Raw genomic sequence first — 55,879 nt, forward strand, 5'->3', positions numbered from 1 at the left:
ACGTAGGAGGCGACCTTGTCGAAGTGTTCGGGGTGCACGAGGGCGCCCACCTGGGTCTTCGGGTCGTGCGGGTCGCCGACGACGATGGTCTTGGCACGGGCGGCGAAGCGTTCGCAGAATTCGTCGTAGACCGGGCGTTCGACCAGGATGCGGGAGCCGGCGGTGCAGCGTTCGCCGTTGAGGGAGAAGACGCCGAACAGGGCGGAGTCGATCGCGGCATTGAGGTCCGCATCGGCGAAGATGACGCAGGGGCTCTTGCCGCCGAGCTCCATGGACATGCCCTTGAGGTTCTCCGCCGCGTTGCGGAAGATCGTCTTGCCGGTGGTGGTTTCGCCGGTGAAGGAGATCAGCGGGACCTGCGGGTGCTTCACCAGCGCGTCCCCGGCTTCCTCGCCCAGGCCGTTGACCAGGTTGAACACCCCGGCGGGGACGCCGGCGTCGGTGAAGATGTCCGCCCAGAGCGAGGCGGAGAGCGGGGTGAATTCGGCCGGCTTGAGCACCACGGTGTTGCCGGTGGCCAGGGCCGGGGCGAGCTTCCAGGATTCGAGCATAAACGGGGTGTTCCACGGGGTGATGAGCCCGGCAACGCCGATGGGCTTGCGGTTCACGTAGTTGATCTGGGAACCGGGGACCTTCATCGCGTCGTCGAACTGGGCGACGATCAGGTCCGCGAAGAAGCGGAAGTTCTCCGCGGCGCGCAGGGCCTGGCCCTTGGCCTGGGTGATGGGCAGGCCGGTGTCGAAGGTTTCCATTTCGGCCAGGCGTTCTTCCTGGGCTTCGACGGCGTCGGCGATCCGATTGAGGATGCGGGCGCGTTCGCGCGGCTTCATTTTCGGCCAGGGACCGTTCACGAAGGCTTCGCGGGCGGCGGCGACGGCGGCGTCGATGTCTTCCTTCTGGCCCGCGGCAGCGGTGGCGTAGGTCTTGTTGGTGACCGGATCCAGCACGTCGAAGGTGGCGCCGCTGGCGGAGTCCACGAACTTGCCGTTGATGAAGTGCTGGATGTGGGTGGGCAGGTTCTCCGGGACGAAGTGCGTCGTCATGGGGTGTTCCTCTTTCTGCGTTGAATCGTGGAGGTTTCTTTAGATCGGGGAGGGCGGCTGGTGGTTCTGGGCCAGGAAGGCGTTGAGCGTGGTGGTGCGGTGCGCGCGGGCGGCGTGCTCGACGTCGGCCGGTGCTGCTTGTGCCTCGATCAGGTCCAGCAGTGCGTCGTGTTCGGACACCGAGGCGTGTGCCCGGTCCGGGACGTACCGGAAGACGGAGGAGCGCATGCGGCCCAGCCGGTTCCAGCCGCGGTGGACCAGCTCCAGGATGTGCGGATTGGGGCAGCGGGCGTAGAGCAGGGCGTGGAACTCGGTGTTCAGGGCGGTGAAGCGGACCGGATCGAAGTTGTCCAGGACCTCGCGCATCTGGTTGTTGAGTTCCCGGGCTTTCGCCAGTTCCTCGGCACTGATGTTCGGGGCGGCGAGGGCGGTGGCGGCGCCCTCGATGATGCTGAGGGTCTGCATGGTGTGCAGGTACAGGTCCGGGTCGATGCCGGCAACGGTGGCGCCGACGTTGCGGACAAAGTGCACCAGCCCTTCGGCTTCGAGCCGGCGGATGGCTTCCCGGACGGGGACCACGCTGCAGCCCATCTCGGTGGCGATGCTGCTGAGCACCAGCCGGTAGCCCGGGCTCATTTCGCCGCCTAGGATGCGTTCCTTCAGCAGTGAATAGGCCTGCTCCGATTTGGAGCCGGCGCCCGTGGCGGTGCTGGCGGCTTGGCCCGTGCTGCTGGCGGTCCCGCTCACGCTGCTCATGCCTGTTCCGCTGCCCAGGCCTCGTACTTTTCCTTCCAGGCGGCGTTCATCGGGTAGAGCCCGTCCACACCGTGGCCCGCCTTCACCATTTCAGCGATGAACTCTTCCTGGTGTTCCTGCTTGATGCACGCCTCCACCAGCTCTTCGGCGAGGGCCGGCGGGATGACCAGGATGCCGTCGTCGTCGGCCACGATGATGTCGCCGGGCTGCACGGTGGCGCCGCCGCAGGCGATGGTGATGTCGGTGTCCCAGGGGACATGCTTGCGGCCGAGGACGGCGGGGTGCGGGTTGGCGCAGTAGACGGGCAGGTCGATGCCGGCGACGGTGGAGTAGTCGCGCACGCCGCCGTCGGTGATGATGGCGGCGGCGCCGTTGTGCTTGGCGCGCAGGGCGAGGATGTCGCCCAGGGTGCCGGTGCCCTTTTCGCCGCGGGCTTCCATGACCAGGATTTCGCCCTCGCCCACGGAGTCGATGGCGCGCTTCTGTGCGTTGTAGCCGCCGCCGTGGGACTTGAAGAGGTCCTCACGGTTGGGCACGAAACGCAGGGTGCGGGCGGTGCCGACCACCTTGCGGCCGGGGCGGGTGCCGGTGAGGCCGTCGATGGAGACGTTATTCAGGCCGCGGGCGCGCATCTGCGAGGACAGGGTGGCGGTGGCGACGGATTCGAGTTTGGCCCGAAGTTCCGGGCTAAGGGCTTGCTGCGCTTCCTGCTGCGGGGCTAGGCCGGCCTTTTCCGCGGAGCCCCAGGCTTCTTCGCGCTGCTTGTCGTCGATCTTCGGCTGCGCGCCGAAGCGAGCCAGCGGGGTGATGCCATCGGTGACGGTGGTGGCGAGGCGGCCGGTGGTTTTGTCTGTGCCGGGGACGTCGACTTCGACTTCGAGGCGGTCGCCGGGGACGGCCACGGAGGCGCCGGCGGGGGTGCCGGTGAGGATCAGGTCGCCCGGTTCCAGGGTAAGCAGCTGCGAGAGGTCCGCGACCAGCTGGGCGAAGGGGAAGAGCAGGTCTGCGGTGGTGTCGTCCTGCGCGAGGTCGCCGTTGACCCAGGTGCGGACGCGCAGGGCGGCGGGGTCGACGTCGGCCGCGTTGAGGATGTGCGGGCCGACGGGGGTGAAGCCGTCGCCGCCCTTGGAGCGGAGGTTGGAGCCTTTGTCTGCCCAGCGCAGGTCGTAGACGCCCAGGTCATTGCTGGCGGTCACTCCTTCGACGTAGCTCCAGGCGTCCTCGATGGTGACGCGGCGGGCGGTCTTGCCGATGATGAGGGCGATTTCGCCTTCGAAGCCGAGCAGCTCGCAGCCTGCCGGGCGCTCCACGCTGCCGCCGGTCAAGGCCAGCGAGGAGCTGGGCTTGAGGAAGTAGGAGGGCTGTTCCGGGATGCGTCCGCGTTCTGCTGCCCGTGAGGGGTAGTTGATGTGGACGGCGATGACCTTGCCGGCCTGCTGCAGCGTGTCCTTGGTGGCGTCGTTGCCCATGTCTCTCCTGGATCAGGTACGAAATCGTATATGATCAGGGTTACATGTGGTGGGGGTCACGTCAAGAGTGACGAATTGTCTACCATGCAGAACCCGAAAATTACCAGGTTCTGCACAGATTGAGTGGATATACAGGTCGCAAGTCGAGTCACGGACGTGTCGATCTGACAGGGGCCGAACCTAAACGGAATAATAGGAGAATGTACCTATACGGCCGAGGCGAGGGTCTCCAGCGCTTACAGAGCAACGGTAATGGCTTCATTGCTGTAACTGGTGACTCGGGCATCGGCAAGTCCGCCTTACTTGGCGAACTGGTTCGCACCGATCGCCACGGCTGGATCACCGCCCCCGTTGCCAACCTTCGCTCGGCTCCAGGGCAACTTCACAATTCCCTAATTAGTCAATTGACCGCCGTTCTCGACCTTTACTTGGCCGACCGCACCGCTGTGACCACTGCCCTTCAGTTCATATCCGAGGCCGCTAAGCGTCTCGGCTCAGTAGGAGGCAAAGAAATCTCCCGCGTAGTCGGAGTCGAGATCCTCAACTTACTCAAGTCGCGGCTGGGCCCAGAGTTCGGCGAATCTATCGGGAACATGGTCGGGAACATACTCCAGGCTGGAGACGAATCTTTACAGCAACGCCTCGCGAGCTCATCCGAACTGGGAACTGTGGAAATTGTGCTCAAGTTTGCGGAGGAGATCATTGATCTCACAGGCTCCGGTATACGCCTTGTTCTCGACCGGGCAGAGCGGCTCTCGCCGGGCGATAAAGCGATCCTTCTTGACATGGCCGAGATGCTTCCGGGGCGCGTACAGGTCCTCATCGGTCTAAGTACCGCGACGGTTGAAAACCGTGCATTTATGACCCGCCTAGCTGAAACCGGCGCCGCCATATTTGAGATCTACCCGCTCGGGCTGGAATCCACACGCCAATGGATGACGGATACCGAAGTTAGCGCACTTTCAGCAGAAGACCTCTTGCGTATAACGAGTGGCTATCCCCTATTTCTCGCTGAGGCAATAAACGCGCTACGAGCGGGCCACGAAATCCATAGTGTCGAACCAGCAATCGCCTTTCAAGAACTTACAAAGACGTCGTGGAATCAACTGGCTATTCCCGCAAAGATCGCTGCACGAAAGCTGGCGGTTTTCGGCGAAAGTCCACCAGATGACTTTATCGCATCCATCCTTGGCTGCGACCAAAATACCTGGTCGGCAGTCCGAGATGACCTGCTCCATTACAGGATTTTCATTACCGACAACGAGGGCGTGGCCTGGTTTCACGACCGGCGGCGAGACGTGTTACTTCACTCCATTATGAATACCCAAGACCGGGATGACGCAGTGCTAGCAGCCCTGGAATCCCTCGATACGGAACTCGAATCCCTAAAGCATATTCCTCACTGGACTGCAGCTTGCCTCTCCGAACTATCCGCGACCGGTCCTATTCAGGGAAAATACGCGCACATAGCTAATGTGGGCGCCTCCTCCCGCGATGGCATGGCTGTCCTGTTTGCTTTGCTTGAGCTTATGGAACCCCAAGAAACAAACCGGTCGGAGTTCATCGAAACTAATTTGCTACTTGAGTACGCTTCCAATGTAGTCGGCGTAACTGGAGATAGCGTTGACGGATTGCAAGAACTTGAGAACCTCGGTTTTGCCTCCACTTACAGCAAACAGACGATTTCCATCACGACGCATCTAATTGCTGATAATCTCACGTATGCGACTATCCTCGGAAGGATGACCAGAGAGTTTGGCCGATGGATTATTCCAAGTATCGCGAGCAGTCTCTTTAACGGCTATTTGCGGCCTTTGGTCTCGCCATTCCAGGCGGCGGGCTTCGGCATGGGAACATCTTCCCTGACTAAGATGGCAAGGGACGCCAGACAGGCGTCGGAACAACCTCGGGGCTACACAAGCGGCCGAAGCGGCGCTGTTCTTGCGGTGACTGCCCGACTTGGCGGGCGCCCTTTCTTCGCTGGCATTGGATTCCAGAACATTCAGGACCGAGACGCTGCCGCTGAACGGCTTGCTGCGTCACAAGTTCAGATTAGGGAAGAGCGTCTAATTATCTCTTCTATGCACCGGTTGCCCGTCCCTAGACTCCGCTCTCGACGTGTACGGGACATCTTCAACCTCCTGGGTCTACTTGATTCAGAGAGAGCAACCCCTCTCGTCGGGCCCCATTTTCACCTGGCGTCGGCACAGCATCGAGTGGACGCGCTGGAGGCCGTTAGGACTTTCCTCACGGACACAGAAGCTGCAGCGTGCGATCTATTAGAGCCGAGATCGATACTGGTTGACCAGAGACACGCCCCATCATCCATTATGGAAATTTACGTGTCTGGGATTGAAGCCCGCGCTGAATTGGTTGATATTTCTGAGGAGGAAGTCAGCCCTTGTGACGATCCCCTGTTCGGCTACAAGCTTTCTCGACAAGGGCAGCTATTGCAGGGGGAAAGGGTCCGCGGATGGTCACATAAGGGATACTTAGAAGATTCCATGCCGAAGCATGAGCCGTTCGCCGAGGTTGCTGAGGAAGTCACATCATCCATAATGGAATTTAATAAATTCCAAGAAGTTGAGCGAATACCATTGGATGCCCCCAGCTTGGAGTCTTCCATAAACCTTTACCGCCATCAGTGCATAGAAGTTGCCCAAACAGTCCTGACAACTGGGCTTGGCGATCCACAGGCCTTATCGGATGCAACAGGGATTTCCCTCTACGTGAGCATCTACCCATCCGATATAGATTTGATAGAGGGGTATGGTGCTACGTGTATCAGGTTTCCCAGCGCCGAGCCGTCCGTGACTGTAAATAGAACCGAGCACGCGCCCACCCGTGAAGAATCTCGCGACTGGCTGACCGGTGCGGCGAACGGTCTGAGCAGCGTAGTAGCAGTTACCTGGTCTCAACACCCATTTGCCGAAGATCTCATCGCCGAACTCTTGGGATACGACGTAAGCGATATTCGGCTTGTGGATCCGCATCCCTGAGGCGCCGGTGGATCTAGTTATGCTCTAGGCATGCCAGTAGATCCTGCACTTTTCAACTTAGCCAAGCCTATCGAGTCAGATCAGCCATGGCCCCGCCCTACCTGCCCAACCTGCCAGGCCGGATACGTCGGCTTCTCGTCACCCACTGAGCAAGAAGGCCATGCGTCTATCGCGCTGCGCGGCCATCCCGCATTTGACCCCGAATGGGTTTCTGGCACATTCGTTATTCGAGGACAGTGCGAGAATCCCGAATGTCAGCAAGCTGTGAACGGCACCGGCGACTTCAACGTCGGCTACTCGCAGGAATCTTACATCGATGACCCTGAGTACTACGGTCCCTCGTACTCCAAGTACTACAGGGTCACGCATTTGCATCCTCCGATGTTGTTGATGCCGATCCCTCAGTCTGCTCCGGGACAGGTCCGGGAGGCTGTGCTCCGCGCATCTCGCGTGCTCTTCGCTGATGCCGGGCTAGCGGCAACCGCGCTGCGTACGGCGGTGGAACGCTTCTTAACCTCGGAAAACATAACTGCGCACCGTACAACCGGCAGCTTTCGCAACGTACACGAACGCATCAAGGAGTGGCGGGAAGCCGACTCCCAACGCCCTCCGGTTGCGGACCTACTTTTCGCAGTGAAGTGGCTTGGAAATGCTGGGACTCACGAGGACTCGGACCTGACCACAAACGAGGTGCTGGACGGCGCCAGAGTGCTGGACGAAGCGTTCCACCGTCTCTTCACTGGTCCAGATATCGACGCACATGCGCGGACCATCAACACAGCCATGGGGCCCTCCCGACAGCCCTAAGGCGAACCAGGCGGCTGCTGCAAGGCTAGGGATGGCCCATAACTGGCTTTCCACTTATGGGTAACACCGCTCTCATGGGAAAGGTGATCCGGAGAAGCATGAAGCGCACTGCCATGTCCTGACCACGGGGCGTTGTTTATACCCTAAACCTCCTATGCCGACTCTTCGTCAACCCAATAAATCGGGTTCAGGTATCCCGGCATTTCCCGTTAGAGCGAAGCGTTAAGCATTTAATCCGTTACCAACCTCACTGAGACCATGCCTGTTCCGCGGAATATCTCCGGTGGTCCTCCTAGTTGGGTTATTAGACAACTTCGTCCCGGACACCTCCGCCCTGTGCACACGCAACAAAAGGAACCCCCACTTGAAACTCTTTACCCCCCTCACCGTCGGCACCATGGAACTGCCCAACCGCCTCGTCATGGCACCGATGTCCCGCGTGCGCGCCGACCGCAACGGCGTGCCCACCGACATCATGGTCGAGCACTACCGCCAGCGCGCCTCCATGGGCCTGATCATCACTGACGGCATCTACCCCTCCTTCACCGGCCAGGGCAACGCGCTGATGCCCGGCCTGGTCACCGAGGAGCACGTCGCCGGATGGAAGCGCGTCACAGACGCCGTGCACGAGGCCGGCGGCCGGATCGTCGCCCAGCTGATGCACTCCGGACGCGTTGCGCACGAAAACATCAACGGCGGCCGCCCCGTCGTTGCCCCCAGTGCCATCGCAGTTGAAGGCATGGCGCACACCTACGACGGCAAGCAGCCCTTCCCGGTGCCGCACGCCCTTACCGAAGCCGAACTCCCCGGCGTCGTGCAGGATTTCGTCTCCGCGGCGCAGAATGCGATGAAGGCAGGGTTCGACGGCGTCGAGCTGCACGGCGCCAACGGGTACCTGCTGCAGGAATTCCTCTCCCCCGTCTCAAACACGCGCACCGACAACTACGGCGGATCGCCGGAGAACCGGGCCCGCCTGGTCATCGAGGCCTTCCGTGCCGTGGCCGAGGCCATCGGCGCCGAACACACCGGCATCCGCATTTCCCCGGAACACAACATCCAGGGCGTGCTGGAAACCGACCGTGCCGACGTGACCGCCACCTACACCGCCCTGGTGGACGGCATCGCCGATCTGAAGCCGGCCTACCTGTCCATCCTGCACGCCGATCCGGCCGACGAAATGGTCCAGGGCCTGCGCCGCCGCTTCGGCGGCCCGGTGCTGATGAACACCGGCTTCGGCACGGTCACCACCCGCAGCGACGCCGTCATGCTGCTCGAGGAGAACCTGGCCGACGCCGCCGTCGTCGGCCGTCCCGTGATCGCCAACCCGGACCTGGCCCGCCGCTGGCAGGAGGACCACCCGCTGAACGAAATCGACCAGACCACCGTCTACACCGACGGTGCCGCCGGCTACACGGACTACCCGGTGCTGGCTCCGGTTTCCTAGCTCGAACGAACGACGGCAGGCCCTCCGCATAATGCGGGAGGCCTGCCGCCGTTTAGGGGCCTTCTGCTAACCGTTCTAGCCCTGCAGTCCGCGACTCCAGCCGGCAGGGCTGCGGAGAGTTTGTCGGAAAGGGCAGCCCTGAACGGTGACTCCGGCCCCGGGTTACGGCCCCGGGGGCGGCGGCTGCACCGGGGGCGGCGGGGGCTGTCCGTCGTCGTACCCGGGCCCGCCTTTGTGTCCCGTACCTCCCGGGCCGAGGTCATTCCGTGACGCTGTGCTTACCTGCCGCCACGGGCGCCGGTCGTAGATCGCAAGGAGCTGCGCGCCGATCCCGAGGAATACCATGCCCAGCCATACGGCGATGTTCAGCCACGGAATATGCAGCGCAACGATGAGGATAGCCCCGCCGACGAGCGCCTTGACCACCGGACGCTGGCGGCCGCGGAACACCAGCCTTCCGATGTAGTAGGAGCTGAATACGAATGCCGCGAGGGTGAGCGTGATCCAGACCAGCAGGATGGCCAGCGCGAGGGGTGCGCCGACGAAGGTGAACAGCAGAAGCACAATCGCAAACGGAACGACGATCGAGGCCACGAACCCTACGAGCAGAGCCTTCCAGGGAGTCGGTATGAGGCGGTCGGTGACGTTGTGCAGCAAGCGGGGGAAAAGTAATCCCGCGAGGAGGGTGATGAGGCTCAGCGCAACCAGCGCGTAAAGCAGGCCAAGCAACCAGCCGACGAACCGTTCTCCCTGCGTTGGCTCGTCGGAGTCTGGCGGGGAGATGCGCTCCACGGTGCCGCTGACCGCCCCGTCGGCGATGCGGGCGTCGTCGTTGGAACTGTAGGTGAGGTTACCCCCGACCGTCCCCTCAATGGTGAGGTCGCCAACACCAACCTGCACATCACGGCCGACCGCGCCGGCTATGTCGACATCGCCCGCGGCACCCACCAGGTCGTCTCCGAAGGAACCGCTGTCGGTAAGATCCACCGTCGAAGCGAAGATGGTGCCGCTGCGCGAGATCTCCCCGCTGATGGTCACATCCTGCCCGGCGAGACGCACATTGCCGTCAACGTTTCCGCTGATGTCGATCGTCTGGCCGGCCGCGATGACGTCGCCCGTCACGTTGCCGGTGATGGTGATCTGCTGGGCCGACACGTACACGTCCCCGGAGACATCGTCCCGCACATCCACGGTTATGCCGTTGTAGAACTGCGGACCCGTATTGTCGTTCTGGTCATTCGGCGCAGCCGGCAGCGACTGCGGGACCGGGGAGAAGGCGAATGCGCCCGTCCCGGTTCCCAAAATCAGAATGATGGCGGCGAGGATTGCGGAGAAAGCCCGCCCTGGCGAAAGAGGAAGTCTCATTGGGTCGCCTTTCAGGTACCTGCATATGGACGCATCCACGACGCTCTTGATCCTGGCTGTGCGGCAAGCATCTTGGCAGAGGTGCCATGCGCCCATGGTCACGCCGTCGAAGGGTGCTGTAAAGGTGCGCGTGCTAATCCGGGAACCTGCCGACTGCAGACGCGGGATGTCCGGGGAGGGCAGGCGCCGTCGTCGAGACCTTCACACCCTCTGGGCGAGTTGAGACCGGGTTCGGAAGCCGGTAGCCCTCACCACCCGCGACGACGCGATCATGCTGCTCGAAGAGGACCTGGCCGACCGAAGTGCCTCGCCGACGACACCGAAGCGTCATGTGCACGGCATCTCACCCGGTCCAGAAGCGCCGCTGTTGCCGGAGCTGTGGCTTGTCGCCATTGTAAACAGCCGGGGGCCGGGCTGTTTAACCGTGCTCTCCGGACCTGACTTCCGGCTAGCAGTACCGCCCGGCGGAACGCTGCGGCACCATGGCAGTGAACGGCCATGCTTTTCCGCCAACGCAAGGAGCACACCGGTGATCCTGACCGAGAATTACACACTCGCCAACGGGCAGCCGATTCCGAAGCTGGGCCTGGGCACCTGGTTCATCCCGGACGCCGCAGCAGCGCAGGCCGTCCGGGAGGCGGCGGCGATCGGCTACCGCAACATCGACACCGCGCAGGCCTACGGCAACGAGCACGGCGTCGGGGAGGGGGTGCGCAGCAGCGGCATCCCGCGCGGGGAGCTTTTTGTCTCCAGCAAGCTGGCCGCCGAAATCAAGGACTACGACGGCGCGGTGGCGGCGATCGACGGCTCGCTCACCACAATGGGCCTGGACTATCTGGACCTCATGCTGATCCACAGCCCGCAGCCCTGGAACGACTGGCGCGGTGGGTCCTATGCCGAGGGCAACCGGGAGGCCTGGCTGGCGCTCGAGGAGGCCCAGATGGCGGGAAAACTCCGCTCCATCGGCGTCTCCAACTTCGAACGGCAGGACCTGGAGAACATCCTCGGCTCCTGCACTGTCGCCCCGCAGGTCAACCAGGTGCTGCTCCACGTGGGCAATACCCCGGATGACCTCCTCGCGTACTGCGCAGCGCAGGACATCCTCATCGAGGCCTACTCCCCCATCGCCCACGGCGAAATGCTGCGGAACACCGACGTCGCCGCCATGGCGCAGCGCTACGCGGTGACCGTCCCGCAGCTGTGCATCCGCTACGCCCTGCAGCTGGACACGGTGCCTCTGCCCAAGACGGCCAACCCGGAGCACATGAGGAGCAACGCTCTGGTTGACTTTGTCATTTCCGACCCGGACATGGCCACGCTGCGGAACCTGCGCATCAGCGACTACGGCAGGTCCAGCCGGTTCCCGGTCTTCAGCGGCAAATAGCCGCTCCGGTTGCTGCTCCGCCGCAGGGAATCAATTGCCCGGTCCGTTGATCGGCTCATCCAGCGACAGACTGATGGTCTGCCCGGGCGCCAACTCACCGGTTGACGGGTCCGCATATTGGTACCAGGGGACGCCGTCCCCTGTGGCCGGCAGGTTGGCTTTGGGGAGGTTCGTGACGTTGAAGCGGGACGAGATGCCGCTTTCAGTGTCCCCGGGAGCGGTGGTGTAGGTCAGCGCAATCCCGTCGGCGCCGGTGGTGAAGGTTCCCCGGGCACCGTCGATCGGCAGCTCGCCCGGGATCAACCGGAGCGTGGTTCCGGCCGGGATCGGCTGGTTTTCGACGAGCGTGGGGTTGTACTGCAGGAGCTCGGCCGTGCCGACGCGGAACTGATAGCCGAGGCTGTCGAAGGAGTCGCCGTCGACCGTGGTGTAGAAGACGGCACGGCCCCAGGAGTTCCAGACGTCCTCGCCGGTGCCGGAGCGGCCGTCCACCGGGTTCTTCTGCAGCGCGATCGTGCGTCCGGGCTTGATGAAATAGACGTTGCCCTGCTCATGCACGAACCGCACCTTGTTCGCTTCCGCGAGCTGATCGCTGGTCACGTTGAACCGGTAGGAGATTCCGGCCAGGGTGTCGTCGGGGATAACGGTATAGCTGGTCGGGATGCCGTTCGCGTCGAACATGGCGTCCCCCATGGCACCGATGCCGGGGCCCGCCGGCATAAGCCGGAGCCGCGTGCCCGGGGTCAGCGGTGCGCCCGGATGAAGTCCGTTGAATCCGGCGACCTTTGCTTCGGAAAACCCGTAAACCTCAGCCACCCTCGCGAGTGTGTCGCCCGGAGCCGTGATGTAGAAGTCCGGGTTGCCGAACGAGTCGGAGACGGTCTCCCCCGCCAGGGATGGCGTGGACTCCGCTGCCGGATCCGCGGTGGCAGCCGGCCTAGGCGTTGCGTCGACGGACGGTGTCTCCGCCGCAGCGGGTGGTTCCCCTGAGGTGCACCCGGCGAGCCCCAGCGACAGCAGAACAGTGCAGGCGGCCATTGACAATGTCCTGGTCTTGAATTGCCGCGTTTGTGAAGCACCATCGGTTTTCATCACGAGCATCCCCCGTTAGGCCCGGGCACACCCGGAGCGTCCAATAGGGCAGAGCATAACGGAACGGTTTTTCGCTGCACGGCCGACGACGGCGCCCGCCTTGAATTCGGCAGTCCCCTCTCGTTTGGGAAGACAACTCTCCAGAACCAATACGGAGACACAGTGCCGAATCGTGGAATGATTCAGCAAATGACATCTGGCTGGAAATCCGTGTCTGGACCCATGGCACAGGAGGTACCCATGTCCGCTGAAAAATCACCCGAAAGCAGCGCCTCAACGATGGAATCGAAAGTTGTCTCCGTCAGTCAAAGCAGCAAGCACACCTTCAGCAAGGACCGGGTTGAATCGGTTCTGCTGGTAGAAGGGCTCGGCGTTGACGGAGACGCGCACTCCGGCACCACCGTGCAGCATGTGTTCAGGAAACGGTTCCATCCGACGGAGCCCAACCTGCGGCAGGTGCATCTGATCCAAGCGGAGCTGTTCGAGGAACTCGAGCAGGACGGCTTCGAGGTGGGTCCCGGCGACCTCGGGGAAAACATCACCACCCGCGGCATCGACCTGCTGAACCTACCCGAGGGAGCACTCCTGCGGATCGGGCCCGACGCCGTCGTTCAGGTAACCGGCCTGCGGAATCCCTGCCGGCAGATAGACCGCTTCCAAACCGGGCTGCTCAAAGCGGTGCTACCCCTCGACAGCAACGGAAAAGTCGTCCGCAAAACGGGAGTCATGGGCATCGTGCTGACAGGTGGCCGGGTAAGCGCCGACGATAAAATCCGTGTTGAGCTTCCGGCCGGGCCGCACCGTCGCCTCAAGTGCGTCTGATTCCTGCCGAAGGTACGGACCGTGTCCTCCGGGCAAAGGAATAGCCAGAAGCAACGCGTGCGCTTCTGGCTATTCCTTGAAGGTGCCGGAGTCTAAGGCGGCCTACTTCAGGTTCTGAATGGCGTAGTCGGCTTCTTCAGCAGTGAACTTTGCTCCGTATGTGCCGGTGCTGGCGAGGTAATCCCGCAGCTCATCCAGGGGCTTCGGGTTCTCCATCTGCAAAACCTTCGCGGTTTCCAGCGCGTTGACCTTGTAATCGGCCTTGAGGTTGTCGATGGCGTACTGCGCGGCCTCCGGAGTGTACTGGCCGTACTCCCCACCCAGCTGCTCGTAGATGGCGCCCTTGCTCATGTGCAGGGAGTCGCTGTAGAACGTGGCGTCATTCAGCGCCCGCTGCTTGTCACCACTCTTCTCAATGGCGGGAGCGGCGGGTGCAGCCTGAGTGGGTGCGGAGTAGGTCGGTGCCGGGCTGGACAGCGTATTGCTGTTCGTCTCCGATACCTGCCGGCTTTCCTCGATGACCGCTCCGATTGTCGCCGTCAAAGTAAAGATCGTGACCACCGAAACAATGGCGTTGAGAACCCAGACGACGGCGGTGACGATCCACGCCATCTTCTTGTTCTGCTCGTACTCGGCGAGAGGCTGACCGTGCTTGTCCTTCTGGTTGCCGGTCAGGGTGATGATCATGTCCACCAGCGTCCAGATGCCGAAGCCGCCGAACGTCAGGAGCTTCAGGACACCGGTGCCGATCTTGCCCAGGTAGAAGCGGTCCGCACCAAAGGTGCCAAGGAAGAGCGCGAGCAGCCACGTCACGACGAAGGACTTCCTGGTGGCGGTAGCGGGCATATAGCCTTTTTCGGTGGTGCTCATAACGGGGTTATGCCTTTTCTGTGGTGAGGGTCGTGCTTCCCGGGGCGACAACTTCAAGCGGACAGCCAATTACTTGTAGTAGATAATGCCATCTTTTTGATGCTGAGCAGAGCAAAAAAGGCCGCCCGCGACGGAATCAAATGAGTAATGAAGTTATGCCTAAAGCCAGTCGATTGGTGATTCGGTGCTTTCCCCTCAAGGGCCGCTGCTTCACCTCAAGCTGGATTATTTCGGAGTGGTTTTGGCCAGCAGCAATGTGAAGGTGAACGCCGACGTCGTTCAACCGGTGCCGCCTACGCCGTCATTTCTTACCTTGCTTTGAGGGCTGCGACGAGTGCTCCTCACCGGAATACTGCGCTTCAATATCCTTACTCCAGGCACGCGCGTATAGGCCTAGGGCCGCCTGCTCCCTGAGTGCGAAGCCCAGGCCGTTGAGTGCGTGCTGGCTAGCCCCCATTGCCAGTTGCTGCGCACTGCGGCTGACGCGTTGTTTGTCTGCCCGGTACAAATACTCATCCATGGCCCTTGCCCACCGCTTCCGCCAGATATCCACTGCCGGCTCTGAGGCAAGAGCGGCCATCACCCTGTGTGCGGGCATAACCCGGGGTGCAATCCGGGTCCTCATTGCCCTGCGCGCTTGCGCAGCGTGCGGGCCAAAAGAACCTGTACAGGCGTGCAGATGAGCGTTCCAGTAGAAGTCCCAGCTAGTGGTTCTTCGATCGGGCCAAACAGCGGACCGGGGGCCCCGCATCATGGCGTGGCCCGCGTCGAAGAGAAGCAGGGCAGCCAGCATCGAGCGCGTGTTGAGGCTGGGAAAGCGGTTGACCGCCCACAAAGTCAGATCCATGGAGACCTCGCCAATCTCCGTTGCCAGGTCCAAGCCCTTTGGCCCACCGAACCGTGCAAATGCCGCTTCCACCACCTCAGGTACCGGTGCGCCCGGCGGCGGCGGATAAACGAGCCCCGGCGAGTGGGAGATCTTCACGGTACCCAGCGTGGCAACGTTTTCGTCCGCCAGCGCGTGCGCAAACTTCCATAGGCGCTTAGCGACGTCGTCGGTGGCAAGCAAATGCAGGAGCACGGCGTGACGGTCGGATTCCGGGCTGCGTGACAACCGAAACCGGCCCCCCTCCCCGGCCCGCAGTTGGGAAGACAAAGGGGCAACAACATGGCGGATAATGTCGTCTCCGACATTCTTGCGCTCCGGCTCAATAGTCAGGATGGACCACAGTGTTGTGCTGGGGTGCTGCTTCCCAGGGCGGGTAGCTGCACCTCGATGAACAGTATTCGACTGCATTACGCGGCTCATTTCATCCCCAAGAATGATTGTCTGACATTGGTACGTGCACTGTCATCATCCTGTGTTCCCAAAACGTGTAAGTCCATACCGGCCCCCCAAATCATTACTTGTTCGTGCCCTCTTGGGCCGGTGCGCACCGAATGCCGGAAGGTACATGGTCTAGGTCGAGTTGGGAAGAATCGACTTTCCCGTCACGGTTGGCGTGCTCCGGGGCCCTTCCCGCAGGCCGTGGCGGGATATGAAATGATCCGTCAACGACTGTCAGATGGAATCCCCAAGGATCGAAAGTGGTCTCGGTCAGTCAAAGCAGCAAGCACAACTTCAGCAAGGACCAGGTGGAATCGGTTCTGCTGGTGGAATGGCTCGGTGTTGACGGAGACGCGCATTCCGGCACTGGCACCGGAGGCCAGTACGCTAATCCGTGACCACTAGCCGGTGCCGCCTACGCCCTCACCCTGCTTTGATGGGAGCGACTAGCGCTCCTCACCGGAATACTGCGCTTCAATATCCTTACTCCAAGCACGCGCGTATATCCCGAGGGCACCCTGTTCCCGGAGCGGGAAGCCCAGCTGTTTCAGTGCCAGCTGGCTGGCCCCCGTAGCCAGCTGCTGCGCACTGCGACTGATGCGTTGCTTGTCTGCCCGGTACAAATACTCATCCATGGCCCTTGCCCACCGCTTCCGCCAGACATCCACTGCCGACTCCGCGGCAAGGGCGGCCATCACCCTGTGCGCGGGCATAACCCGCGGTGCCATCTGCGCCATCGCTGCCCTGCGCGTATGCTCCGACTGCGAGCCGAAAGAACCTGTGCAGGCGTGCAGGTGAGCGTTCCAGTAGAAGTCCCAGCTAGTGGTTCTGCGATCGGGCCAAACAGCGGACCGGGGGCCCCGCATCATGGCGTGGCCCGCGTCGAAGAGAAGCAGGGCAGCCAGCATCGAGCGCATGTTGAGGCGGGGAAAGCGGTTGACCGCCCACAAAGCCAGGTCCGAAGACACCTCGGAAATCCCGGAAACCAGTTCCAAGCCCTTTGGTCCACCGAACCGGGCAAGCGCCGCTTCCACCAACTCAGGTACCGGTTCGCCCGGCCGTGGTGGATAAATGATGTCCGGCGCTTGGGAGATCTTCACGGGACCCAGTGTGGCAGCGCTTTCGTCTGCCAGCGCGTGCGCAAACTTCCATAGGCGCTTAGTGACGTCGTCGGTGGCAAGCAAATGCAGGACTACGGCCGGATGGGCGGATTCCAGGTTGCGTGAAAGCCGGAACCGGCCCCCCTCCCCGACCCGCAGTTGGGAAGACAGCGGGCCCGCAATACGGCGGATTATTTCATCACCCGCATCCTTCCGCTCGGGCTCTATGCTCAAGACGGACCACAGGGTGGTTGTGCTGGCGTGGGGCTGCACAGGACGGGTAGTTGCCTCTCGATGAACAGTGTTTGATTGCATTATGTGGCTCATTTCATCCCCAAAATGATCGTCTTGGCTTCTGTAGGTGGGTTCCCAACACTGCATTCTCAACAGGGTGTCACCAACACTGTGTTGCCAAAATATGAATGTCCATACAGGCCCTAGGAAATTTCATATTTGTGTCAGGGGGGCTTTTCCTGCGCACGCTGAGCGTCTAAGGGTTTTGCGAACCAGCGACGCGCACTGCACCACACCGGCTTCGGCCCCGTCACCACGTGTAGCGATGCCACCGCCTTGCTTTCCCACGTGCGCCGCCGGCCGGAGATACGGGCTGCCATACTCTGACCATGACCGTCTACTTTGAGTGCACCACCCGGACAGCCCTGCCCGCAGCGGAACTGTTTGACCGGGCCCGGAGCATTGATGCGCACAAGGATTCGATGGCGCGGTCCCGGGAAGAGGTGCTCGGCGGCGTGACTTCGGGCCTCATCTCGCTGGGTGAGGACGTTACCTGGCGAGCCTGGCATTTTGGTGTTCCGCTGCGGATGACGAGCCGGATCACCGAAATGGAGCCGCCTGACTATTTCATCGACGAGCAGGTCAAGGGCCCGTTCCGGCGCTTCCGGCACGTTCACGAGTTCAGCCAGGATGCCGCGGGCAGCACGATGGTTGACCGCATCGAGTTCGAGGCGCCGTTCGGCGTCGTCGGGCGCCTGGTGGAGAAACTGGTGCTGGCCCGCTACCTCCGGGAGCTCATTGAGACGCGCAATCGGTACCTGGCCGACGAGCTCGCCCGCGGTTGAGGCACGATTCACCACGACGCCTGGATGCGCCGGGCCCGCCGCCTCACCGCCGCATCCGAGCGTGCCTTAGCCGCGGAAGCAACGCCGCCGCCCCCGAAGAAAAGCGCACCCGCGGTCCACCGGCTCCCGTACCGGCGTTCCCAGCCCTCGATGACGGCGTCGGACGGATCATCGGGGTTATAGAACACGTTCACGGGCTCTCCCGTATGAATTGCCGGCGCGTTCCGCCGGGCGACAGGCCACCCCTTCCGCACCACGTGATCCAGCCGCTGCGGAGACGGACCATACGGGCTCTGGGCGGAGAAGCTCACGCTGGCGATGGTCTCTCGGATGCGTCCGGCAGGCCGCTCCCGCGAAGAGAGCACCGTGCCGACGGCGACCGTCCCGCCGTCGATCAGCTGCCGGTCCGCGTGTGCACCGTACACCCCGTACCCGCCCATCAAGGCTCCCATCAGGATGGAGACGACAGCCAGCAGCATCGGCCGTTCCAGCCGCGGCCTTCTATTCCGCCTCCACGCACGCATTCCTCTTCACCCCGGCGCCATACTACTGCCCTCGATTTTGCGGTCAGGCGTCGCACCGCCGTTGAACTGCAGCTCTGGCGCCAAGCAGGTGCATCCAACAGCTGCCGCGATAGGGCTGGAAGATGGCTTAACCGTCGAGGGAACGAATTACCCGTGCCGGTGAACCCACGGCCAGGGACCGCGCCGGAACGTTCCTGATGACGACGGCGCCGGCGGAGCCGGGCCAGCAGCTCCCGCACCGGGCCGGTCCGAGGTAGCCGCGTCACTCGCGTTGCGGACGTAATAATCCCTCAGGACAACTAGGCTGAAACGGTGACGCACAGCTTCGATAAGGATTACTGGGAACAGCACTGGCACGAGGCTCCCGAGACGGCACCGGCCGCGCCTGCGGAGACCCCGCCGAACCCCTACGTTCAACGCATCGCCCGCGACCTGTCCCCCGGCACGGCGCTCGACGCCGGCTGCGGCACCGGCACCGAAGCCCTGGAACTGGCAGCCCACGGCTGGGACGTCACCGGCGCGGACTTATCCTCCACAGCCCTCGAAACGGCCGCGCGGCAAGCCGCAAAGCGGGAATTGCCCGGCAGCGTGATCTGGATCGAAGCGGATCTGGTCTCCTGGGAACCGGGACGCCGGTTCGACCTCGTGATGACCAACTACGCCCATCCGGCCATGCCGCAGCTGGCGTTTTACCAGCGGATCATGGACTGGGTGGCCCCCGGCGGGACGCTGCTGATTGTCGGCCACGCCCACGACCCGGCCGCCATGACCACCCACGGGCACCATCCGCCGAACGAAGCCACCGTCACCGCTGAAGACGTTGCGGCACTTCTGGATCCGGCGGAATGGACCATCACCATTGCCGACCGGCAGTCCCGCACCCTCACTGCGCCGGACGGGCAGACCGTCACCCTGCCCGACGTCGTCGTGCAGGCCTCGCGGCGGAACTAGGCCACGCCGGTACTAGCCCACGCACCGGCACCCGGCGTCACTGCGCGGACCTAACCGTCGCGCCAGGAACCCCGCAGGGTCTCAATGCCGTCCAGCAGCACGTCCAGCCCGACAGCGAACTCGGCGTCGTAGTCGTAGCCCTCCTTCGCCAGCTCACCCACCACTTCGAGCAGGTACGGATAGCGGGCGGCGGCCTCCGCAGATTCACCGTCACGGGTGGCCGCAGCCGCCGCGGCCGACTCCTCCGGGGTCTCGAAGGACAGGGTCTTCTGCTGCAGGGCGAAGCCGTACACGTAGGCATCCAGCAGGCTGGTGACGTGGACGGTGGTGCGGAAGGAAAAGCCGCTCTCCCGCAGGCAGCCCAGCAGCGCGTTGTGCTGGCGCAGGTTCTCCAGTCCCGGCCGGCCGGCCGCCTCCATCAGTCCCACGGCCCAGCGGTGCGTAACCAGCGCGGACCGGAGTGAAGCGGCACGAACGCGCATAGCCTGCTTCCAGCCGTGCCCGCTGTCCGGCTCCGTGACCTCCGCCCAGACCAGGTCCACCATGCCCTCGAGCAGTTCCTGCTTATTCGCCACATGCTTGTACAGCGCCATCGGCACCACGCCGAGTTCCTGGGAAAGCGTGCGCATGGTGAAGCCGTCGATACCCACCTGATCGGCCAGTACGACGCCGGCGCGGAGTACGGCGTCCCGGTTCAGGCGCGGGCGGCGCGCGGACGCTTCCTGCTGCTGTGCCTTCGGTACCTGTCCCACAGAGCCGCCTTCCCCGGAATTTGATGCTTGACAGAGTGTACGTCATACACCTAGGTTCATCGCATCCGGTGTACGAAGTACACCTTGGCCGACAGGAGCACCATGCACGCCTCCAACCGGACCGCCCGGACCGCCGGGATCCTCTTCCTCCTCACCTTCGCCTCCGCCATCGCCGGGGCTGCGCTCTACGCACCGCTGCTGACCGACCCGGACTACGTCGCCGGACCCGGTGCGGACACCCGGATCCTGCTCGGCGCGGTCTGCGAACTGGTGCTGATCGTCGCGAACATCGGCACCGCCGTCGTGCTGTTCCCCGTCCTCCGCCGGCACAGCGAGACCGCTGCGGTCGGCTACGTCGCGGCGCGGATCATGGAATGCGCGCTGATTGCCGTCGGGATCCTCAGTGTGCTCACCGCCGTGACGCTGCGGCAGAGCGCCGGGGCCGACGCCGGGGAGTATCTTCCCGTGGCCCGGGCGCTGGTGGCGGTGCACGGCTGGACCTTCCTGCTCGGCCCGGGGTTCGTGGTGGGCATCGGTAACGGGCTGCTGCTGGGGTTCCTGATGTACCGCTCGCACCTGGTGCCGCGGCCGATGGCACTGTTCGGCCTGATCGGCGGTCCGCTGATGTCACTGTCCGGTATTGCCGTGCTTTTCGGCGCCTACGGGCAGTCCTCGGTGCCGTCCGCGCTGGCCACCCTTCCGGAGATCATCTGGGAGGCCTCGCTGGGGATTTACCTGACGGTGGCCGGCTTCCGCCGGCCGCGGAAGGCCGGCGCGGACAGGATGGTTCCGTGCCACTCTGTGCGCCGCCCCGTCCGCATGTTCCACTGATCCCTGACAAGCAACCCCGCCCCAATGAAGGAGCACCCCCTAATGCCCGCCTCCGAATCTTCGCTCACCAGCTACGCTGACCTGCTCGCCGCCGTCGCCCCCGCCGGCGACTCCCGGCCGATTCTCGATCCGGCCACCGGTGAACTCGTCGCCGAGGCGCCCGTGCACACCGTCGATGACCTCGAAAAAGCCGTTGCCACCGCCCGCGCCGCCCAGCCGTCCTGGGCCGGCCTCGGCCATCCCGGCCGCCGGGAAGCGCTGAACCGTGCGGCCGACGCCATTGACGCCGCTGCCGAAGGGCTCGCCGAGCTCCTCTCCCGCGAGCAGGGCAAGCCGCTGAACGGACCGAACGCCCGCTTCGAGGTCGGCGGGGCAGCCGCGTGGCTGCGCGCCGCGGCGTCGTTCGATCTGGAGCCCGAGGTGCTGGTGGACGACGACGGCGGCCGCGCCGAACTCCATTACCGTCCCCTCGGCGTTGTGGGCGCCATCGGACCGTGGAACTGGCCCATGATGATCAGCATCTGGCAGCTCGCCCCCGCACTGCGGATGGGCAACACCGTGGTGATGAAACCCTCCGAATACACTCCCCTGTCCGTGCTCGCCCTGGCGGCCGTACTCAACCAGGTTCTGCCGGCCGATGTGCTGCATGTGGTCTCCGGAGGCCGCGACGTCGGCGAAACCCTCGCCGCCCACCCGGACGTGGACAAGATCATGTTCACCGGGTCCACCGCCACCGGCAAGGCCATCATCCGCTCCTCCGCCGACACCGTGAAGCGCCTGACCCTTGAGCTCGGCGGCAACGACGCCGGCATCGTCCTGCCCGACGCCGATCCACAGGCCATTGCCGAAGGCCTGTTCTGGGGCGCGTTCATCAACACCGGACAGACCTGCGCCGCGATGAAGCGCCTCTACGTGCACGAGGACATCTACGACGACGTCGTCACCTCCCTCGCCGAGGTCGCCAAGACCATGCCCATGGGCGTGGGCCTGGACGAAAACAACGTGCTCGGCCCGCTGCAGAACAAGGCCCAGTACGACATCGTCGCGCAGCTGGTGGACGCCGCCCGCGACGCCGGCGCCCGTATTGTGCTCGGCGGCAATCCGGAGCAGGACCAGCCCGGCTACTTCTACCCCGCAACGCTGGTGGCGGACATCGACAATGACAATCCGCTGGTCGCCCGGGAACAGTTCGGCCCTGCCCTGCCGATCATCCGGTACTCCACCGTGGACGAAGCAGTGGAGATGGCCAACGGGCTCGACGTCGGCCTCGGCGCCTCCGTCTGGTCCTCGGACAAGGACGCCGCACTCGAGGTGGCCGCCCGCATGTCCGCCGGCACCGTCTGGATCAACAAGCACGGCTCCGTCGATCCGCGGGTTCCCTTCGGCGGCGCGAAGCAGTCCGGCTACGGGCTGGAATTCGGCGTCGAAGGCCTCAAGCATCTGGGCGCCCCGCAGGTGATCAGCTACTAATCCGGCTCTATGAGGAGCAGCGGCCATGCGGGGTTCAGCACTGATCGTTGGAGCGGGTATTGCAGGAACCGCAGTTGCGCGGGGGCTGCTCCGCGCCGGATGGTCGGTCCAGGTGCTCGAACGCGGCGCAAACCTGCCCGGCAGCGGAACGGCGCTGGCCATGTGGCCCGAGGCGATGCGGGCCCTCGACGCGTTGGGTGCCGGTGACGCAGTCCGCGCCGGTTCGATGGAAGAGCACGGCGCACGGATCCTGAAACCCGACGGCAGCCAGGTTGCGGCCATGGGCGGCAGCCGGACCGCTCGCTTTGTTCCACGCACCGTCCTGCTGGACGCTCTCTCCAGGGATTTGCCCGCCGGAGTTATCGAATGGAATTCGCCGGTCGCCGGGCCCTCAACCCTGCCCTCTGCCGATGTTGTCGTAGCCGCCGACGGAATCTTCAGCCGCCTGCGCACCGCCTGCAACGGAATATCGCCCCGGGCGCTGGGAACAGTGGCCTTTCGCGGCGTTGTCCCCGGCCCGGCCGGCGGAGTCAGCGAGACGTGGGGGCGCGGCCGGCTGTTCGGCATTACGCCGCTGGATGCCGGCAGCACTAACTGGTTTGCCTGCCTCCGCTCCACCGACCTGCCTCCGCTGGGTTCCCCGGAGGCTATCGGCGTCCAGGGGGCAGACCTGCTGCGCAGCCTCTACCGCGGGTGGCATCCGGACGTCGCCCGGGTGCTGGGAAAACTGGACGGAAGCCCGCTAGATTACCGGGAGCTGTTCGACGTTCCGCCGCTCGCGTCCTACATTTCCGGCAACTTGGCGCTGCTGGGCGACGCTGCGCACGGCATGGCACCGAACCTTGGCCGCGGCGCCTGCGAGGCCCTTCTGGACGCGGTTGCCCTGATCGACGCACTCAGCTCGGCTCCCGACGTTACCGCCGGCCTGCAGCGCTACGACGCCTGCCGGCGTCGGCGGGGAAACCTCATGGTCCGGGCGGCACGGCTGCTGAACCGTGTCGCCACGGCCGAGCATTTCACCGGAGCCCGGAACCTCGCGATGTCCGCCGGGGCACGGTTCGCCTAGTACTTTCCACGCCAAAGCCGCCGTCGGGGGGCGCCGTCGACGCCCCGGGGAATTCCACCGCAGCAGGAGCAGTTTGCTCTTTTGAGGGACTGGCAGAGGATATCCGTGCCAGTCCGGCCGAACATCATCGAAGGGATACGCAATGCCGACATTGGGAATCATTGGAAGCGGGAACATCGGATCCGCGGTCGCGCGGCTCGCGGTTGCCGCGGGCATGAACGTCGTTATTGCCAACTCGCGGGGACCTGAAACGCTCGCGGACCTGGTCGCCGAGCTCGGGCCGCTTGCCCAGGCCGGCACGGTGGAAGACGCCGCGAAACTCGGTGACGCCGTCGTGCTTTCCATTCCGCTGAACGCGGTTTCCGCTCTTCCGGACGGACTCCTGGCCGGCAAGATCGTCCTGGACACCAGCAATTACTATCCGTCCCGGGACGGGCGCATCGCCGAGCTTGATGACAGCACGGTGACCACCAGCGAACTGGTGCTGAGCCGGCTGCCCGGAGCGCAGTACGTCAAGGCCTTCAATAACATCCTGGCCCATCATCTTCCGCTTCTGGCCCGTCCCGCCGGGTCCGCTGACCGCTCCGCGCTGCCCATCGCCTCCGACGATGACACGGCCAAGGCTGAGGCGGCGGCGCTCATCGACGGGCTGGGCTACGACGTCGTCGACGCCGGCACCGTCGCCGAGAGCTGGAAGTTCGAGCCGGACTCCGCAGGCTACACGCGTCTTTACCTCGCGGATGCGAGCACACCCGACGACCAGCTGATGAGCTCGGATCCGGGCACAACACCCAAGGCAAAGGTCGAGTCCGCGCTGGCGTCGGCCACCCGGGTGAACGTGGCCGACCGTCTCTTCTAGGCGGTAATCGGCTGGGTGCGCGGCGGCCGGGTGCGATCCGGGCGCCGCGCAGGCCGCCGCGCAGGAAGCACCGCCTAGACCACGGCGTAGGTCACCCGGACTCCCCCGTTGTCGAGGCGCTGTTCCCGCAGCAGGCGAAGATTCAGCGGCAACCCGTCGGGCAGGGCCCGCGTGCCGCCGCCGGCAATGACCGGACAGATCACCAGCGACACAACGTCCACCAGGCCCATCCGCATAGCGCTCTTGGCCAGCTCCGGACCGCCGATCGTCACGTTTCCCGCGGCCTTGGCCCGCTCCACGGCCTCCCGGGTCAGGGCAGGTTCCAGGGTGGTCCGGCCGGTGTAAACCTCCGGAAGTGTGGAGGAAAACACCACCTTGGGCACCGCCGTCCAGGCCGCCGCGAACCGGTCCGTCCCCGGCGGCCCTCCGGCCAAGGCTGGATCGGTTTCCCAGACGGCCATGGTTTCGTACATCCGCCGCCCGTAGAGCACGGCGGCCGCGTCCTCCAGGTCCTCGGAATGTGAAACAAGAAAATCCTCGGTCGGCTCCAGCCAGGCGAAGTTACCGTCAGCGTCGGCGCTGTATCCGTCCAGTGAGCAGTTCATGGAGTACATCAGGGATCCCATCCCTTCACTCAACCCCCGGGTCTTCCCGCGGCACAAGGGTTCCGGAACGCAGGGGTGTGCGGCGGTCCTACTTCGGCCGCGAGTACATCACCAGCAGGACGCAGACTGCGGAAAAGCCCGCCTGGGCCAGGAGCAGCACCACGGGAACGTAGCCCAGGAACAGGCCCAGCAGCAGCGGCACCGCGGCCAGCAGAATGGTGTCCAGCCCCTGCGCCAGCGATCCGGTCTGCGCGGTGGGCACCGGCCCGAAGACGGTCTCCACCGGCGGAGCGGACCAGTCGGGCAGCGGACGGTAGGCACCCCGCACCGCCGCGGCGCCGAACCCGATCCCGGCGAGCGCACCAAGCCCGATCAACGCCGGAGTGCCCGTGCCCAGCAGCACCAGGACGGCGCAGAACACCGCGGACCAGAGCGCCAGGACGGCGGCGGGCAGGACCGTCCGGCTCAGCCGGACCAGTGCCGGGAACAGCGGCAGCAGGGCGTCCAGGCCCGGGGTGATGGCGGTCTGCCGGGCCAGGGCACCCGGGGCCGGAACCACCGCGCAGACGGTTAGCAGGATGATGACCAGCTGCAGCGGCGCCGGCTGCTGGCCGGCGGTAAGCAGCACGGCAACGCACAGCAGGAGCAGCAGCACGGGCCGCCCCCAGATCCCCGGGGTGCGCAGGAACGCGGTGGCATCGGCCCGCAGCAGCGCACCGAACGGGGTGCGCGCGCCCTTCGCGTACCAGCGCCGGGCACGGGAAGACGTCCTTCCGGGCGTCCCGGCGAACGCCCGTCCCAGCTCATTGGTGTCCATCAGGTACAGCGCGGCACCGGCATGCCCGGACACCCCGCCGCCGCGGATCAGTTCCCGGCCCGGGATCGCACCCATCCGCGTAAACACCAGCACTCCCAGTCCGACGACGGCGGCCAACGCCGCGGCGGCAGGCTCCAGTTCCCCGGCCGCGGCTCTCCGGGGCAGGAAACTCAGCAGGGCCAGCAGCACCAGCCCGCCGACCGCACCCGACGCTCCCGCCGGAAAACCGTTCCCGGCAGACTGCCGCAGGGCCGCCAGCAGCAGCGCGCAGACCGCGGCCAAGCCGAAGACGGCAGCGCCGAGGAACTGCCCTTCCACCGTTGCCGCCAGATCCGTAATGAAGCCGACCGGCAGATACAGGACCGCACCCGCAGCCCAGACCAGGCCCACCCGGCGGAGCAGCCCTCCCGCGAGAAACGGACGCCGCTCCACAGGCAGGCTCAGCCACCAGTACCCTTCGGCCGACGCGACGGCCACCGGCCCGAGCTTCCGCGCCCCCGCCATCACGGCGGCCAGCGCGGCGAACAGCAGCACGGTCGCCGCGGCACCGTCTGGCAGGGCGGTCCATTCCGCGGTCACAACGGTGCGGCGGCCGCCGGTACCGGCCCCCAGGGCCTTCGCGACCTCGTTCCGCATCGCCAGCACCAGTCCCCCGGCCAGGGCGAGGATGGTCCCGACGCCCAGCAGTGTGGCATAGGCATCCAGCAGCACATCCCGAACACGGACACTGCCGCGGCGAATGTCCCGCGAGGCAACGCGCGTATAGCGGGCCGGATTGAACTCCGTGGGTAATGGATCGGCAGACGCTTCGGTCCGGGCCACGGGTTACCGGCCCGCGATCTCGGTGGCGGCCAGGGCCGGTTCGATCTCCCGCACCTCGTCATCGATCAGCAGGCAGCGTCCGGCGATGGCCAGGAGCAGCGCGGGGTCGTGGGTCACGAGCAGGACCGTGCCGCCGTCGTCGGCGTACCGGCGGATCCGCTCCCCCACCCGTTCGCGCATCACCGGGTCCAGGCGCTGCTCGGGTTCGTCCAGGATCAGCAGGGAGGAGGGCCGGATCAGGGCCGAGGCGAGCAGCAGCCGGCGGCGCTGGCCGGAGGAGACGGACTCCGGAACGGCGCCTGCGCGCTCCTGCAGGCCGAAAAAGTCCAGTTCCGCGTCGACGGCGGCATCCGGGTCCGCGACGCCGTGGCCGCGGGCGACCAGCTGCAGATGTTCCCGCAGCGACAGGGAGGGGAAGAACGCGTCCTCGTCGAAGAGGGCGGCCACCTGCCGGCGGAACGGGATGGCGTCCTCGTTGGCGGGCAGCCCGTGCACGCGCACCTCGCCGTCCAGCATCAGCTGCTTCCCGGCGATGGTGCGGGCGGCGGTGGATTTGCCGGCGCCGTTGAAGCCCACGACGCCGAGGATCTCCCCCGCATCGGCATGCGCGGTGATGGCGCCGCACACGGGCGCCCCGGTGTACCCCACCAGCAGATTCGAAATCTCGAGCACGGCCCCCGGAGCAGTCATGGCCCTAATCTAGCGGGCCGGGAAGGCCTCCGGGTGGAGCGACTTCAGCCCGATGACGGCCCCGCGTCACAAACCCGGTTCCCTCCCGGCCAGGGCGATGACCCGCTCGGCGGCGCGCACCATGGCGACGTCGATGAAGGTGCCGTCCGCCAGCACGAAGGCGCCGGTGCCGTCGGCTGCGGCGGTTTGCACGCGGTCGACGATGTGCTGTGCCCGGGCCACTTCCGAGGGACCCGGGGTGAAGACGCGGCGGATGACGCCGAGCTGGCGCGGATGCACGGCGGTGCGCCCGCCGAAGCCGAGGCCGCGGCCGGTGCGGCAGCTGGCTTCCAGTCCGGCGGCGTCCACGACGTCGGCGTACACCGCCATCAGCGGGGCGGGCAGACCTGCAGCGGCCGCGGCATTAACGATGCGGCTGCGCGACCAGGCCAGACCCGCCTCTCCGGCCGGGCCGGCGGGAACCCCGAGTTCGGCACGCAGGTCCGCTTCTCCGGTCGCGATCGAGGCCACCCCTGCGCCGGCAATCTCGAAGGCCCGCTCGACCGCCAGCGCCGATTCGAGCAGTGCGTGCACCTCACGCCCCGGCAGCGCGGCGCGAAGGGCGGCGACGTCGTCGGTCGACTGCGTCTTCGGCAGCCGGACCCCGAAGGCCGGAGGGAGCTCTGCTACCGCAGCCAGGTCGGCGTCGTGCGCTGAGGATCCGAGAGCGTTCACCCGCACCTGGACCGCGGGTGCGGCCGCGCCGGAGGCCTCCCACAACGCCGCGAAGTCCTTCAGCGCCGCACGGGCCTCCACCTTGCGGGCGGCGGCCACGGCGTCTTCGAGGTCGACGATGACCGCGTCCGCCCCCGCGCGCAGCGCCTTCCCGAACCGCTCGGGACGGTCCGCGGGTGCGTAGAGCGCAACCATGATGGGCCGGGTCATCCGATGCTTCCGTCTCCGCGCAGCGCGGCGATTTCGCCGGCCGAGTACCCCAGGTCGGCCAGCACGGCGTCCGTGTCCGCGCCGGGTGCCCGCCCGGTGAAGGCGATCGTCGCCTCATCCCGCGACATCCGGAACAGCGGTCCCTGCATGGCGATGTCGCCCAGGTCCGCGTCTTTGATGCGGTGGATGGTTCCGAGCGCGTTGAACTGCGGATCGGCAACGATGTCCGAGGGGTCGTAGATGGGCGCGACGGCAGCGTCCGCCGCTTCGAACGCGGCGATCACCTCGTCGCGGGAATGCCGGGCGATCCACGAGCCGACGGCGTCGTCGAGGATGGCGGCGTGCTCGGCGCGGTCGGCGCCGGTGGCGAACCACGGCTCGTCGGCGAGGTCGGGACGGCCGACGAGGGCGACGACGCGCTCGGCGATGGACTGTGCACTCGTCGACACCGCCACCCAGGCCCCGTCGCCGGTGAGGTAGGCGTTGCGCGGCGCGTTGTTGACCGAGCGGTTGCCCGTGCGCGGCTGCACAGTGCCCAGCGAATCCCAGCGCGTGATCTGCGGACCGAGCATCGCGAGGATCGGCTCGATGATTGCGACGTCGACCTCCTGACCCCTGCCGTCCCGGTCCCGGGCGTGCAGGGCGACCATGACCGCGTAGGCGGTCGCCAGGGAGGCGACGCCGTCGGCGAGCCCGAACGGCGGAAGCGTGGGCGGCCCGTCCGGTTCGCCGGTGGAGGACGCGAAGCCGCTCATTGCCTCGGCCAGCGTGCCGAATCCCGGTCGGTGTCGATACGGGCCGATCTGCCCGAACCCGGTGACCCGGGCGAGAACAAGCCCGGGGTTGTCCGCGGACAGGGCGGCGTAGTCCAGCCCCCAGCGTTCGAGCGTGCCGGGACGGAAGTTCTCAATCACCACGTCCGCGGTCCGGGCCAGGCGCAGAAACGCGTCACGTCCGCCCTCCGTGTGCAGGTCGATGGCCACGGTGCGCTTGTTGCGGCCGAGCGTTTTCCACCAGAGGTTCTGCCCGTCCTTGCTCGGTCCGTGGCCGCGTGCCGGGTCCGGCCGGTTTGGATGCTCGACCTTGACGACGTCGGCACCCATGTCGCCCAGGTGCATCGCTGCCAGCGGGCCGGCAAACAGGGTGGAGGCATCCACCACCCGCAGGCCGTTGAGCGGATTCATCCGGTTTCCCCTTCGTCAGTGGCCGGGTCGGTGCAGATGCGGAAACCGATCGACGTGGACGCGTCCAGGCCGAGTCCGGGCAGCAGCAGCTTCGCGCTGAACTCCGGATGCTGCACTCCGCCGTCGAAGTACCAGTTCGACCCCTCGCAGCGGTAGGCGCTGCCGCCTTTAAGCATGACGAAACGCGTACGGCCGTCGGAGTGCTCGGATTCGGTCCAGTTCCACACCTCCGGGGTGCGGCGGACGAAGCCCGGCCGGGTGGCCGCGAGCTGCCACTCGTCCTCCGAGGGGAGGCGTCCTCCGGCCCAGGCCGCATACTCGCGGGCCCGGGCGAACGTCACCTTAGTGGCCGGACGCTCGGGGTCGCGGGCCTCCGTGTGCTCGCCGATGGCGTCCAGGAAACGCGCGTACTCGGCCTCGCTCACTTCGGCCGCGGCCACCCGGACCGGGTGTGGAATCACGACGGACCGGTCCAGCGTGCGCTGGTCGTGAAGCCGGGGGGACAGCGGCTTCCACTCGTCGACGTAGGGTGCGCCGTCATACATGCCGGTCTCCCGCATCCGGAACCGCACGGTCAGCGTGTACCGGCCGGGCGGAACCGTCACCGCCGCCGTGTCCACGGGCCGAACCGTAGCCGCGGGCAGGGAGGCCGGTGCGGCCGCACCGGTCCGGTGCGGCGCGCTCATCCGCCGGGCGGAGCGGTGCCTGAAGGACGCATCGTGCTGGGCGGGTTCGCCGGCGAGGGCGGCCTGGACCCTGCCGATCTCCGCGGGGACCGCGGCGCCGGTGCGAACCCGCACCGCAGCGGCTATTCCGTTCGCGGGCACGGTGACCGTATCTGCGGTGTCGCCGGCGTGCAGCGGTGCCCAGCCACTGCCGGCCAACCGGTACTCGGCGTCCGAGCCGGACGTGTTCGCCAGCAGCAGCAGTGTGGCGCCGTCCAGCTCGAAGGTCGACCCGACGAGCGGGGCCGTGGTGACGGTGAGCGGCGTCCACTCGCCCTCCACCAGCCAGCGGTGGAATCCGCGCTGGACGGGAAGCATGCGGCGCAGCGTCGCGGCATCACGGTCATTCCAGCCGACCCAGGAACCGAAGACGACCTCCCACACCACAATGCCGACGCCGTTGAGCCAGGCCGAGCGCAGTTCTTCGGCGTGGTCCCGGTGCCAGCGGCGGATGTGGTGCTGCATGTGACGGCGTTCGAACCACCGCGCGCGAAGGACCCCGGGGGTTTCGGAGTCGGCGAACCACTGCGCCCAGGACAGTGTGTGGTCGGCGATCCGGCCGGTCGTGAGCTTTGATTCGCCCTCCAGGCCGATGCCGGGCCGTGCAGCATCCAGGACCTCGACGAGCGTCCGGTCGGCCTTCTTCAGCGTGTCGAGGAAAACGCTGTCCGCACCGATCCGGCGTACAGCCGCCGCGAGCTCAGTGGCGTCGTCGCCGCCGCGGCGCGTTCCGGTGTCCCACGGCATGTAGGCCAGGAACACTGCGACGCCGGCGGCGCGCAGTTCTGCGGCGGCGTCGGCAAGGCCCGGCACGTTGTAAAAGTCCCACTGGTTGCGGTTGTCGATGCCGATGACCGGATAGGCGTGCCACAGCACAATGCCGTCAAGGCCGCCGAAGCGCCCGCGGGCGTCGGCAAGGAAACGCCCGGGCGTGAACCGCTGCGCTTCGAAGTCGAAAAACAGCTCGTCCCAGAGCCAGACCTGCGCCACGGCGAAGCACCGGCTCGCCCAGGCGGACGCGCCGTCGTCGTACCGGCTGGGACCGAGGTGACGGGCCCACGCGCCGTTCCGCCACGCGGTGAGCTGGGCACGCCACCGGGCCAGGTCGCCGAAGTCGGCCGGAGCTGCGAAAATCTTCGCGTCGTCGAGGGTAAGTGCCGCATCCCCGACCGCCAGATCCGTCTCGAGCGGCACCCGGGTGGGCAGGTCGAATTCGCGGGGCCGCAGGGGGTCGAACCCACCACTCATGCGTTCGTCCTTTCGATGGCGGTCATAACGTTCCCTGGGATAACCGGAGGGTCCGTTCGGCCAGTTCGTGGATGGACCGCTCCGCCCCGCCCGGGAGGGAGGTGGCGATGCGGTCCTGAAGCGGAGCGGTCCAGGCCTCGTCGATCGCCCCGGCGCCCAGGAGCCCGCCGACGACGGACCCGACGGTCGCGCCGACCGAGTCGGTGTCCCATCCGCCCGCGACGGCGAGCGCAACGGCGGCGTCGAAGTCACCGCCGTAGGCCTGGAGCGCGCAGGCTGCGAGTGCGGCGTTGTTGAGGGTGTGGACCCAGTGCATCCCGGCGAACTCCGTGTGGAGTACGTCGAGTGCGGCAGCAGCGGTCAGTGAGCCTTCGGCCAGGGACCGGCCGGTCCCCCGGCCGAGGTGCACCGCGGCGGCGAGGCGCGACGCCGGCGGCAGGACGGCATCGGCGGCGTCCAGGGCGGCGTCGGCGGTGGTCTCGGTGAGGGAGGCGGAGCAGAGAGCCGCGGCCCACATCTCCCCGTAGATGCCGTTGCGGGTATGGCTGAGCCGGGCATCGGTCCAGGCCGAGGCGGCGGCGGCGCGGGCATCTCCGGGATGTGCCCAGCCGTGGACGTCGGCGCGGATGAGCGCGCCGATCCATTCACGGAACGGATTGTGGTGCCGTGCCGTGTCGGGGATGATCCGGGCGTCGAGGAGGTTCCGGTAGGCGGCGCGTTCGGCGGTGAAGATCCTCCCTGCGGGCAGCTCCGCCAGCCAGGCGGCCGCGATGTGCTCCGTCGTCAGGTTCCTGCCGTGGGTCTCGATCAGCTCGAGCGCGAGGATGGCGAAGTTCAGATCGTCGTCTTCGGGCATGCCGTGGATGTTCTCGGCCAGCGACGTCGGGGCGGAGCGGCGGTTCCAGGGCCAGCGCTGCGCGAGGTCCCGGGAGAGCCCTGCCGCGGTGAAATAGGTGTGGATCGGCCAGTTCCCGGCGGCCCGGGCGAGCTGTTCGATCCCTTCGCGGGGAATCTTCTCCACGGGCTTTCCCAGCAGGCAGCCCGCCGCCCGGCCCAGCCAGGCCCCGTGCACCCGTCCGAAGGACACGGATGCCGCCGGGGCCGGGCCGGGTGGCGCGGCCGGGGCGGGCGGCGGCGGTGCGGCCGGGGCGGGCGGCGGGAGCAGGGCGGCGATGTCGTTCCACTCGTCCGGTTCCTCCGCGCTCGGCACCTGCAGTGCCTGCAGCTCATCAAGCAGGGTGCGGGCGAGGACGCGCATCGCGGGCGGGGCCGGGATGCCGCCTGCCCCGGACGGCGCGGGCCGGATCGGTCCGCCGGCGTCCGTCCACCGCTGCTCGATCGGCGCGATGCCGCTCTCCGCAACGCCCTGCTCGCGGAGTGCGGTCAGCTCGCCGGCGACCAGGTCCTCCGGCTGCGCCCAGGTCAGTCGCATGCCGCGTCCTCCCTTCCGAGCAGTGAGTGCAGTGCCGCGGCCCGCTGCTCGGCGCGGTCCGCGTCGGCCTTCGCCACGTCGCGCACCACCTCCGTCATTACGCTCACCACTGCGTCGAGATCGAGGCGGCTGGCGGATGTGACGTCGGCCAGCCAGTCAGGGGGCACGGCGTCGATCCCGTGCAGTCCGCCGCAGACGGCCCCGGCCATCGCCGCGATGGAGTCCGCGTCGCGGCCGTAGTTGACGGCGTCGAGCACCGACGCCCGCAGGTTCCCGCCGCGGGCCGCCACGAAGCCGAGCGCCACGGGCAGCTCTTCAATGGACTTGGTGCGCGAGGGCAGGCGGGCGTCCATTGCCGGGGCCCGGTAGTGGTCCCCCACGGTGTCGAACGGTGCGACGGCGGCGCGCACGGTCCGGGCGACGTCGCGCGGGTCCTCCGATCCGCCGTCGGCAAGGAAGGCATCGACGGCGTCGAAGACGGCGCGGATCGCTGCGGCGGTGCCGTCGTGGGCCAGCTCCAGCACGGCTTCGCGCACGTGGGCGACGGTGGCCCCGGGGGCGGCGGATGCTGCCACCGCCGCCGCGAACACCCCTGCGGCCTCGCGCCCGTAGGAGGACTGGTGGGCGCCGGCGAGGTCGATGGCCTCGGCGTAGGCACCGCGCGGGTCGCCGATGTGTACGAGCCCGACCGGCGCCATATACATGGTGGCGCCGCAGTTAACGATGTTGCCCACGCCGGCCTCGCGCGGGTCCGCATGGCCGTAGTGCAGCTTCGCGACGATCCATTTCTCCGCCAGGAAAACGCGCTGCAGGATCAGTGCGGAGTCTTCGAGTTCGGGGACCCAGCGGCGTTCGCCGATCATCAGCGGCACCAGATCGCCGGCGACGTCGTAGGCGTCGAGGTGGCGGCGCCGCTTGGCGTACACCTCCACGAGGGCATGGGTCATGAGGGTGTCATCCGTGATGTGCCCGTCGCCCTTGTGGTACGGCGCGATGGGCCGTGCGGTTTTCCAGTCGGCGAGGAAGGGGCCCACGATTCCCTCGACCCGGCCGCCGTGGCGCTCCTCGATCTGCTCAGGAGTCCAGCCCTCCGTCGCACCGCCCAGGGCATCTCCGACGGCAGCGCCTGCAAGCACCCCGGCCACCCGGTCCCGCAACAGGTTCATTCCCACTCCTCGGTTGCCTCTGAGAGTGCCGACGGTTCGGGGGCGGACCGTCGGCCCGCCCCCGAAACATCAGCCCGCGATATCCGTCCAGCCGTCGGAGAGCTGGGCCGACAGCTCCTCGCTGGTGATTTGATCGGCCAGGTACTGCTGGTACGCGGGGGTCGCGATGGTGTCCTTCCACTCCGTGTACTTCTCCACCTTGAGGAACGGCGGTCCCTCGAGTCCTTCGCCGGAGGCCAGCACCTGGGTCCAGGCCGGGTCATCCGCGGCCAGGGTCTCCACCTCGGTGCGGGCCGAGCCGGACGAGGGGATCAGCGCGTCGGCGTAGGCGATGGAGGCGAGGTTCTCACCGTTCATAAAGAAGTTGAGGAACTCTGCCGATTCCTCCACATACTCGGAATCGACGTTCACCGAATAAGTCTGCGGATTGGCCGCCTGAATGGCACCGGCTGAGCCCTCCAGCGGCGGCAGCGCCACCCAGTTGAAGCCCTCGGGGGCATCGGCGGCGATGTTCGCGGCCTGGAAGGAACCCTGCACGGTCATGGCCACCTTGCCGCCGTAGAACGATGCCAGCACGTCCGAGCCGGACTGCGTCAGCGACGTGGGCTCAATCGACTTGTCCGTGTAGGCCATCTCGTGGATGAGTTCCGGCACGGCAAGCTCACCGTCGCCGACCTCGATCGATGCCTCGGCGCCTTCGCCGTCGAAGAACCCGCCGTCGAAGCCGAGCGAGAGGCTCATCATCGCCGCCGTCGGCGACGCGAGACCCCAGCCCAGGCCGTAGTTCCCGCCCGTGGTTGTTGCCCGGGCTATCTCCTGCAGCTCCTCCCACGTCATCGTCTCGCCGCTGGGCACCTCCACCCCGGCGGCCTCAAGGAGGTCGGCATTGGCGAAGACCATGTAGGACTGCAGCGTCGACGGGTACGCGATGATTTCCCCGTCCTGGGTGACGGAATCCCAGACGCCCTCTGAAATGTCCGACTTCAGGTCGGCGTCGATATGGTCCGTCAGATCGGCGAGGTAGCCGTCGGACGCGAAGGAGACGATGGAGCTGGCCTCGTAGTGGATGATGTCCGGTGCGGTTCCGCCGGCGAACTGGGTGATGAGCTTGTCGAACGTCCCGTCCCATCCAGCCTGGACGATCTCGACCTGGACGTCCTCGTTTTCCGCATTCCAGGTGTCGACGATCGTCTTCACGGCTTCCTGGGTCGCGGGCTGGTCGGACAGCGACTGGAACTGGAGGGTGACGGCGCCGTCACCCTCGCTGTCCGAGCCGTTGCTGGCGCTGCCCTGCTGGCAACCGGTCAGCGCAAGGGCGACCGCGCCCGCAAACGCGACGGCGCCGATGCCTCGGATTCTCTTCATGATGCTCGCTTTCTCAGTGGTGAAGCGTTGAGTGGTTAGTGCAGGGTCAGCCTTTGACTGCGCCGGCGAGCATTCCGCCGGTAAGTTTTTTCTGCAGGAGGGTGAAGATGATGAGCGACGGAATCGTCGCCAGGATCGCTCCTGCCGCCAGCGGGCCGAGCTGCATCTGCCCTTCCGCGCCCAGGAACGAGCGCAGCGCGATCGGAAGCGTGTAGAACTCGGGGCTCTGCAGCAGGACGAGGGCGAGGAAGAATTCGTTCCATGCCGAGACGAAGGTGAACATGGCCGTCGCGACGAGTCCCGGTGCGAGCAGCGGAAGGATGATCGTCCGCAGGATCGTCATGCGCGACGCTCCGTCCATCTCTCCGGCCTCCTCGAGTTCGGTCGGTATCGCGGCAACGTAGCCCTGCAGCATCCACAGGGTGAAGGGCAGGGTGAAGGTGACGTACACCAGGATCAGGCCGAACAGAGTGTCATTGAGCTGGATCGAGCGCAGCACCAGGAACAGCGGGATGATGATGAGGATCGACGGAAAGACCTGGCTGGTCAGGATCCAGACCGTGCCGGCGGCGCGCAGCCGCCCCTTGAGGCGGGCGAGGGCGTAGGCCATCGGCATCGACAGCAGCACGGTAATGACCATCGTCGCGACTGAGACCAGGAGCGAGTTGCCGGCGGCGGGCAGGAGGTTCTGCCGTTCCAGCGCGGAACGGTAGTTGCTGAAATCCCATTCGGCGGGCAGAAGGTTGACGGCCAGGGAGTTCAGCTCTCCGGAGGATTTGAAGGACGCGGACAGCAGCCACAGCAGCGGGAACCCCAGGAAGAAGAGGAACCCGGCGAGGGCGACGTACATCAGCGCCGTCGCGTACCAGGGGCGTCTGGTGGTCATGAACGTGCTCCCTTGGTCTGGCGGAACTGGTTGACGAGGTACAGCGACAGGATCAGCAGGATCGCGATCACGAGCACGTCGCCCATCGCCGACGCGTAGCCGATTTCACGGTTGCGGAAGGCTTCGAGGTAGGTGAACAGCGGCGGAATCATGGTGCGGCCGCCGGGGCCGCCTTCGGTCAGGACATAGATCAGGCCGAAGGAATTGAACTGCCAGATGAAGTCCAGGGCGGTCACGGCAAGGATGATGGGGCGAAGGCCCGGGAGAGTGATGTGCCAGAACCGGCGGAACGCTCCGGCGCCGTCGACCGCCGCGGCCTCATGCTGCTCGGTGGAAATGGACTGCATGCCCGCCAGCAGCAGCACGGTGGTCTGCGGGATGCCCGCCCAGACGCCCACCACGATGACGGCGGGCAGCGCGGTGGAGAAGTCCCCGAGCCAGTTGACCCCGGGAATGCCCACCGCTTCGAGCGCACCGTTGAGGGGCCCCGAGTTGGGGTTGTAGATCATCCGCCACACGATGGCGATGACCACCGGCGGCATCGCCCAGGGGATCAGTGCCAGGACCCGGGTGAGGCCCTTCAGACGGAGATCGCTGTTGAGCAGCAGCGCCAGTCCCATCGCACAGACGAGCGTGAGGAGCGCGACCGCCCCGGCCCACACGACGCCGATGCCGAACGAGCCCCAGAAACGGTTGTCGCCGAAGAGCTCGATGAAGTTCCCGAAGCCGATGAAGTTGATCTCGGCGTTCCGGCCCAGCGTGGCATCGGTGAAGCCCAAGGCCACGCCGCTCACGAGCGGAATGACGGAGAAGATGATGATGGGAAGCAGTGCGGGAATCACCAGGACGATGGCTTCGCGCCGCTGCGCGCGGGCGCGGTGACCGACCCGCTTCACGGCGCGCGGCGTCTCCTCCGCCTCGCGCCTGGTTTTCGTGGCGGTGCTCATCGGGCTGGCCTCTCGTTGTTGAGGTCGGGTGCTTCGGAATCGGGTGTTCCGGCCGGGTTCGGGCTGCGCGCATGGGATGACCCGCGGACCACCAGCGCGGGGGCGACGGCGACCGTGTGGGCCGGGCGTTCCGGTTCCGCGATGCGGGCGAGCAGCAGCTCCGCCGCAACCCGACCGCGCTCTTCGGCACCGAGGTCGACGCTCGTGAGGCCCGGGCGGATGACGCCCGCCAGTTCCGTGTTGTCGACGCCGGTGACGGTGATGTCTCCGGGGACGGCCAGGCCCAGGTCTTCCGCGGCCCGGATGGCGCCGATGCCGATCAGGTCATTCGCCGCAACGATGGCGTCGGGGCGGTGGTCGTCATGCAGGGCGCGGCGTGCGGCGGCGTACCCGGCCGTGATCGTGAAGTCGTCGGCGTCGACGCTGCGCGCCGAGATGGCCGGGTGCGCCACCACCGCCGCAGCGAATCCGTCGCGGCGGAAGGCGCCCGGGGTGGTGTCGCTGGGCCCGTTCACGAAGGCGATGTCGCCCCGTCCCTCCGCGACGAGATGTTCCACCACAAGCCGCATGGCCGTGAAGGAGTCCGCGGGCACGGTGTCGAGGCTGGCGTCGTCGGGCAACCGTCCGAGAACGACCACCGGCACCGGTGCCTTGGCGAGTACCGCGAGGAGTTCATCCGTGACGCGGAGCGGCGAGAGGATCATGCCGTCGACATATCCGCGGCCGAGATCGCGCACCACGTCGACGGATGAGGAAGACGTGCCCGTGGACGACATCACCAGCCGGTAGCCGGACGCCGAGACGACGCGTTCGATCGCGGTCATCATCTCGATGTAGACCGGGTTGCCGATGTCGGCGACGGCATAGGCGAGCTGGTTCGTGCGGCCCCGCTTCAGCGACTGCGCCGTCGCGTCCGCCACATAACCGAGTTCCTCAGCGGCGTGCTGCACCTTCGCCACGGTCTTGGCGCTCGCGGCCTGTCCGTTGAGCGCCCGTGAAGCGGACGCCACGGAAACGCCGGCATGCGCGGCGACCTGTGTGATGGTGACCCGGACCAACGCTCCCCTTTGAGTGTTGTAAACGTTTCCAGCTGTGAGCCAGACCACCATGCCACCGGGTTTACGGCGGTGTCAACTAGTGCAGGGTTTTCAGTCCGACCACGCCGCCGACAATCATGGCCAGGAACAGGATCTTCAGCAGGGATACGGATTCCGCGCCGGTGGCCATGCCGTAGACCACGGTGAGGGTGGCGCCGATGCCCACCCAGACCGCATACGAGGTACCGAGCGGCAGTTCCCGCATGGCGTAGGCGAGCCCGGCCATGCTGGCAATGAGGGCGGTGACGAAGATGGCCGACGGCCAGAACCGGCTGAATCCCTGCGACCTGTCCAGAGCCGTGGCCCAGACCGCTTCCAGAACGCCGGACAACACCAGAACAATCCATGACATGACAATCTCCCATGGGCCGTCTTGTCGCACACCGGGTACGGCACCCCTCGTCCGGGAGACCGTGTCGCGGCCTCCCCTCCACGGTCGCACGTCCGGTTTTCGGGGGCAACCTGGCTTCGCGGCGGGTGAAAACGCGGAGCGCGGGCTGAAGTAGACCTTGGCACCAAGACCGCTGGCCGTCCGCTAGCATGCCTCCATGGTGAACATCGTCTGGTGGGAAGTTGAGACCGAAGCCCCCGAGAAGTTCATGTCGTTCCATTGCGATCTCCAAGGTTGGACGTTCGCCCCCGCATTCGAGGATTCAGAGCTCGACGCGAGCTACTGGATCATCAGAAGCGGCGAGTCGGGAATTGGCGGTCTTCAACGCGCAACCGAAGGAACAGCGCCTACGGCCGGAACCCGGGTCTATTTCGAAACTGATGACCTCGAAGGCTTCCTCTCACGAGTCCGAGAGCTCGGCGGCCAGGTCGAACGAAGCAGAACTGACCTCGGCGGCAATGACCGCTGGTTCGCAACGTTCCAAGATTCATGCGGGGTGTCCTTCGGCATATGGACTGATAGAGCCCCCAACGAGTAACAGCACCTCTCGCTGCGACGAAAGTGCAGTAGTTACCGTTTCCGGAATCGAAAGTGCAGTAGTTACCGTTTTTCGGCTGAAAATCGGTAAGTTGTGCACTTTCGATGCAGCGCACCCTCCCCGGGGAGCCACTACAGTGACCCCATGCCCGAACTGATCAGCCCCGACGCCGCCTGGCATCATGCCTGGCGCGAGGCACACCTCGAGTGGGGTCCGGGCCTCCACGAAGACGGCTTCGGGCTCCTGCCCGGCGACGACGTCGAAACTCCGGCCGGATTCGATGCCTGGCTGCACCGGCTCGCCGCCGATACCCGGTGCACCTACCGGTGGATCACCGAGGACGGCCGGGTGCTGGGCGGGATCGCCCTGCGGCACGAGGAGCATGAGGCCGTACCGCGTGCCGGGCGCCTGGGTTACGGAATTCGCCCCTCCGCCCGCCGCCGCGGAGTGGCGGCCTGGGCGGTGGAAGCCATGCTCGACGAGGCACGCAGGCTCGGGATGTCGCAGGTGCTGGCGGTCTCCGCGGCAGGCAACCGCGCCTCGGTCCGGACGCTTGAAGCGGTGGGCGGCGTGCTCCAGCAGGACGACGACGGCGGGCAGGTGCGCCGCTATGTGCTCGCCGCTGCCCCGGGCAGCGAATAACAGGGCCGGACCGGCAGGTTGGTGCAGACCGTCGACCAGCAGAGGTGAAAGTGCCAGAGTTTTAGCCATGACCGATGAACAGTTTGAGCGCGATGACCTGGGCATTGCCGAGTGGTGGCCGATGCTCGCGTCCGAGTCCCGCGAGTGGCTGACCGCCAACAACGGTGACGCGGTGGAGGCGTGGGTGGTGGAGGACATCTCCCGCAGCCGCGGCATGGCTTCCGACGGCAGCGGCGCCTACTTCCTGCCGGACGCCGCCGTGGACTGGATCGAGGCTCGGGCAAACGGCGAAATGCCGGGGCTATGACGTCCGGATGACCCAGCGGGGCACCGCAGCGGAGCCCGACGGCGGGCCGGCGGCAACCGCCGTCGACTGGGCTTTCTTCACGTTCAGCGGCATCGGTGCAGCCTGGTTCGCCGTGCTGCTGCTGGAGGAGAGCCTGCAGCAGCGGCATATCTGGTTCCTGGTAGTGTTCTGGGCCGCGCTGGCGTACCTGGTGCTGCCGCGCCTGGACCGGGTCTTGACGCAGATTTTCATTCCCAACTACTTCATGGGCCGCACCCGCACCAATGCGGGGCTGTTCGGCGACGCCGTCAACCTGGCCTTTCTGGGCAGTGAAGCGCAGCTGCGGGGCGCCTTGGAAAAGGCCGGCTGGCACCTCGCGGACCCGGTGACCCTGGCCAGCAGCTGGCGAATTGTCTCCTCCACCCTGCTGCACCGCAGCTACGATCATGCCCCGGTCAGCCCCCTGCTCCTGTTCGACCGGCAGCAGGATTTTGCCTACGAGCAGGAAATGCACGGCAACCCGCGGCAGCGCCACCATGCCCGTTTCTGGCGCTGCCCCGAGGGCTGGATGCTCCCCGGCGGCATCGCCGCGGACTGGCTGGGTGCCGCGTCCTTTGACCGTGCCGTCGGTTTATCCCTGTTCACCCTGCAGGTCACACACCGGGTCGGCGAGAATATCGACGCCGAACGGGACTACCTGATCGACTCGATTCGGGATTCCTCTCCGGAGGTGTCCGTGGAAGTGATCAAGAACTTCTCCACCGGCTACCACTCCCGCAACGGCGGCGGGGACTCGATTGTCACCGATGGGGACCTTCCGGTAGCCGACCTGGGCAACCTTCCGGAGACCGGCCCGGCCGTCCCCGCGGGCGCCGCGGCCGCCCGCCGGGAACGGCCGCCGGCACCCGTCATCTTCGGCACGGTCCTTGTATTGCTGCGCGGATTTGCTGCCCTGGCGGTGGCGGCACCCTTCCTCGTGCACGTGACCGATGTTTCCCTGGTGATTAACCTGCTGGGCACACAGAGCCGCGGCCTTGCCGAGCTGGGCAGCGCCTACGCTCCCACCAGCGTTTCTCTCACCGTGTTCGCCGGGGTGGAAACCGTGCTGGCCGTGCTCATTCTGCGGGGCAGCAACTTCGCCCGGGTTACGGCAATGTCGCTGAGTTCCATCGCTATTGCCGTGCAGATAGCAGCCGTGTCCGCCGGGCCCGACGCCGCACTGCGGACCAACCTGTTCGGCTACGCCTTCGACGTCCTGCTGATCCTCGCCCTGTCGAGTGACGGGGCGAGGATCTACGCGCGCTCCCGCCCCCGCCGTCGTCGTCCGCCGGACCCCGCCCCGAGCGCGGGTGCCGCCGGTCCGCCCCGCTAGTCCGCCGCCTGCAGCGCACGCACCCGGGACCGGTAACGCAGGGGCGATTCCCCAACGCTGCGCTTGAAAGCCGTACTGAACGCACTCTCGGAGGAGAACCCCAGGTCAAGTGCCAGCGACCGGATCCGGATGTCGCCGGACCGCAGTTCCCGCTGGGCCCGGAGCATGCGCCAGTTGTTCAGGTAGGACCGCGGCGGCGTGCCGGCAACGTCCCTAAACCGTTCCGTGAAAGCGGTACGCGACATAGCCACGGCGCCGGCCATCTCCTCCAGACTCGGCGGCCGGGTCCCCTGGGCGTGGATGAGTGCCAGGGCGGGCCGGAGCCGTTCGTCGGCGAGCAGCTTCAGCCATCCTTGAGGCAGGTCAGCGTCCTCAACAAACGCCCGAAGCACGTCCACCAGCAGCAGCTGCCCGTACTGCCGGACAGCAAACGCCGATCCCATCCGCCGGCCGGCCACCTCCGTGAACAGCCGGTCGATCAAATCATGCAGGTGTGGGGCGGCTGCGGTTCCCGACCGGATGTGCGCCACGGGCGGCAGGGCCTGCAGGAGCAGTTCCCTGCCGGTGGCGTTCACAGCCACCCGGCCGCCGATGACGATGTCCTCGGTGCCCGGCGCACCCTCCCCCACCCGGACAAACGTTCCGCTGGCTGGCGGTTCCAGGCGCAGCGGCGAGGTGTCCCCGCTGCCGCCCTCCAGCTTGAGCCAGCGGCGGCCGTTGAGGAGGGCAACGTCGCCGGCCTCCAGGACCAGGGGCATACCCGGCCCGTCCGTAGAGAGGTGCATCCTGCCCTGCACGACCGCGAAGAACTTTAGGTCCTCATCGATGCTGCTTTCGGTTTCCCACCGCCCGGACACCGCAGCGCTGCCCGAAATAATGCTCCTGACCTCTATAAGGTCGAGCACTTCCGATAACCGGTCGTCCATCATATTTGTACTCTAGAGCAAAAAATACGGACTTTTCCTTATTCCAAGTACAAACTCCGGCGGTCAGACTTGGAGTGCCTGCCCGGCCGGGTGGGCTGCATTTCTTTAGGAGTCTCATGAATGACAGCATGATTTCCCTCGTCACCGGCGCCAACAAGGGCATCGGCAGACAGATCGCCGGCCAACTGGCAGCCCTCGGCCACACGGTGGTGGTAGCGGCACGGAACGCCGACGCCGGTGAGCGGGCCGCCGCGGAGGTACGCGCGGAGGGCGGAGACGCCGTCGCAGTCGTCCTCGATGTCACCGATCCGGCCTCGGTGGCGGCCGCGGCGGACGAGGTCAAACGCCGCTTCGGGCGGCTGGATGCCCTGGTGAACAACGCCGGGATTGTGGCGACGCCGGGAGTCAGCTTTGCTGCCCAGCAGCCGGGCTCGGCCGATGTGAACGAAATCCGGTCGGTCTTTGAGACCAACTTCTTCGGTGTCATTTCCGTGACCGCGGCCTTCCTGCCGCTGCTGCGCCTCTCCGCGGCCCCGCGGATTGTCAACGTCTCCAGCGTGGCCGGATCCCTGGCCGCGGTATCCGATCCGGCCACTACGGACCCGATCGCCGCCGGGTATGCCCCGTCCAAAACGGCCCTGACCTCCCTGACACTGCAGTATGCGAAGGGGCTGGCTCCCGAAGGCATCCTGGTGAATGCGGTCTGTCCGGGGTTTGTTGCCACCGATCTGAACGGTTTCCGGGGAACACGTACGCCGCGGCAGGGGGCTCGGGCTGCCGTCCGGATGGCAACCGTCCCGGCCAACGGACCCACCGGCACCTTCAGCGATGAGGACGGCTCCCTGCCCTGGTAAGCGGCCTGCGCCGCTGCCGGCCGGTCGGGCCAACCGACCGGCCTGCGGGGCACGGGCACCGGCGACCGTTAGCATGGCCCGATGACAACACCTCCCCTGACCGGACGCACCGCCGTCGTCACCGGCGTGAGCCGCCGCCGGGGCATTGGCTTCGCCGTCGCCGCACGGTTGGCGGACATGGGCGCCAGCCTGTATCTGCAGCACTTCGCACCGCACGACGCCGAACAGCCCTGGGGCGCCGAGGACGTTGACACAGTGATGGACCTGCTGCGGGCACGCCTGCAGCCCGGCGCCCGGCTTGCCCACGGCGAACATGATTTCTCCGCACCCGATGCCCCCGACGCCCTGATTAACGACGCCGCGGCAGCCCTCGGGCACCTGGACATCCTGATCTGCAACCACGCCCGCAGCGGCGGCGACGGTCCCCTGCAGGCGCAGAATGCCGCCATGCTGGACGCACACTGGGCCGTCAACGCCCGCTCGGTGCTGCTGGCCACCGCCCGCTTCGCCGACCAGCACGACGGACGTGCGGGCGGACGGGTCATCTGGTTCACCAGCGGACAGCTGCTGGGCCCGATGCCCGGCGAAATTGCCTACGCCGCGTCGAAGGCCGCCCTCGCCGGCATCACTCCCTCGGTTTCCGCAGACCTCGCCGACCGCGGGATCCTGCTCAACACCGTCAATCCGGGGCCGGTCAACACCGGCTATCTTGATGCGGAGACGGCCGACCGTCCGCTGGAAGTCCTCGACGACGTGGGGTCCGCTTTCCCGGGCGGCCGCTTCGGCGCCCCTGATGATCCGGCGCGGCTGATCGCCTGGCTGGTGTCCGACGAGGGCCGCTGGGTGGTCGGCCAGACGATCAGCACCGAGGGCGGTTTCCGGCGCGGCTGAACCGTTTAAGGCGCGCCGGCGGGCCAGACGACCTCAAAGCGTTCGAACACGATCTCCTCGGACTCGGACCAGGTGGTTCCGCGCGCGGCGGCACTGCGTTCCCAGAACTTCTGATGTTCCCGCCGCCAGGACTCCAGGCTGAGGTCGCCTTCACCTTCGTCCCGGGCGAAAGCCTCATCCGCGTCGGCAAAGCTGCCCAGTTTCAATTCCACGGTCCGCAGGACCACCCGCGGCGCTCCTGTGCTGTCGCAGACAATCCAGTGGATGCCGATCCGCGGCAGCTGCGAGCCCTCGTCCACGTACTCCGAGACCAGCGAAGACGTGGCGCGTTTGCGGCCGCTCATAACCAGGGCCAGCAGTTCATCGGCCATGGCCGGAGAGTCGCCGAAGGTCTCCACGTTGTATTCGCCGTCGGCTGCTGCCTGGGCCGGGAAGGCCAGTGCGTAGTCGTCCCAGAACAGGGCGGCGGCGTCGAAGTCGGGCGTGATTTCGGAAGGGTCGGAACTGTCCATACAGGTCAGTCTGCCAGCCCTGGCGCGTCCAGCAGCCATTCGGCCCAGGGTTACTTGCTACAACGCTCGGAGAGCCAAGCGTCATACATCTCCGGGTACGCCTTCATGATCAGGGGCTTAACCTGCGCTTCAAAATCGGGGTCCGAAGGCCAAGTACCGGCCGCCGTGTTGCGATTGGTGAACTGTGGCTGGGGGTTCCCGGAGGAGTCGAACTTGATCAGGTCTTTGTCGCTGTCGTCCGGGTCGCAACTCGCAGAGAGGAACGGGGACAGGTCCTCGAAGATGACCACCTTTCCACGCGCCGGTCGGTCGTTGGCAAACGCACGGTTAAGCTGGTCCATCTTCTCTTGGGCCCTCGCCTTGGCGTCCGCGTCCTCGATCTTGGACAGGTATCCCTGCGCCTGAAGCTGGTAGGTGCGGAAGTGAGACTCCCACTGAGCTGTCACCGCGGCCGTGAGGGCGGTGGCCTCCGGGGTATTCATCGCCGGGTCGTTCCAGAACTCATCGAACTCGTCGCCGTGGGGGTCGTCCACCTCGCCGGACACCATCGGGAGCAGGGAGTCGGTAATGGAGTCCACCTTGTCTTCCCAATCACGGTCCTGATACCCGAGTCCACCCCTCGCGATGAAGACTCCGACCGCCACTACGGCCATAACCAGCAGGAAAGCGGTCACTGCAATGGCCGTCTTTCCAACCGGTCCGAGTGTAGGCGCCTTCTTGGGAGGACTGGGCATGGGGTACTGCGTATAGCTCATTGGTGCCTTTCGGATGGGCCCATACGGGTCAGTCTGCCAGCCCTGCCGCCGTTAGCGCGGGACGACGGCGGCACCTGGGGCGCCGCCGTCGTCGTACGTGGAAAAGGAGTTACGCCTGCGGCTGGCGGGCCGGCAGGAGGGGGGCGAAGAACCCGGCGAGCTCGGCGGTGGCCGTCAGCGGCAGCACGTTGGCCACGTACTGGTCCGGGCGGACCAGCACCACGGCACCGTTCCGGGAAATTCCGCGCTGCTCATAGATGTCGGCGGTCGGGTCCGCGCCGTAGACCTTCGCCAGGTCGTCGAGCTGGAACGGTCCGACCTGCGGCTTGAACACCGCCGGCACGGCGCCGAGGTCAATGCCCGTGTGGTCCTGCTGGTAGATCACCTTCACGTCGAACCAGGCATTCCGGTCCGCGCCTTCCGGCGTGGCCGCCAGCGGGGAATCCGGCGCGGTGTCCAGCCATTCGGCCAGCTCGGTGACCGGCGACGGGGTGCCGGCGGCTGCGGCGTCGGCGAAGACGTAGATCCGCCACTTGCCGTCCGCCCGCGCCTGGTGGCCCAGCTGCACCGGGTTGGTGTCGCAGACGCGCAGCACGGGTGCGGACTTGAAGCGCTTGCCGAGCGGGAACCCGGCGGCCAGATTCTGGTGCCGAGGTTCGGCAATGAGCACGGAGGGGGTGTACTCGGTCATGAACCCGGCCGGGAACTCGGCGGTGCGCACGTAGAAGTCCTCCAGGTCCGAGGGGTTCTCGAACTCCTCGGGCCTCTTCGCCATGAGCGTGGACCACTCTTTGTCGAAGTCGATGAGGTTCTTCGCGACCACCTGGCGTTCGGCCGAGTAGGTGGAGAGCAGGGTTTCCGGGCTGCGGCCGTCCAGCACGTGGCCGAGCTTCCAGCCCAGATTAAAACCGTCCTGCATGGAGACGTTCATGCCCTGACCGGCCTTGGCGCTGTGCGTGTGGCAGGCGTCGCCGGTGATGAAGACGCGCGGAGTCCGGGTGCCGAGATCCTCGGTGCGGACGTCGTCGAACCGGTCGGTGAGCCGGTGGCCCACCTCGTAGACGCTGTGCCAGGCGACGTTGCGGACATCGAGGGTGTACGGGGCCATGATGCCGTTGGCCTTGGCAATGATCTGGTCAATGGAGGTCTTCCGGACGGCGCCGTTGTCATCTTCGGGCACAACGCCGAGGTCCACGTACATGCGGAACAGGTGCCCGCCCTCGCGCGGGATGAGCAGGATGCTGCCGCCGTTGGAGGACTGGATGGCGCACTTGGTGCGGATATCCGGGAAGTCGGTGTTGGCCAGGACGTCCATGACGCCCCACGCGTGGTTCGCCTTGTCTCCGGCCATGGTGGCGCCGATGGATTCGCGGACCTTGCTGCGGGCGCCGTCGGAGCCCACCACGTACTTGGCCCGAACCGTGCGTTCGGTGCCCTCATCCGGGCCGGCGGTGGACAGGAGGGTGACGGCGACGGGGTACTCGGCGTCGTCGTCGACCTTCAGGCTGCGGAACTCGAAGCCGTAGTCGGGCCGCATGCGGGTGGGCGAGTTGGCCATGAACCGGGCGAAGTAGTCCAGCACGCGGGCCTGGTTGACGATCAGGTGCGGGAATTCGCTGATCCCGGCCGGATCATCCAGGGCGCGGCCGGAGCGCACGATGTTCTCCGGGTTCTCCGGGTCCGGACGCCAGAAGCACATTTCGGTGATGCGGTAGGCCTCGGAGGTGATTTCCTCGGCGAATCCGAAGGCCTGGAAGGTTTCCACGCTGCGGGCCTGGATGCCGTCCGCCTGGCCGATCGCGAGGCGGCTGTCCCGGCGCTCCACAATGCGGGTGGTGATACTCGGGAACTGTGACAGCTGTGCGGCGGTGAGCATCCCGGCGGGACCGGAGCCGACGATCAGCACGTCCACTTTGTCGGGCAGGTCGGCGGGCCGGTCGATACCGGTGCCGGCCGCCGGCTCGATGCGGGGGTCGCCGGATACGTAACCGTGATGGTGGAACTGCACGGGGGTCCTCACTTCGTTGTGCCGTAGGTGCCCGCCGATCGTGTTCGTTATTTGAACAGAACGTTCGATAGTCGAACCGCCGGTGGTCTAGTCACCGTACCGGAGACATGACGCGCGTCACAAGCAGGACCGCGCGGTGCGTTTTTCCGGTGTCACTCCCCCTCGGCCTGCCGGAGCCGGGACACGGCAATCCCCACGAATGCTCCCGCTGCGGCCACCAGCAGCAAAGCGAGGGCAATCATGGCGATTCGAATCGGAAGCGGAGAAACCGCGACGCTCGAAAAGGAAATTCCCGTACCCATCAGTGCGAGGAAAATCGCTGCAAAGGCCGGGGTTTTCGCTGAGGTGCTCATTGCTTCAATATTCAGCGGGAGCGGATTCCTGTCAACTAAGGGGATATGCCGCCGGAGCGGCAGCGTGCCCGTGGTTGCAGCCGGGCACGGTAGCTTGGTGCCCATCAGGCCAACCGCCGGCAGGGAAGAGTTCATGACTGTTACATGCGCAGTGATCGACGATTATCAGCAAGCCGCAACCCGGTTCGCTGACTGGGAACAGCTGGCTGATCAGGTGGAGCTGACCGTCTTCTCCGACCACCTGGCCGACGAGGACGCCGTCGCCGCACGCCTGGCCGGGTTCGACGTCGTCGTCGTCATGCGCGAGCGCACCCCCTTTCCGGCGACCCTGCTTGCCCGGCTGCCCCGCCTGAAACTGCTGGTGACCACCGGGGCGCGCAACGCCTCGATCGATCTGCCGGCAGCCCGGGAGCAGGGCGTGACCGTCTGCGGGACGGCCAGCAATTCGACCCCGCCCGCAGAGCTGACCTGGGCACTGATCCTGGGACTCTCCCGGCATCTGGTCCCGGAGGCAACCGCCCTCCGGGACCGCGGACCCTGGCAGCAGACCATCGGCACCGATCTGCACGGCGCCACGCTCGGGCTGCTGGGGTTGGGGAAAATCGGCTCACAGGTTGCACGGGTAGGCGCGGCGTTCGGGATGGAGGTCCTCGCCTGGAGCCAGAATCTCACCGCCGAACGTGCCGAAGCCGCCGGAGCCCGGCTCGCTTCCTCCAAGGAAGCGCTGCTGGCGGCGTCCGACATCGTGTCCGTCCATCTGGTGCTGAGCGACCGGACGCGCGGGCTGCTCGGGGCCGGGGAGCTGGCGCTGATGAAGCCGGACGCTTTCCTGATCAACACCTCCCGGGCCGGGATAGTCGACCAGCCCGCACTGCTCCATGCGTTACGGCAGCAGATGATTGCCGGCGCCGGGCTGGACGTGTTTGCCGAAGAGCCGCTGCCCGAGGATTCCCCGTTCCGCGGCCTGCCCAACGTCCTGGCAACCCCGCACCTCGGCTACGTCACCGAGCGGAACTACCGCACGTTCTTTCCGCAGGCGGTGGAGGACATCTCCGCGTTCCTGGCAGGCACCCCGATCCGGACTCTGTAGCCGCCGCGGACGTTCGGCTTTCCGCCCGCATCGTCTTCTGGCCTGGGCCGCGGACTTCTATTCTTTGTGCCATGCCGCATCTGCCGCGCCCGCCGCTTCCTGCGGCTCGCATTTCGGACGAAACGCACCGGGTCACCACCTTTGAACTCTTCTTCGACCTGGTGTTCGTGTTCGCCTTCACCCAGGCCACCGGCTTTATGGTGCATGAGTATTCGTTCCTGGGGGTGCTGCAGGGGATGGTCATCCTGACCCTGTTGTGGTGGTCCTGGGCGCCCTTCTCCTGGCTCGCCAACCAGGCACACGCCGATGAAGGACTCATGCGGTTCGGCCTGTCCGCCGTCATGGTGGCCATTTTCATTGCCGCACTGGCCATCCCCGAGGCCTTCAAAGACCTCGACGGCGGCCTCGACGGTCCGCTGGTCCTTGCCCTGGCATACACCGCGGTCCGGATCCTGCACCTGGGGCTGTACGTGTATGCGGCCGGAAACGATCATCCGCTGCGCCGCCAGGTAGCCAAGCTGACCGTCACCGCCACCCTGGGAGCGGCGCTGGTCATCACCGGGGCGCTGCTGGGCGGAACCGCGCAGACCTGGTTCTGGCTCGCCGGCATGGCGCTGGACACCGGCATCACTTTCCTCATCTCCTGGCACGGGAACTGGCGGGTCCATTCGGCGGCGCACTGGACCGAGCGGTACGGCCTCGTCATCATCCTCGCTCTCGGCGAATCCATCGTCTCCATCGGCGTGGGCGCCTCCGAGGTGCCCGTCAGCATCCCGGTGCTTGCCGGTGCGGCGGCAGGTATCTGCTTGTCCATCGGGCTCTGGTGGCTCTACTTCGACGTCACGGCAGTAGCTGCCGAACACCGTTTCGCCGCACTGCGCGGATCCGTCCGGTCGTCGGCCGCCGTCGTCGCGTACACCTACCTGCATCTGCCCCTCGTGGCCGGCATTGTCCTCACGGCCCTGGGCGTGGAGGACGCGCTGGCCCATGTGGAGGAGGGCAAGACCATGGACCGCGTCGGGGCTTTCGCGTTGTTCGGCGGACCGGCACTGTACCTGCTCGCCAGCGCGGGCTTCTGGCGGAGGATGGGCGGCGGCTGGAAGAAGTGGCGGCTGGGCACGGCTGTGCTGATGCTGGTCCTGATAGCCGCTGCTCCGCCGTTGACCTCCCTGGCGGCGCTTCTCCTCGTCACCGCACTGATCGCGGCGCTGGTTGCCGTAGAGAGCCTGCTCTACCGCGAGGTCCGGAACCGCGTACGTGGTGCGCACGCGGCCTGACCCGGGGCTGATGCTTCCTGCCGGTTTGCCGATCTGCGGCAGGATGGAGGCCATGACCGTTGCAAAAACCATCCTGTTGTTCCTGCTGGCCGCTGCCGCCGAAATCGGCGGGGCCTGGCTGGTCTGGCAGTCCGTGCGGGAGGACCGGGCGTGGTGGTGGGCCGGCCTGGGAGTGATGGCTCTGGGCGCCTACGGGTTTGTCGCCACGCTGCAGCCGGACGCCCACTTCGGCCGGATTCTGGCGGCGTACGGCGGAGTGTTCGTGGCCGGGTCGCTGGCCTGGGGCATGGTCTTCGACGGTTTCCGGCCCGACCGCTGGGACATCGTTGGCTCGCTGATCTGCCTCGTGGGCGTCGCCGTGATCATGTTCGCGCCCCGCAGCCCGCTGTCCTAAATGATCTCAGGAGCCCCGGGATTGGCCCGGGAAGACGGCGGCGTCCAATCTTCCGGACCCCGGACCCATCCCCTCGGGGAGGCCAATCGGCTATTCTGTGGACGTCGGCCGCCGTACAGAGTCCGACCCCCGCGAGACCTGCCGGACGGCGCAACAAGCCGCTGCAGAGAGCGCCGATCATGGGCAGTATCGAGGTTCAGCACCCGAGCGTTGCGGACCGTGTGGCAGTTGGCAAGGATCGCCGACAGGCAACACCCGTCTCCGCCCACCAGGGCTGGGTTCCGGCGCCCGTCCGCCCGGACCCCGTCGCCCTCCTCGAAGAACAGAACCTCACCCGCGATCCGGACCTCGTGCCGGTGCGTCACGGCCGGATGCTTGATTCTCCGTTGACCTTCTACCGGGGTGCAGCCAAGATCATGGCCGCCGATCTCAAGGACACCCCTCGATCCGGCCTGACCACCCAGCTGTGCGGCGACGCCCATTTGTCGAACTTCGGGGTATTCGCCTCACCCGAGCGCACTCTGCTGTTCGACCTGAATGACTTCGACGAAACACTTCCGGGGCCGTTCGAGTACGACGTGCTGCGGATGGCCGCGAGTTTCACCATTGCGGCCAGGAACAACTCCTTCACCGACGAAGAGGCGCGTTCGGCAACCCTTGCCGCGGTTCGGGCTTACCGCGAAGCCATGCGCGAGTTCGCCCAAATGGGAACCCTGGACATCTGGTACGCGCGCCTGACGGAGCAGGATATTTTGTCAACGATCCAGCTGGGGGCGGACACCGGCAAGGGCAAGGCGGCCAAAAAGGCGGCGAAGCAGATGGGCAAGACGGCGGAGAAGACCGCCCGGAAGGCGCGTTCCCGGGACAGCCTGCAGGCACTCGCCAAGCTGGCTGAGCTCGTGGACGGGAAGTACCGAATCGTCAGCCAGCCACCGATCGTCATTCCGCTCAGGGAGTTCGGTGATTCTTTCGGTTTATCCGCGGATCAGATGTGGGAGGAATCCCGCGAACAGCTCCGCTCCTACCGGGCCACGTTGCAGGACGACCGGCGCCACCTCCTCGAGCGCTTCGAAATCGTCGATATCGCCCGCAAGGTGGTGGGTGTGGGCAGCGTCGGCACCCGGGGCTTCATCGCGTTGCTTCAGGGCCGCGATGCAGACGACCCGCTGTTCCTGCAGGTCAAGGAAGCAACACGGTCGGTTCTTGAGGACCACCTGCCCAAAAGCAGATACCGCCAGCCGGGCCAGCGCGTGGTGCAGGGCCAGCGAAGGATGCAGGCCGCCAGCGATATTTTCCTGGGCTGGACCAAGGGAGTGCAGGAAAACCGGTACCTGTACTGGCGCCAGCTGCGGGATATGAAGGGCTCGGTAGTCGTGGAAACGATGAAACCCCGCGGGATGCAGTTTTACGCACGCACCTGCGGCTGGACCCTGGCCCGGGCCCACGCCAGATCAGGAGACCCGATCGCGATTGCCGCCTATCTGGGCAAGAGCGAGAAGTTCGATAACTCAGTCACCGACTTCTGCGAGCGGTACGCAGATCAGAACGAGCAGGACTACCGGACCTTCGCGGACGCGGTACGTTCCGGGCGGCTGCCCGCGGTTGAAGGGGTCTAGCCCGGAGCCCGGCTTCTTGAGGAGAACCCGGCAGCGAACCTCATCCCGCCACGTACTCCGCCAGATGCTCCCCGGTCAGCGTGGACGCATCCGCCACCAGATCCGCCGGTGTCCCCTCGAACACGATCCGCCCGCCGTCGCGCCCGGCGCCGGGACCCAGGTCAATGATCCAGTCCGCATGCGCCATCACGGCCTGGTGATGCTCGATCACGATCACCGACTTCCCCGCATCCACCAGCCGGTCCAGCAGGGCCAGGAGCTGTTCGACGTCGGCCAGGTGCAGGCCGGTGGTCGGCTCGTCCAGCACGTAAATACCGCCCTTGCCGCCCATGTTCGTGGCCAGCTTCAGCCGCTGCCGCTCCCCGCCGGACAGGGTGGTCAGCGGCTGGCCCAGGTGCAGATACCCGAGCCCGACGTCGGCGAGCTGGCCCAGGATCCGATGCGCGGCCGGGGTGGCGGCCTCCCCCTCGGCGAAAAAGGCCTCAGCATCGGTGACCGACAAAGCCAGCACCTCCGCAATGTCCTTGCCGCCCAGCCGGTATTCCAGCACCGAGGCCTGGAAGCGGCGGCCCTCGCAGTCCTCGCAGACCGATTCCACCGTGGCCATCACGCCCAGCTCGGTATAAATGACGCCGGCGCCGTTGCAGGCCGGGCAGGCCCCCTCGGAGTTGGAGGAGAACAGGGCGGGCTTCACCCCGTTGGCCTTCGCGAACGCCTTCCGGATCGGTTCCAGCAGGCCGGTGTAGGTGGCCGGATTGCTGCGCCGGGAGCCGCGGATCGGGCTCTGGTCCACCGTCACCACGCCCTCCCTGCCGGAGACCGACCCGGTGATCAGCGAGCTCTTGCCGGAGCCGGCCACCCCGGTGAGCGCCACCAGCACGCCCAGCGGAATGTCGACGTCGACGTCGCGCAGGTTGTTGGTGGCGGCGGCGCGCACCTGCAGGGACGACGACGACGGCCGCACCGACTCCTTGAGCCGCGCCCGGTCCCCCAGGTGCCGGCCGGTCAGCGTACCGCTGTCCCGCAGTCCGGCGAGCGGGCCCTCGAAGGTGACCGTGCCGCCGTCGGTGCCGGCGCCGGGTCCCAGGTCCACCACGTGGTCCGCAATGCCGATGGTTTCGGGCTTGTGCTCCACCACCAGTACGGTGTTGCCCTTGTCCCGCAGCTGCAGCAGGAGCTGGTTCATCCGGGCGATGTCGTGCGGATGCAGGCCGATGGTTGGCTCGTCGAAGACGTAGGTGACGTCGGTGAGCGAGGAGCCCAGGTGCCGGATCATCTTGGTCCGCTGCGATTCGCCGCCGGAGAGGGTGCCCGAGGGCCGGTCCAGGGACAGGTAGCCCAGCCCGATTTCCGCAAACGCGTCCAGCAGGTGCTGCAGGCCGGTCAGCAGCGGAGCCACCGAGGGTTCCTTCAGCCCGCGGACCCAGCCGGCGAGGTCGCTGATCTGCATGGCGCAGACGTCGGCGATGTTGACGCCGTCGATCTTCGAGGAACGTGCCTCGGGACTGATCCGGGTGCCGTCGCATTCGGGGCAGGTACTGAAGGTGATGGCCCGGTCCACGAAGGCGCGGATGTGCGGCTGCATTGCTTCGGGGTCCTTGGACAGCATGGACTTGGAGATCTTGGGGATGAGGCCTTCATAGGTGAGGTTGATGCCCTCCACCTTGATTTTGACGGGCTCCTTGTAGAGCAGGTCGTGCAGCTCGCGCTTAGTGAACTTTGCGATCGGCTTGTCCATGTTGAAGAACCCGGAACCTGCGTAGATCCGCCCGAACCAGCCCTCCATGCTGTAGCCGGGCACGGTGATCGCGCCCTCGGAGAGCGATTTCGCGTCGTCATACAGGGCCGTGAGGTCGAAGTCGGTGACCGCCCCGGTGCCCTCGCAGCGCGGGCACATGCCGCCGAGCCGGTTATAGGTGGCCTTCTCCGCCCGGGTCTTGCCGTCGCCGCGCTCCACCGTAATGGCACCGGACGCCTTCACGGACGGAACGTTGAAGGAATACGCGTTGGGCGGACCGATGGAGGGTTTCCCCAGCCGGCTGAACAGGATCCGCAGCATCGCGTTGGCGTCCGTGGCGGTGCCGACCGTGGAGCGCGGGTTCGACCCCATCCGCTCCTGATCCACGATGATCGCCGTGGTCAGCCCCTCCAGCAGGTCCACCTCCGGGCGGGCGAGTGCGGGCATAAAGCCCTGCACAAACGCACTGTAGGTTTCGTTGATCAGCCGCTGGGATTCGGCGGCCACGGTGCCGAACACCAGTGAACTCTTGCCGGAGCCGGACACCCCGGTGAACACCGTCAGCCGCCGTTTGGGGATCTCGATGCTGATGTCCCGCAGGTTGTTCACCCGCGCCCCCTGCACGCGGATCACGTCGTGGCTGTCCGCTGCATGCGCTCCCTGCCCGGGACCGGTGCCGCCGCGCGTGCCTGTCCCGGCCGTGGTGTCCGTGCTCATTGCCGCTCCATCTGTCCGCGGTGCCGCCCGAATGCGTCCTCCGTGCCGTCAAACCGTCGGTCTGATTCTGCCCGGTTGCCCCGGGCGCGGCAACGGTTATCCGGAACGACGACGGCGCCGCCTGCCCGCCGCCCGGCGCGGCGGGCTGTGGAGGACTATATTCAGGCCTAACCCGGCCGGATTTACGGAAAGGCACCAACATGGCAAAGCTGGATCTGCGGGTACGGCTGGTGGGCAAGGTGCTGGCGAGGACCTCCATTGCCCGTAAGAGCGAGGAGCAGATCCTTGCCGACCAGCAGCGCATCATCAAGCACAATCCGGTGGTGGACTGGGTGCTGGGCGGCGTCGCCTCCGGCGTGAAAATGAAGGACGAGACCGCTGCGGGAGCCGGGGGCCGGATCCCCGTCCGGGTGTACCGGCCAAAAGATGCCGACGGCACACTGCCGCTGGTGGTCCTGATCCACGGCGGCGGCTGGACCATCGGCAACCTGGACATCTATGACTCGCTGGCCAGCACCATCGCCCGGGACGCGCGCGCCGTCGTCGTTTCCCTCGAGTACCGGCTGGCGCCTGCGCACCCCTGGCCCGCCGCCGCGGAGGACTGCTACGCCGCACTGCTCGAGGTGGCCGCCCGCGCCGATGAATGGGAGGCCGACGCCGGCCGGCTCGCCGTGGTGGGCGACAGCGCCGGAGGCAACCTGGCAGCGGTGCTGACGCTGATGTCCCGGGACCGGTCCGGTCCCGCCATCGCTTTCCAGGGGTTGATCTATCCCGCCACAGATATGACCCTGGGCAGCGCGTCCATCGAGGAGAACGCCCATGCGCCCATCCTCACCAAAGAGGAGATCCTCCGCTACGGCAGCCTCTACGTCCCGGATCCGGCGGACCGCAGCAACCCGTATGCCTCGCCGCTGCTCGCGCTGGACCACACCGGGCTGCCGCCGGCGCTGATCCAGGTGGCCGAGCATGATCCCATCCGCGACGACGGGCTGCGCTACGCCGAAGCCCTGCGCAAGGCCGGCGTTGCCGTCCGCGTCACCACTTATGTGGGGATGCCGCACGGGTATCTGGCCTTCCCGCGGCTGTGCCGCAGCGCTCCGCAGGCGTTGGCGGAGTTGTGCGCTGAGCTGCGGCGGCACCTGGCACCGGCAAGGGTCCGGTAACGTCCCGCACACTCCGCTGCCGGATCCGGCTTGAGGATGACGGGGTACCCTCGCTGCATGGGGAACTCTGCCGTGAAACCGCTGCTTCTACCCGCCGTCGTCGCCGCTCTCTGGCTGCTGTCCGGACTGGGATACACGTTACTGGTGAATGACGGCCGGCTACCGGCCGCCTTCACCGCGTTGGTCTTCCCGGACACGCTGCCGATTCGTGCCCAGGTGCTGCTGGACAATCCGGGGCGGGTGCTGGTGGCCGGGCTTACCGCACTGGCCGTAGCGGCCGCCGCGCTGGCACTCCTGCCGGCACCCGGAAGGACCGGTGCCACGCCGCGGCACACCAGGTTCCTGGCAGCATGGATGTCCGTCGCCCTGGCTGCCGTGGCGGGGTCGGCGGTGCTGGGCACGGCTATGGTGCTGGCCGATTGGCCGACAGGGCAAGAG

General features: G+C 66.4%; 53 protein-coding genes and 1 riboswitch (2 of these 54 running past the window's edge). Of the genes, 24 read left to right on the forward strand and 29 right to left on the reverse strand.

The window, feature by feature from the left end:
* The 3 genes in view from hpaE to N2K95_RS14900 are tightly spaced (at most 39 nt apart) and all read right to left on the reverse strand, a layout consistent with a single transcriptional unit that may run on beyond the window.
* On the reverse strand, positions 1–1,043 hold the 5' portion of the coding sequence (gene hpaE / locus N2K95_RS14890; protein WP_260652173.1) for a 5-carboxymethyl-2-hydroxymuconate semialdehyde dehydrogenase. 475 nt of this gene lie to the left of the window's left edge; 1,043 of the gene's 1,518 nt are visible here — the first part of the coding sequence; it begins with the start codon at positions 1,041–1,043; the stop codon falls past the left edge of the window.
* 39 nt (positions 1,044–1,082) lie between these two features.
* On the reverse strand, positions 1,083–1,799 hold the full coding sequence (locus N2K95_RS14895; RefSeq protein WP_260652174.1) for a GntR family transcriptional regulator: 717 nt from the start codon (positions 1,797–1,799) through the stop codon (positions 1,083–1,085).
* Positions 1,796–3,268, reverse strand: coding sequence for a fumarylacetoacetate hydrolase family protein (locus tag N2K95_RS14900; protein ID WP_260652175.1), 1,473 nt, complete (start codon positions 3,266–3,268; stop codon positions 1,796–1,798). The genes N2K95_RS14895 and N2K95_RS14900 overlap by 4 nt, the downstream gene beginning before the upstream one ends.
* Positions 3,269–3,468: 200 nt before the next feature.
* On the opposite strand from N2K95_RS14900, the gene N2K95_RS14905 reads away from it, so the two are divergent.
* The 3 genes from N2K95_RS14905 to N2K95_RS14915 all read left to right on the forward strand — a co-directional run bounded on the left by N2K95_RS14905 (position 3,469) and on the right by N2K95_RS14915 (position 8,518).
* The gene (locus N2K95_RS14905) at positions 3,469–6,267 is read left to right on the forward strand and encodes an ATP-binding protein (protein WP_260652176.1); all 2,799 of its coding nucleotides are present in this window, start codon (positions 3,469–3,471) and stop codon (positions 6,265–6,267) included.
* Between the two features lie 30 nt (positions 6,268–6,297).
* Complete coding sequence (locus N2K95_RS14910; RefSeq protein ID WP_260652177.1) at positions 6,298–7,074, forward strand: DUF4145 domain-containing protein; 777 nt, start codon at positions 6,298–6,300, stop codon at positions 7,072–7,074.
* A gap of 397 nt (positions 7,075–7,471) precedes the next feature.
* Complete coding sequence (locus tag N2K95_RS14915) at positions 7,472–8,518, forward strand: alkene reductase (protein WP_260653835.1); 1,047 nt, start codon at positions 7,472–7,474, stop codon at positions 8,516–8,518.
* 162 nt (positions 8,519–8,680) lie between these two features.
* On the opposite strand, the gene N2K95_RS14920 is transcribed toward N2K95_RS14915, so the two are convergent.
* A complete protein-coding gene (locus N2K95_RS14920; protein ID WP_260652178.1) occupies positions 8,681–9,883 on the reverse strand; it encodes a hypothetical protein in 1,203 nt (400 codons plus the stop codon).
* Between the two features lie 529 nt (positions 9,884–10,412).
* Between N2K95_RS14920 and N2K95_RS14925 the strand changes: the two genes are divergently transcribed.
* Entirely contained in the window at positions 10,413–11,267 is an 855-nt protein-coding gene (locus tag N2K95_RS14925; protein WP_260652179.1) for an aldo/keto reductase, read from the forward strand.
* Between the two features lie 30 nt (positions 11,268–11,297).
* On the opposite strand, the gene N2K95_RS14930 is transcribed toward N2K95_RS14925, so the two are convergent.
* Positions 11,298–12,305, reverse strand: coding sequence for a lytic transglycosylase (locus tag N2K95_RS14930; RefSeq protein WP_260652180.1), 1,008 nt, complete (start codon positions 12,303–12,305; stop codon positions 11,298–11,300).
* Positions 12,306–12,638: 333 nt separating this feature from the next.
* Between N2K95_RS14930 and N2K95_RS14935 the strand changes: the two genes are divergently transcribed.
* Positions 12,639–13,181, forward strand: coding sequence for an MOSC domain-containing protein (locus tag N2K95_RS14935; protein WP_260653836.1), 543 nt, complete (start codon positions 12,639–12,641; stop codon positions 13,179–13,181).
* 102 nt (positions 13,182–13,283) lie between these two features.
* Here N2K95_RS14935 and N2K95_RS14940 read toward each other — a convergent pair whose 3' ends face one another.
* Positions 13,284–14,051, reverse strand: a complete 768-nt coding sequence (locus tag N2K95_RS14940) for an Ltp family lipoprotein (protein ID WP_260652181.1) — start codon at positions 14,049–14,051, stop codon at positions 13,284–13,286.
* 301 nt (positions 14,052–14,352) lie between these two features.
* Positions 14,353–15,360 (reverse strand): hypothetical protein, encoded by a 1,008-nt coding sequence (locus N2K95_RS14945; RefSeq protein WP_260652182.1) that lies wholly within the window; start codon positions 15,358–15,360, stop codon positions 14,353–14,355.
* Positions 15,361–15,638: 278 nt separating this feature from the next.
* Between N2K95_RS14945 and N2K95_RS14950 the strand changes: the two genes are divergently transcribed.
* Positions 15,639–15,776, forward strand: coding sequence for a hypothetical protein (locus tag N2K95_RS14950; RefSeq protein ID WP_260652183.1), 138 nt, complete (start codon positions 15,639–15,641; stop codon positions 15,774–15,776).
* A 48-nt stretch (positions 15,777–15,824) separates the two neighbouring features.
* Here the strand turns inward: N2K95_RS14950 and N2K95_RS14955 are convergent, their stop codons facing one another.
* Entirely contained in the window at positions 15,825–16,478 is a 654-nt protein-coding gene (locus tag N2K95_RS14955; protein ID WP_260652184.1) for a hypothetical protein, read from the reverse strand.
* 623 nt (positions 16,479–17,101) lie between these two features.
* Here N2K95_RS14955 and N2K95_RS14960 point away from each other — a divergent pair.
* On the forward strand, positions 17,102–17,557 hold the full coding sequence (locus tag N2K95_RS14960; RefSeq protein ID WP_260652185.1) for an SRPBCC family protein: 456 nt from the start codon (positions 17,102–17,104) through the stop codon (positions 17,555–17,557).
* 8 nt (positions 17,558–17,565) lie between these two features.
* Here N2K95_RS14960 and N2K95_RS14965 read toward each other — a convergent pair whose 3' ends face one another.
* Positions 17,566–18,036, reverse strand: coding sequence for a DUF3592 domain-containing protein (locus tag N2K95_RS14965; protein WP_260652186.1), 471 nt, complete (start codon positions 18,034–18,036; stop codon positions 17,566–17,568).
* Between the two features lie 357 nt (positions 18,037–18,393).
* Between N2K95_RS14965 and N2K95_RS14970 the strand changes: the two genes are divergently transcribed.
* Positions 18,394–19,032, forward strand: a complete 639-nt coding sequence (locus N2K95_RS14970; RefSeq protein WP_260652187.1) for a class I SAM-dependent methyltransferase — start codon at positions 18,394–18,396, stop codon at positions 19,030–19,032.
* 50 nt (positions 19,033–19,082) lie between these two features.
* On the opposite strand, the gene N2K95_RS14975 is transcribed toward N2K95_RS14970, so the two are convergent.
* Complete coding sequence (locus tag N2K95_RS14975) at positions 19,083–19,784, reverse strand: TetR/AcrR family transcriptional regulator C-terminal domain-containing protein (RefSeq protein ID WP_260652188.1); 702 nt, start codon at positions 19,782–19,784, stop codon at positions 19,083–19,085.
* Positions 19,785–19,886: 102 nt separating this feature from the next.
* Between N2K95_RS14975 and N2K95_RS14980 the strand changes: the two genes are divergently transcribed.
* The 4 genes from N2K95_RS14980 (at position 19,887) to N2K95_RS14995 (ending at position 24,010) form a co-directional block, all read left to right on the forward strand.
* Entirely contained in the window at positions 19,887–20,615 is a 729-nt protein-coding gene (locus N2K95_RS14980; protein ID WP_260652189.1) for a DUF4386 domain-containing protein, read from the forward strand.
* Between the two features lie 42 nt (positions 20,616–20,657).
* Positions 20,658–22,085 carry an aldehyde dehydrogenase family protein gene (locus tag N2K95_RS14985; protein WP_260652190.1) on the forward strand — a complete coding sequence of 476 codons (1,428 nt, stop codon included), beginning with the start codon at positions 20,658–20,660 and terminating at the stop codon, positions 22,083–22,085.
* A gap of 25 nt (positions 22,086–22,110) precedes the next feature.
* A complete protein-coding gene (locus N2K95_RS14990; RefSeq protein WP_260652191.1) occupies positions 22,111–23,151 on the forward strand; it encodes an FAD-dependent monooxygenase in 1,041 nt (346 codons plus the stop codon).
* Positions 23,152–23,293: 142 nt separating this feature from the next.
* Positions 23,294–24,010, forward strand: a complete 717-nt coding sequence (locus N2K95_RS14995) for an NADPH-dependent F420 reductase (RefSeq protein ID WP_260652192.1) — start codon at positions 23,294–23,296, stop codon at positions 24,008–24,010.
* A gap of 74 nt (positions 24,011–24,084) precedes the next feature.
* Here N2K95_RS14995 and N2K95_RS15000 read toward each other — a convergent pair whose 3' ends face one another.
* From N2K95_RS15000 to N2K95_RS15060, 13 genes are all read right to left on the reverse strand, one after another.
* Positions 24,085–24,636, reverse strand: a complete 552-nt coding sequence (locus tag N2K95_RS15000) for a dihydrofolate reductase family protein (protein WP_260652193.1) — start codon at positions 24,634–24,636, stop codon at positions 24,085–24,087.
* A 67-nt stretch (positions 24,637–24,703) separates the two neighbouring features.
* On the reverse strand, positions 24,704–26,254 hold the full coding sequence (locus tag N2K95_RS15005) for a DUF6297 family protein (RefSeq protein ID WP_260652194.1): 1,551 nt from the start codon (positions 26,252–26,254) through the stop codon (positions 24,704–24,706).
* Positions 26,255–26,257: 3 nt separating this feature from the next.
* Positions 26,258–26,944 carry an ABC transporter ATP-binding protein gene (locus N2K95_RS15010; protein WP_260652195.1) on the reverse strand — a complete coding sequence of 229 codons (687 nt, stop codon included), beginning with the start codon at positions 26,942–26,944 and terminating at the stop codon, positions 26,258–26,260.
* Between the two features lie 66 nt (positions 26,945–27,010).
* Complete coding sequence (locus N2K95_RS15015) at positions 27,011–27,868, reverse strand: HpcH/HpaI aldolase/citrate lyase family protein (RefSeq protein ID WP_260652196.1); 858 nt, start codon at positions 27,866–27,868, stop codon at positions 27,011–27,013.
* A complete protein-coding gene (locus N2K95_RS15020) occupies positions 27,865–29,052 on the reverse strand; it encodes a CaiB/BaiF CoA transferase family protein (protein ID WP_260652197.1) in 1,188 nt (395 codons plus the stop codon). Before N2K95_RS15020 ends, N2K95_RS15015 begins: the two co-directional genes overlap by 4 nt.
* Positions 29,049–31,025, reverse strand: a complete 1,977-nt coding sequence (locus tag N2K95_RS15025; protein ID WP_260652198.1) for an SUMF1/EgtB/PvdO family nonheme iron enzyme — start codon at positions 31,023–31,025, stop codon at positions 29,049–29,051. The genes N2K95_RS15020 and N2K95_RS15025 overlap by 4 nt, the downstream gene beginning before the upstream one ends.
* Positions 31,026–31,047: 22 nt before the next feature.
* Positions 31,048–32,457 carry an ADP-ribosylglycohydrolase family protein gene (locus N2K95_RS15030; protein WP_260652199.1) on the reverse strand — a complete coding sequence of 470 codons (1,410 nt, stop codon included), beginning with the start codon at positions 32,455–32,457 and terminating at the stop codon, positions 31,048–31,050.
* Positions 32,448–33,623 carry an ADP-ribosylglycohydrolase family protein gene (locus tag N2K95_RS15035; protein WP_260652200.1) on the reverse strand — a complete coding sequence of 392 codons (1,176 nt, stop codon included), beginning with the start codon at positions 33,621–33,623 and terminating at the stop codon, positions 32,448–32,450. Before N2K95_RS15035 ends, N2K95_RS15030 begins: the two co-directional genes overlap by 10 nt.
* A gap of 69 nt (positions 33,624–33,692) precedes the next feature.
* Positions 33,693–34,988, reverse strand: a complete 1,296-nt coding sequence (locus N2K95_RS15040; RefSeq protein ID WP_260652201.1) for an ABC transporter substrate-binding protein — start codon at positions 34,986–34,988, stop codon at positions 33,693–33,695.
* Between the two features lie 46 nt (positions 34,989–35,034).
* Complete coding sequence (locus tag N2K95_RS15045) at positions 35,035–35,874, reverse strand: carbohydrate ABC transporter permease (protein ID WP_260652202.1); 840 nt, start codon at positions 35,872–35,874, stop codon at positions 35,035–35,037.
* Positions 35,871–36,821, reverse strand: coding sequence for a carbohydrate ABC transporter permease (locus N2K95_RS15050; RefSeq protein ID WP_260652203.1), 951 nt, complete (start codon positions 36,819–36,821; stop codon positions 35,871–35,873). The genes N2K95_RS15045 and N2K95_RS15050 overlap by 4 nt, the downstream gene beginning before the upstream one ends.
* Positions 36,818–37,930 carry a LacI family DNA-binding transcriptional regulator gene (locus N2K95_RS15055; RefSeq protein WP_260652204.1) on the reverse strand — a complete coding sequence of 371 codons (1,113 nt, stop codon included), beginning with the start codon at positions 37,928–37,930 and terminating at the stop codon, positions 36,818–36,820. The genes N2K95_RS15050 and N2K95_RS15055 overlap by 4 nt, the downstream gene beginning before the upstream one ends.
* 25 nt (positions 37,931–37,955) lie before the next feature.
* Positions 37,956–38,270: a DMT family transporter gene (locus N2K95_RS15060; RefSeq protein WP_255791106.1), complete on the reverse strand. Its 315-nt coding sequence runs from the start codon at positions 38,268–38,270 to the stop codon at positions 37,956–37,958.
* A 10-nt stretch (positions 38,271–38,280) separates the two neighbouring features.
* A riboswitch (guanidine-III (ykkC-III) riboswitch) is annotated at positions 38,281–38,347 on the reverse strand.
* Between the two features lie 119 nt (positions 38,348–38,466).
* Between N2K95_RS15060 and N2K95_RS15065 the strand changes: the two genes are divergently transcribed.
* The 4 genes from N2K95_RS15065 to N2K95_RS15080 all read left to right on the forward strand — a co-directional run bounded on the left by N2K95_RS15065 (position 38,467) and on the right by N2K95_RS15080 (position 41,147).
* A complete protein-coding gene (locus N2K95_RS15065; RefSeq protein ID WP_260652205.1) occupies positions 38,467–38,847 on the forward strand; it encodes a VOC family protein in 381 nt (126 codons plus the stop codon).
* Between the two features lie 144 nt (positions 38,848–38,991).
* Positions 38,992–39,489 (forward strand): GNAT family N-acetyltransferase, encoded by a 498-nt coding sequence (locus N2K95_RS15070; protein WP_260652206.1) that lies wholly within the window; start codon positions 38,992–38,994, stop codon positions 39,487–39,489.
* A gap of 67 nt (positions 39,490–39,556) precedes the next feature.
* Positions 39,557–39,796: a hypothetical protein gene (locus N2K95_RS15075; RefSeq protein ID WP_255791109.1), complete on the forward strand. Its 240-nt coding sequence runs from the start codon at positions 39,557–39,559 to the stop codon at positions 39,794–39,796.
* 7 nt (positions 39,797–39,803) lie between these two features.
* Entirely contained in the window at positions 39,804–41,147 is a 1,344-nt protein-coding gene (locus N2K95_RS15080) for an LssY C-terminal domain-containing protein (protein WP_260652207.1), read from the forward strand.
* Here the strand turns inward: N2K95_RS15080 and N2K95_RS15085 are convergent.
* Positions 41,144–42,076 (reverse strand): AraC family transcriptional regulator, encoded by a 933-nt coding sequence (locus tag N2K95_RS15085; RefSeq protein ID WP_260652208.1) that lies wholly within the window; start codon positions 42,074–42,076, stop codon positions 41,144–41,146. The genes N2K95_RS15080 and N2K95_RS15085 overlap by 4 nt on opposite strands.
* A 113-nt stretch (positions 42,077–42,189) precedes the next feature.
* Between N2K95_RS15085 and N2K95_RS15090 the strand changes: the two genes are divergently transcribed.
* Together N2K95_RS15090 and N2K95_RS15095 are read left to right on the forward strand one after the other, a co-directional pair.
* Positions 42,190–42,927 (forward strand): SDR family oxidoreductase, encoded by a 738-nt coding sequence (locus tag N2K95_RS15090; protein ID WP_260652209.1) that lies wholly within the window; start codon positions 42,190–42,192, stop codon positions 42,925–42,927.
* Between the two features lie 81 nt (positions 42,928–43,008).
* Positions 43,009–43,818, forward strand: coding sequence for an SDR family oxidoreductase (locus N2K95_RS15095; RefSeq protein WP_260652210.1), 810 nt, complete (start codon positions 43,009–43,011; stop codon positions 43,816–43,818).
* A 5-nt stretch (positions 43,819–43,823) separates the two neighbouring features.
* Here N2K95_RS15095 and N2K95_RS15100 read toward each other — a convergent pair whose 3' ends face one another.
* From N2K95_RS15100 to N2K95_RS15115, 4 genes are all read right to left on the reverse strand, one after another.
* A complete protein-coding gene (locus tag N2K95_RS15100; RefSeq protein WP_260652211.1) occupies positions 43,824–44,330 on the reverse strand; it encodes an ASCH domain-containing protein in 507 nt (168 codons plus the stop codon).
* Between the two features lie 50 nt (positions 44,331–44,380).
* A complete protein-coding gene (locus N2K95_RS15105; RefSeq protein WP_260652212.1) occupies positions 44,381–45,085 on the reverse strand; it encodes a hypothetical protein in 705 nt (234 codons plus the stop codon).
* 109 nt (positions 45,086–45,194) lie between these two features.
* A complete protein-coding gene (locus tag N2K95_RS15110; protein WP_260652213.1) occupies positions 45,195–47,093 on the reverse strand; it encodes an FAD-binding monooxygenase in 1,899 nt (632 codons plus the stop codon).
* A gap of 152 nt (positions 47,094–47,245) precedes the next feature.
* Entirely contained in the window at positions 47,246–47,446 is a 201-nt protein-coding gene (locus N2K95_RS15115) for a hypothetical protein (RefSeq protein WP_260652214.1), read from the reverse strand.
* A gap of 133 nt (positions 47,447–47,579) precedes the next feature.
* Between N2K95_RS15115 and N2K95_RS15120 the strand changes: the two genes are divergently transcribed.
* From N2K95_RS15120 to N2K95_RS15135, 4 genes are all read left to right on the forward strand, one after another.
* Positions 47,580–48,536 (forward strand): D-2-hydroxyacid dehydrogenase family protein, encoded by a 957-nt coding sequence (locus tag N2K95_RS15120; RefSeq protein WP_260652215.1) that lies wholly within the window; start codon positions 47,580–47,582, stop codon positions 48,534–48,536.
* Positions 48,537–48,607: 71 nt separating this feature from the next.
* On the forward strand, positions 48,608–49,813 hold the full coding sequence (locus tag N2K95_RS15125) for a low temperature requirement protein A (protein ID WP_260652216.1): 1,206 nt from the start codon (positions 48,608–48,610) through the stop codon (positions 49,811–49,813).
* 52 nt (positions 49,814–49,865) lie between these two features.
* The gene (locus tag N2K95_RS15130; RefSeq protein ID WP_260652217.1) at positions 49,866–50,207 is read left to right on the forward strand and encodes a YnfA family protein; all 342 of its coding nucleotides are present in this window, start codon (positions 49,866–49,868) and stop codon (positions 50,205–50,207) included.
* 179 nt (positions 50,208–50,386) lie between these two features.
* Positions 50,387–51,823, forward strand: coding sequence for a DUF2252 domain-containing protein (locus N2K95_RS15135; protein WP_260652218.1), 1,437 nt, complete (start codon positions 50,387–50,389; stop codon positions 51,821–51,823).
* Positions 51,824–51,863: 40 nt separating this feature from the next.
* On the opposite strand, the gene N2K95_RS15140 is transcribed toward N2K95_RS15135, so the two are convergent.
* Positions 51,864–54,278 (reverse strand): excinuclease ABC subunit UvrA, encoded by a 2,415-nt coding sequence (locus tag N2K95_RS15140; RefSeq protein WP_260652219.1) that lies wholly within the window; start codon positions 54,276–54,278, stop codon positions 51,864–51,866.
* A gap of 200 nt (positions 54,279–54,478) precedes the next feature.
* On the opposite strand from N2K95_RS15140, the gene N2K95_RS15145 reads away from it, so the two are divergent.
* Positions 54,479–55,441 (forward strand): alpha/beta hydrolase, encoded by a 963-nt coding sequence (locus tag N2K95_RS15145; RefSeq protein ID WP_260652220.1) that lies wholly within the window; start codon positions 54,479–54,481, stop codon positions 55,439–55,441.
* A gap of 57 nt (positions 55,442–55,498) precedes the next feature.
* Positions 55,499–55,879, forward strand: the 5' portion of a protein-coding gene (locus N2K95_RS15150; RefSeq protein WP_260652221.1) for a hypothetical protein. Its footprint extends 231 nt past the window's final position; the window shows 381 of its 612 coding nt (coding positions 1–381); it begins with the start codon at positions 55,499–55,501; its stop codon lies beyond the right edge, outside the window.

The sequence above is a fragment of the Arthrobacter zhaoxinii genome (assembly GCF_025244925.1).
Lineage (GTDB): Bacteria > Actinomycetota > Actinomycetes > Actinomycetales > Micrococcaceae > Arthrobacter_B > Arthrobacter_B zhaoxinii.

Bases quoted from the DNA above. Each gene is read 5' to 3' on its own strand.
- N2K95_RS15025 (WP_260652198.1), bottom strand. From the start codon at position 31,025: ATGAGTGGTGGGTTCGACCCCCTGCGGCCCCGCGAATTCGACCTGCCC.
- N2K95_RS14935 (WP_260653836.1), top strand. From the start codon at position 12,639: ATGGAATCGAAAGTTGTCTCCGTCAGTCAAAGCAGCAAGCACACCTTC.
- N2K95_RS15085 (WP_260652208.1), bottom strand. From the start codon at position 42,076: ATGATGGACGACCGGTTATCGGAAGTGCTCGACCTTATAGAGGTCAGG.
- N2K95_RS15045 (WP_260652202.1), bottom strand. From the start codon at position 35,874: ATGACCACCAGACGCCCCTGGTACGCGACGGCGCTGATGTACGTCGCC.
- N2K95_RS15090 (WP_260652209.1), top strand. From the start codon at position 42,190: ATGAATGACAGCATGATTTCCCTCGTCACCGGCGCCAACAAGGGCATC.
- N2K95_RS14990 (WP_260652191.1), top strand. From the start codon at position 22,111: ATGCGGGGTTCAGCACTGATCGTTGGAGCGGGTATTGCAGGAACCGCA.
- N2K95_RS14945 (WP_260652182.1), bottom strand. From the start codon at position 15,360: ATGAGCCGCGTAATGCAGTCGAATACTGTTCATCGAGGTGCAGCTACC.
- N2K95_RS15010 (WP_260652195.1), bottom strand. From the start codon at position 26,944: ATGACTGCTCCGGGGGCCGTGCTCGAGATTTCGAATCTGCTGGTGGGG.
- N2K95_RS14930 (WP_260652180.1), bottom strand. From the start codon at position 12,305: ATGGCCGCCTGCACTGTTCTGCTGTCGCTGGGGCTCGCCGGGTGCACC.
- N2K95_RS15050 (WP_260652203.1), bottom strand. From the start codon at position 36,821: ATGAGCACCGCCACGAAAACCAGGCGCGAGGCGGAGGAGACGCCGCGC.
- N2K95_RS15020 (WP_260652197.1), bottom strand. From the start codon at position 29,052: ATGAATCCGCTCAACGGCCTGCGGGTGGTGGATGCCTCCACCCTGTTT.
- N2K95_RS15035 (WP_260652200.1), bottom strand. From the start codon at position 33,623: ATGAACCTGTTGCGGGACCGGGTGGCCGGGGTGCTTGCAGGCGCTGCC.
- N2K95_RS15095 (WP_260652210.1), top strand. From the start codon at position 43,009: ATGACAACACCTCCCCTGACCGGACGCACCGCCGTCGTCACCGGCGTG.
- N2K95_RS15075 (WP_255791109.1), top strand. From the start codon at position 39,557: ATGACCGATGAACAGTTTGAGCGCGATGACCTGGGCATTGCCGAGTGG.
- N2K95_RS15040 (WP_260652201.1), bottom strand. From the start codon at position 34,988: ATGAAGAGAATCCGAGGCATCGGCGCCGTCGCGTTTGCGGGCGCGGTC.
- N2K95_RS15070 (WP_260652206.1), top strand. From the start codon at position 38,992: ATGCCCGAACTGATCAGCCCCGACGCCGCCTGGCATCATGCCTGGCGC.
- N2K95_RS14960 (WP_260652185.1), top strand. From the start codon at position 17,102: ATGACCGTCTACTTTGAGTGCACCACCCGGACAGCCCTGCCCGCAGCG.
- N2K95_RS15140 (WP_260652219.1), bottom strand. From the start codon at position 54,278: ATGAGCACGGACACCACGGCCGGGACAGGCACGCGCGGCGGCACCGGT.
- N2K95_RS14920 (WP_260652178.1), bottom strand. From the start codon at position 9,883: ATGAGACTTCCTCTTTCGCCAGGGCGGGCTTTCTCCGCAATCCTCGCC.
- N2K95_RS15105 (WP_260652212.1), bottom strand. From the start codon at position 45,085: ATGAGCTATACGCAGTACCCCATGCCCAGTCCTCCCAAGAAGGCGCCT.
- N2K95_RS14905 (WP_260652176.1), top strand. From the start codon at position 3,469: ATGTACCTATACGGCCGAGGCGAGGGTCTCCAGCGCTTACAGAGCAAC.
- N2K95_RS14940 (WP_260652181.1), bottom strand. From the start codon at position 14,051: ATGAGCACCACCGAAAAAGGCTATATGCCCGCTACCGCCACCAGGAAG.
- N2K95_RS15015 (WP_260652196.1), bottom strand. From the start codon at position 27,868: ATGACCCGGCCCATCATGGTTGCGCTCTACGCACCCGCGGACCGTCCC.
- N2K95_RS14980 (WP_260652189.1), top strand. From the start codon at position 19,887: ATGCACGCCTCCAACCGGACCGCCCGGACCGCCGGGATCCTCTTCCTC.
- N2K95_RS14915 (WP_260653835.1), top strand. From the start codon at position 7,472: ATGGAACTGCCCAACCGCCTCGTCATGGCACCGATGTCCCGCGTGCGC.
- N2K95_RS15065 (WP_260652205.1), top strand. From the start codon at position 38,467: ATGGTGAACATCGTCTGGTGGGAAGTTGAGACCGAAGCCCCCGAGAAG.
- N2K95_RS14965 (WP_260652186.1), bottom strand. From the start codon at position 18,036: ATGCTGCTGGCTGTCGTCTCCATCCTGATGGGAGCCTTGATGGGCGGG.
- N2K95_RS14900 (WP_260652175.1), bottom strand. From the start codon at position 3,268: ATGGGCAACGACGCCACCAAGGACACGCTGCAGCAGGCCGGCAAGGTC.
- N2K95_RS14910 (WP_260652177.1), top strand. From the start codon at position 6,298: ATGCCAGTAGATCCTGCACTTTTCAACTTAGCCAAGCCTATCGAGTCA.
- N2K95_RS15120 (WP_260652215.1), top strand. From the start codon at position 47,580: ATGACTGTTACATGCGCAGTGATCGACGATTATCAGCAAGCCGCAACC.
- N2K95_RS15145 (WP_260652220.1), top strand. From the start codon at position 54,479: ATGGCAAAGCTGGATCTGCGGGTACGGCTGGTGGGCAAGGTGCTGGCG.
- N2K95_RS15055 (WP_260652204.1), bottom strand. From the start codon at position 37,930: ATGGTGGTCTGGCTCACAGCTGGAAACGTTTACAACACTCAAAGGGGA.
- N2K95_RS15115 (WP_260652214.1), bottom strand. From the start codon at position 47,446: ATGAGCACCTCAGCGAAAACCCCGGCCTTTGCAGCGATTTTCCTCGCA.
- N2K95_RS15125 (WP_260652216.1), top strand. From the start codon at position 48,608: ATGCCGCATCTGCCGCGCCCGCCGCTTCCTGCGGCTCGCATTTCGGAC.
- N2K95_RS14995 (WP_260652192.1), top strand. From the start codon at position 23,294: ATGCCGACATTGGGAATCATTGGAAGCGGGAACATCGGATCCGCGGTC.
- N2K95_RS15060 (WP_255791106.1), bottom strand. From the start codon at position 38,270: ATGTCATGGATTGTTCTGGTGTTGTCCGGCGTTCTGGAAGCGGTCTGG.
- N2K95_RS15000 (WP_260652193.1), bottom strand. From the start codon at position 24,636: ATGGGATCCCTGATGTACTCCATGAACTGCTCACTGGACGGATACAGC.
- N2K95_RS15135 (WP_260652218.1), top strand. From the start codon at position 50,387: ATGGGCAGTATCGAGGTTCAGCACCCGAGCGTTGCGGACCGTGTGGCA.
- N2K95_RS15130 (WP_260652217.1), top strand. From the start codon at position 49,866: ATGACCGTTGCAAAAACCATCCTGTTGTTCCTGCTGGCCGCTGCCGCC.
- N2K95_RS14895 (WP_260652174.1), bottom strand. From the start codon at position 1,799: ATGAGCAGCGTGAGCGGGACCGCCAGCAGCACGGGCCAAGCCGCCAGC.
- N2K95_RS15080 (WP_260652207.1), top strand. From the start codon at position 39,804: ATGACCCAGCGGGGCACCGCAGCGGAGCCCGACGGCGGGCCGGCGGCA.
- N2K95_RS15100 (WP_260652211.1), bottom strand. From the start codon at position 44,330: ATGGACAGTTCCGACCCTTCCGAAATCACGCCCGACTTCGACGCCGCC.
- N2K95_RS14985 (WP_260652190.1), top strand. From the start codon at position 20,658: ATGCCCGCCTCCGAATCTTCGCTCACCAGCTACGCTGACCTGCTCGCC.
- N2K95_RS15030 (WP_260652199.1), bottom strand. From the start codon at position 32,457: ATGCGACTGACCTGGGCGCAGCCGGAGGACCTGGTCGCCGGCGAGCTG.